We start from the raw sequence: 56,131 nt of genomic DNA on the forward strand, positions 1-56,131 counted from the left end.
GGTCCTGGTGTCGGGCCGGTGCTCGGCGTTGGCCGTGCCCACCGCGGTCAGGGTCAGTGCCGCGATCACCGCTGTCGCGAGAACTCGTTTCATGTCACCTGACGCTATGCACGCGCGGCGCCCGCGTCGTCGCCCTGCGACGGCATCTCCACCTACCCCTCCGGGGGTAGTGGCGGATCCGCCCACGGGGTGGCGACGGGGGACGCGGCGCGGCACTACCTTGGGCGGGTGCTGGCGAAAATCACGCCGATCCGGCTGGACCTGCTGCTCGCGGTGGTGCTGACCACGTTGACCGTGGTGACCACGGCGAACCAGGCCGGCCCGGTCGACCGGGTGGCTTACGTGCTCGCCGCGCTCACCGTCGCGCCGATCGCGCTGCGCCAGCTCGCGCCGCTGGCCACGATGGCGGTCATGCTCGGCGCGCTGGCGGCCTACAGCCTGTTCGCGTTCGACGGCCTGCCCAGCGCCGGGGTCGGTGTGCTGGTCGGCATGTTCACCGTGGCCACGCTGCGGCCCCGGTCGACGGCCGCGGTCGTGTTCTCGGTGACGACGGTGGTCATGGTCGTGGCGTTCCTCGGGGCCGCCGTGGTCTCGTGGTCCGAGGTGGCGCAGTCGGTGCTGGTGGTGATGGGCGCGTGGATGCTCGGTGAGGGCACGCGGCGCTGGGCGCGCCGGGCCGAGCGGTCGGCGGAGGAGGCGGCGCGGGCGGTGGCGGACGAACGGGTGCGCATCGCGCGCGAGCTGCACGACATCGTCGCGCACCACATGTAGGTGATCTCGCTGCAGGCCGGTGTGGCGCAGTACGTGCTGGACAGCGACCTGGCGACGGCGCGCCAGGCGATCACCACGGTCGGCGCCACGAGCCGCGAGGCGTTGACGGAGATGCGCCGCCTGCTCGACGTGCTGCGCGTGGACCACGACGACGACTACCGGCCGCAACCCGGGTTGGCGGCGCTGGACGGGCTGGTGGAACGCGCGCGCGGCGCCGGGTTGCCGGTGGAGGTGACCGTCACCGGTGAGGCGCGTGAGCTCCGGCCGGGACCGGACCTGTGCGCTTACCGGGTGGTGCAGGAGTCCCTGACCAACGTGCTGAAGCACGCGGGGCCGGCCGAGGCGCGCATCGACGTCGACTACGGCGAGCAGACGCTGGTGCTGAAGGTGACCGACAACGGCCGGGCGGCGGCGGGCGCGTCCGGTCCGGACCACGAGCCGCACGGCATCCGGGGGATGCGGGAACGCGCCGAGCTGTACGGCGGCGTGCTCAGCGCGGGTCCCACGGCCGACGGCGGTTTCGGCGTGGTCCTGCGGCTGCCGATGGGCGAGGTGGCGGCCCGGTGACGATCCGCGTGCTCATCGCCGACGACCAGGCGCTCATCCGGGCGGGCCTGGTGGCCCTGTTCACCGCCGCGCCGGGCTTCGAGGTCGTCGGCGAGGCGGTCGACGGCGGGCAGGCCGTCGCGCTGGCCGCGCAGACCTCGCCGGACGTGATCCTGATGGACATCCGGATGCCGGTGCTGGACGGCATCGACGCCACCCGGCAGATCCTGGCCGCCCACCGCGACGCCGCCGACCGGGACACCGCCGACCGCGACGCCGCCGACCGCTCGACCGGCCGGGACCGGCAGCCCGCCCGCGAGGACCCGCCGCGCGTCGTCGTGCTGACCACGTTCGACCTGCCCGAGTACGTCTACACCGCGTTGAGCGAGGGCGCGTCCGGCTTCCTGGTCAAGGACACCCCGCCCGAGCGGATCATCTCCGCCGTCCGCACCATCGCCGCGGGCGACATCCTGGTCGCGCCGCACATCACCCACCGGCTCATCGAGACCTACGCCCAGCACCACCGCGCCACCGCGGTCGGCGCGCCGCAGCTGGCCGCCCTGACCGCGCGGGAGACCGAGGTGCTCCGCCTGGTCGGCAACGGGCTCACCAACGGCCAGATCGCCCAACGCCTCGTGCTCAGCGAGGCGACGGTGAAGACGCACGTCAAGCGGATGATGGGCAAGCTCGCCCTGTCCAGCCGCGCGCAGGCCGTCGTGGTCGCCTACGAGAGCGGCCTCATCGTGCCGACGGGCAACCGCGACCGGCCCGGGTAGTCAGCCGGCCAACCGCTCCAGCAGCGGCACCGCCCGCGCGGGCTCGGGCAGGTCGAGCATCTCGGCGCGGACGCGTCGCGCCGCCCGCCGGTGACCCGGCTCCGCCAACACCTCCTCGACCGCGGCCCGCACGTCGCGCGGCGTGGCGGCGACGGGGTCCAGCTCCCGGCCCACACCCAGCCGAGCGCACTGCTCGGCGTTCTGCGGCTGGTCGGCGCCCAAGGGCAGCAGCACGGTCGGCAGGCCGTGCGCCAACGCGCCGATGACGCTGCCCGAACCGCCGTGCGAGATCACCAGGTCGCAGTGCGGCAGCACCGTCTCCTGCGGCAGGTAGCGCTCCACGCGCACACCGGGCCGTTGCGGGCCGAGCTCGGCCGGGTCGAGGTGCCTGCCGACGGTGGCGACCACCCTCACCGGCAGGTCGCTCAGCCCGGCCGGCACCCGCGAGAACAGGTCGCCGGACTCGGAGTTGAACGCCGTGCCGAGGGTGAAGTACACGGTCGGCGGGTCGGACCGGCCGACCGGACCCACCGGCGGGCGGATCGGGAAGGCCGTGGCCGGCAGGGGGAACGCCGGGTCGCGGAAGCTCGGCGGGAACGGCGACAGCAGCAGGTGGCGGTGCAGCATCGCCAGCTCCGGGTCGGGCGGCAGGCCCAGCCCGGCCCGCAGCTCCGCGACCGGCTCGCTCACCACCGCCGGCCGGACGAACGCGCCCGACGCGATGACCTGCACGTTCACGTAGGGCAACCCGAGCTTCTCGGCCGCGAGCACGCTCCCGAAGTCCACTTCCTCGCACCCGACCACATCGGGCCGCCACCGCTGGAACAGCTCCAGGTACAGCGGCGCCCGCCGCGCCGCACCCCGCCGCACGAACCCGTCCCGCAACTCCTCGTCGTCCCGCTGCCGGTCGGGCGCGAGCAACGGTCCGACCCGCGACGGCTCGGCCCGACCCTCACCGACCGGGATCGCGGTGAACCCGGCGGCCCGCACCGCCGCGCACCGGTCCGGACCGGCGGCGACCGCCACGGTGTGCCCGGCGGCGGCGACGGCCGAGGCGAACGGCACCAGGGGTTGGAAGTGCCCCAACCCGCCGATGAAGGTGAACAACACGCGCATCGAGCCAGCCTATAGATCCACCGCGCCCACACCGCGCGGAATTCCCGGCCCGCGCCACCGCGCTGCCCGCGAACCGCTGCCCGTCACCCGCGTCGTCACCGGCCCGCGCCCGACCGCCGCCCCGCCGTTGTCCTAGCATCCGCGCCGTGGACAAAATCCGGGCCGGCTGCTGGTCGGTGCTCGCGCTCGTCGTCGCGCAGACGCTCTCCACCCTGCTGTCCGGCGACCTGGCCGAACTCGTGGTCGTCGGCGTGGTCCTCAACGCCGCCGCCGCGTTCTCGACCTACCTGGTCCTGCGCCGCCCCGACCGCAACCGCTGGCCCCTGGTCGCCTGGTCGGCCGGGTTCTTCGGCTGGCACGTGACCGGCCTGCTCACCCTGGCCGGTGTGGCGACGACCGGGCTGGACGCCGTGTTCACGCTCGGCGGCGACCCGCGGCTCTCGATCCTCTACCAGGCCGTCCTGACGACCTTGGCGGCCTTCTCGGTGCACTTCCTGCTGCCCAGGCCGGCCAAGCGCTAGGCGTCACGCAGCCGCAGCGCCACACCGCCGGCCAGCAGCGCGCCGGCCGCCCACAGCCCGAGCACACCCAGTCCGGCCCACGGGCTGATGGGCAGGCGGTCGACGTTCGTGGTGGCCTGCACCGCCAGGCCCGCCGTCATCGGGCTGATCCGCTGCAACCGCCGGAACCAGTCCGGGTCGGACACCACGGCGGCGACGATCGGGAACAGGTACAGCAGCCCGAGCACCACCCCGACGGCCGCCGCCGCGTCACGCACGACGGTGGCCACGCCCAGGCTCAGCAGACCCACCAGCACCAGGTAGAGCACCGACCCGACGGCCGCGCGCACGTCCGCCGACGACAGCGCCGAGACCTCCGACGAGACACCCCGCCCCACCGACACCGACACGAGCACCGCCGCCGCGCCCGCCACCAGCACCACCGCGCCGACCACGGCGCCCTTGGCCGCCAGCACGGCGGACCGGCGCGGCAGCGCGGCGAACGTCACCCGGATCATCCCCGTGCCGTACTCGCCGCTCACCGCGAGCACCGCCAGCACGGCGACCACGGCCTGGCCGAACGCGATCCCGGTCAGGCTGGTCTTCGTCGGGTCGCCGCACCCGGTGCCGGCGCACGCCGCCGACGCCGCGACACCCAGCGCCGAGGTCAGCAGCACCACGGCCGCCACCAGCCACGCCGTGCCCGCCACCGTGCGCAGCTTCGTCCACTCCACGTGCAGCGCGGCCTTCACGCGTCCCTCCGCCGCAGCACGTGCCACGCCACGCCCAGCGCGACCGCCGTGTACCCGCACAGCACCGCGAAACCACCCAACGGGCTCAACGGGAAGTAGCCGTCCGCGGGCGCGTAGCTCGCCGTGACCTGTTGGTACTCGGGCAGGCTCTGCTGGACGGCGAACGCGGCGGCCGGTGTGACCCGCAGCAGCCAGTCCGACGTCCCCGCGGGCAGCACGGACGCGATCGCCAGGATGTAGGGCAGCACGATCGCCACGATCACCACCGTCACCGCGCCCGCGCTGCGCCGCAGCACGGTGCCGACGGCCAGGCTGAGCACCGACGCCACCGCGAGCAGCGCCGCCGTGCCGACGACCACCCGCAGCCCGGTCGCGGTCGGCACCGGGAACAGGAAGAACCCCTTGTCCACCTCCACCGCCCGGACCAGCGGCACCGCCACCAGGGCGGCGGCCAGCGCGGTGACGAACGTGGCCCCGCCGACCACCACCGACTTCGCCGCCAGCACCCGGCCTCGCCGCGGGTCGGCGCTGAGGCTCGTGCGGATCACCCCGCGCCGGTACTCCGACGTCATGAACGTCGCCGCCACCACGATGACCGCGATCAGCCCGGCGAACGCGCCCACCAGCCGACCCTCGACCGTCTTGCCCAGCCCGCCCCGCCCGGCCACGACCGGCGCGATGTCGCCCGACCCGCTCACCGTGACGCCGTCGGCGGTCTCCTCGAACCCGACCCCCGGACCCGTGCCCGGACCGCCCGGACCACCCCGACCGCCCGGACCGCCGCCGACGGTGTCGCCCACCCACTCCCGGTCCGGCCACGACCCCTCCAGGTCGATCCGGTCGAACGAGGCCGTCGCCAGCGTCGGGTAGCTGGTGCCACTGGCGCCGGCGAACGACTCGGTGATCACCTCGTGGTGCGGCGAGGTCGCGAACAGCCCGGCCCGCACGGTCGACGGCAACCCGGGCAGGGTGACCGCGCCGACGAGGCGCCAGGTCTCGCCGTCGGGCGACTCGTGGCCGGTGACCGTGTCACCCGACCTGGTCAGGCGCAGCCACGTCGGCGTCGCGCGGGACGTGCCCGCGACGTCGCCGGTGAAGTTGTGCTGCAACCGCACGCCGTGACCGCCGGTCAGGGTCAGCGCGGCGTACGGCGACCCGGGGGTGGTGCTCGCCTTGACGATGATCCCGCCCTTGGTCCACGGCTGCGTGTCCTCGACCGGCGCCCGACCGTCCGAAGAGGACACGGCGGTCAGCGACGTCACGCGGGCGGTGATGCTGCCGTCGCCGGTCATCGCCTGGTGCGCGAACGAGAAGTCGTCGACCACCGGCTCGCCGTCCGGGCCCGTCGTCGGCTTGGCGCCCGCGCACGGCTCGCCGTCCGGACCGCTGCACGAGAAGGTGCTCGCCGCCGCCGCGAACAACCCCATCAGCACGATCACCAGCGCGGCCGAGACCAGGCCGGCCACCCAGCCGCGCACGGTGCGCAGCTTCGTCCACTCCGCCCGCAGCGCCTGCCCGAACCCGCGCCACGCGCTCATCGCGCGCCCTCGCCCGCGTGGAACTCGACCGCGTCCCTGGTCAGCTCCATGTACGCCTCTTCGAGGGACGCGCGGTGCGCCGACACCTCGGAGAACGGCACCGCGCCCTCGCCCAGCAACGCGACCACCCGCTCCCCGGACAGCCCGGCGACGGTCAGCGCGTCCGCCCCGGTCACGGCGACCGTCGCGCCCGCCCGTGCCAGCATCGTCATCGCCTGCGTGCGCGCGTTGGTGCGCAACGTGACCCGCTCACCGGACGCGGCCTCGATCAGCTCGGCCACGCCGACGTCCGCGATCACCCTGCCCCGGCCCACGACCACCACGTGGTCGGCGGTGTCCTGCAACTCGCTCATCAGGTGGCTGGACACCAGCACCGCCCGGCCCTCGGCCGCCAGCGACCGCAGGAACCCGCGCATCCACCGGATGCCCTCGGGGTCCATGCCGTTGACCGGCTCGTCCAGCACGAGCACCGGCGGGTCGCCGAGCAGCGCCGCCGCGATGCCCAGCCGCTGCCGCATGCCCAGCGAGTAGCCGCCCGCCTTGCGCCGGATCGCCGAGGTCAGGCCGACCCGTTCGGCGACCTCGTCCACCCGCCGCGCGCCGAGGCCCTGCGAGTGGGCCAGCCACAGCAGGTGGTTGCGGCCGGTGCGGCTCGGTTGCAGCGCCGACGCGTCCAGCAGCGACCCGACCTGCCGCAGCGGGTGCCGCAAGGTCCGGTACGGCCGGCCGCCGACCAGCGCGTGGCCCTCGTCGACCGAGTCCAGGCCCAGGACGACCCGCATGGTGGTGGACTTGCCCGCGCCGTTGGGGCCGACGAAGCCGGTGACCTTGCCCGGTGCGACGGTGAACGTCATCCCGTCCAGCGCCACGGTCGGCCCGTACCGCTTGCGCAGCCCGGACACTTCGATGGTTGCTTCCATGCCGCGAAGGCTAGGAGCGCGGCCCCGGTCCGGTCGTCACGCGGGAGAGCCGTCCCCGCCTCGCTGACAGGGGGGAGGGCCGTCCCTCCTGAGAGGGATGCCGGCGTCACCACCTGCGGTGACGCGTCGGACCAGGTCGACGACGAGAATGGTCCGGGTGAGCGAAGAGGGGTGGGGCCGGCGGCCGGCCGACGGCCCGCACGTGCCGGTGGCCGCCGTGCTGGCGCTGGGCGCGGCCGCGGTGGGCGAGGCGGTGGCGCGGGCGGTGACCGGCGGCGCGGACCCGCGGCTCGTGCTGGTGCTCGGGGTGCTGGCGCTGGGGACCACCGCGCCGGCGGCGTTCCTGCGCCCGCTGCCCGCCGCGGTCGCGGTGTCGGCGGCGGGCGTGCTGTCGCTCGGGCTGTTCCACGGCCTCACGGTGGCGGGGCTCGGCGCGCAGCTGGTCGTGCTGCACCGGCTGGGCCGGGTGGGCGGCCAGGTCCCGGCGACCTGCCTGGCCGCGCCGTACCCGGTGCTGGCCCTCGTGCGCGACGCGGACGCGATGACCGTGCTGGCGGCGTCGTCGGCGCTGGCGGCGGCGTGGGTCGGGATCGCCCAGTGGGCGCGCGGCGAGGCGCTGGCGCACCGGGCCGCCCGCCAAGCCGTGGCCGGGAGCCTGCTGGAGCACACCGCCCGGGGTGAACGGGCCCGGATCGCCCGCGAGCTGCACGACGTCGTGGCGCACCACATCTCGATGATCGCGGTGCAGGCGGAGACGGCTCGGCTGACCACGCCCGGCATGCCCGCCGCCGGCGCGCAGCGGCTGTCGGAGATCGGCGACACCGCGCGGGCCGGGCTGACCGAGATGCGGCGGCTGCTGGGCGTGCTGCGGGAGGACGCGCCGGCGGACGTCGCGGACCGGCACCCGCAGCCGGGGCTGCCGCAGCTCAACGACCTGATCGACGACGCGCGCGACACGTCCGGCGCGGGCGCGCGGCTCATCGTCTCCGGCACGCCCGCCGAACTGGACCCCGGCGTGGAACTGGCCGCGTACCGGATCGTCCAGGAAGCCCTCACCAACGCGCGGCGGCACGCGCCCGGCGCGGCGGTCGACGTGGAGCTGCACTACACCGAGGAGGCGTTGCGGTTGCGCATCAGGGACAACGGGCCGGGCCCACGTGCCGCGTCACCGCCCGGCGGGCACGGGCTGACCGGGATGCGGGAACGGGCGGCGGCCGTCGGCGGCCGGTTGCGCACGGGCACGACCGCCGTGGGCGGGTTCCTCGTCGAGGCCAGCCTCCCGGCGGGGGCGACCGGGTGAGCGCCGTCCGGATCGTGGTCGCCGACGACCACCAGGTGATCCGCACCGGGTACGCCGCGCTGCTCGACACGCAGGCCGACTTCACCGTCGTCGGCACGGCGTCCGACGGCGGCGAGGCGGTGCGGGTCTGCCGGGAGCTGTCGCCCGACGTGGTGCTGATGGACGTGCGGATGCCGGGCGTGGACGGCATCGAAGCCACCCGCCGGCTCGCGGACGGGCCGAGGGTGCTGATCCTGACCACGTTCGACCTGGACGAATATGTCTACGACGCGTTGCGCGCGGGCGCCAGCGGGTTCCTGCTCAAGGACGTGACGGCGGAGCGGCTGTTCGACGCGGTGCGGGTCGTCGCGGCCGGCGAGGCGTTGCTGGCGCCGACCGTCACCCGGCGCCTGATCGGCGAGTTCACCCGCCTGCGGCCGGAGCCCGTCACGCCCGCCTCCGCCGTGTCCACCCTCACGCCGCGGGAGACCCAGGTGCTGCGGCTGATCGCGGAGGGCCTGTCGAACACGGAGGTGGCGGCCCGGCTGGTGGTGACGGAGGAGACGGTGAAGACGCACGTGAGCCGGGTGCTGAACAAGCTCGGCCTGCGCGACCGCACCCAGGCGGTGGTCGCGGCCTACGAGTCGGGCCTGGTCGTCCCCCGTTCCCGGGGCTGATCCGGTCGCCCACGCCGAGGCGTACCTCTCGAAAAGCGCTTTCTCTCCACCATCCCGCCCCTCTGAACGTTCAACTCGGGGTACCTGAACGTAGGACACGCGCGTTCCGAACGTAGGACTCACGCGAGAGTCCTACGTTCGCGTCGCGCGTGTCCTACGTTCCGGACGCGCGTGTCCTACGTTCGGAACAGGCGAGTTGAACGTTCAGGTCAGCGCGGAGCGCGGCCCAGGGTGCTCTGGCGGGCGATCAGCTTGTGCGCGGCGCGCACCTCGACGCCCGGCAACGGCTCGGGGCTGCCGATGCGCGCGAGCAGCCGGTCCACCGCCGTGGTCGCTATGGTCACCTTGTCCGGCGAGATGGTGCTGATCGTCGGGTTGGAGTAGCGGCCTTCCTCGATGTCGTCGTACCCGATGAGGGCGATGTCCTCGGGCACGCGCAGGCCGCGTTCCAGCACCTCGTGCAGCGCGCCGAGCGCGACGAGGTCGCTGTAGCAGAACACGGCGTCCGGCGGGTCGGCCCGGTCCAGCAGCAGCCGCATCGCGCCGGAGCCGTCGGCCCGGTTGAACCTCGGGGTGTGGATTATCAACGACTCGTCCACCGGCAACCCGGCCTCGGCGTGGGCCTGCCGGTAGCCGAGCGTGCGCAGCTGCGCCGCCTCGCCGGTCGGGTACGGCTGGTCGCCGATGGCGGCGATCCGCCGCCTGCCCAGGCCGATCAGGTGCGCGGTGGCTTCCCGTGACGCCGCCACGTCGTCGATGCCCACGTGGTCGAACGTGCCGTTGGACGTCCGCTCGCCCAGCACGACCAGCGGCAGCGCGGGGTCGCCGTCGTCCAGGTCCTCCTGCGCCAGCCCGAGCGGGCTGAAGATCATGCCGTCGAACAGCAGCGCCCGCGCCCCGCGCCGGATCAGCTCGCGCTCGTGCGCCGGGTCGCCGTCGGTCTGGTCGATCAGCACGTTGTACCCGCGCTCGCGGGCCTCCGGGATGATCGCCTGCAACAGCTCCGCGAAGTAGGGCGTGTCCAGGTAGGGCACGACCACCGCGATCTGCCCGGACCGGCCGTTGGCCAGGTTGCGGGCCAGCACGTTGGGCCGGTAGCCCAGCTCGGCGATCGCCCGCTCCACCTTCTCCCGGGTCCGCTCGGTGACCTTGGCGTAGCCGTTGACCACGTTCGAGACCGTCCGCGCGGACACCCCCGCGAGCTCTGCTACGTCACGCAGCGTGGCGTCGCGCATCGTTCTCCTCCGTCGGACCGGCGCGGCGGCCCTACCGCTACAGCGCTGCAAAGGAGTGTGCACGCCGGCCCGCGCCGCGACAAGCCCCGACCCGCCGGTGATCCGCACCGGGTTCAAGTCTCGTTTGGATTAACTTCAGGTGAGGTCTTGCAGCGCGGCAAAACCCCGTACATAGTGCTTTGCAGCGCAGCAAGACCCGGTGCCACGGCGGCGACCACGGTCGGTTCCCCCGAACCCGCCGGCCGTGGCGCGACACCCGGACCACGACCCCGAGGCACCAGACCGCGCCTCGCGGGGTCGCCGCACACCTTGTACGTCTCGCTCACGCACCGTGATCGCGGTCGCGCATGCACTGACGCATGCCGCGACGGAAAGGCGCACTCATGCTCGGCACCACATGGTTGGCGAAACTCCGAGGGGGGCTCGCCGCCTGCGGCCTGCTCGCCGTGGCCGCGTGCGGCGGGGCCGGCGGCGACGACGGCGACGACGGCGGACCCGTGACGGTGTCCGTCTGGGCCTGGTACCCGGAGTTCAAGGGGGTGGTCGAGGCCTTCAACGCCTCGCACCCGGACATCAAGGTCGAGTGGACCAACGTCGGCACCGGACCGGACCAGTACGCCAAGCTCAAGACCGCGTTCACCGCCGGCAAGGGCGCGCCGGACGTGGCGATGGTGGAGTTCCAGCAGATCCCCACGTTCATCATCCTCGACGCCCTGGTCGACATGGGTGAGCACGGCGCCAACGACGACGAGGACCTCTACGCCGAGTGGGCGTGGAAGCAGGCCACCGACGGCGAGAAGGTCTACGCGATCCCGGTCGACGGCGGCCCGATGGCGCTGATGTACCGCAAGGACCTCTTCGACCAGCACGGGATCAAGGTACCGACCACCTGGGCCGAGTACGGCGAGGCCGCCGCGAAGATCAAGGCCGTGGACCCGGACGGGCACGTCGCCAGCTTCGGCAGCGACGGCGGCTGGATCAACGGCCTGATGTGGCAGGCGGGCTGCCGGCCCTACGGCTACTCGCAGGCCACCGCCAAGGACCAGGTGAAGATCAACCTCACCGCGCCGGAGTGCCGGAAGGTCTTCGACTTCTACGGCGACCTGGTCGACAAGGGTCTGATGGCCAAGGACCCGTTCTTCACCGCCGACGCCACCGCCGCGCTCGACTCGGGCAAGTACTGGACCTGGGCCGCGGCCGGCTGGACCCCCGGCTACGTCGCGGGCTCCCTGAAGAACACGGCGGGCAAGTGGGCGGTCGCCCCGATGCCGCAGTGGACCGCGGGCGCCGACGAGCAGGGCGACTGGGGCGGCTCCACGTTCACCGTGACCAAGCAGGCCAAGAACCCGAAGGCGGCCACCACCGTGGCGCGCGAGCTGTTCGGCAAGTCCAAGGCCGCCTGGGACATCGGGTTGAACAAGGCGTTCCTCTACCCGCTGGTCAAGGACGTGGCGGCGGACCCGGCGTTCACCGGCAAGGCCTACGAGTTCTTCAACGGCCAGAAGGTGAACGAGATCTTCGTGCCGGTGTCGGAGAAGCTCGGCGAGTTCCAGTACACGCCGTTCCAGGACTTCGTGTTCGGCGAGCTGAACGACCGCAGCGCCGAGGCCATGTCGGGCAGCAGGTCGTGGAGCACGGTGCTGGAGGAGACGCAGAAGAACGTCGTCGCCTACGCCGAGCAGCAGGGCTTCAAGGTCAGCGAGTAGCGCTCCGGCGGCCCGTCGCGGCGAGCTCGACGCCGTGACGGGCCCTGGCCAAGTCAGGAGGTTCACCGTGACGCGGTCCACGTCGATCGCGGCGCCCGAGGCCGACGACCCGCCGCTCGCGCCGGTCGAGTCCCGCGCGCGGCGCCGGTCGCGCCGGGTCACCGCGCACCCGGTGGCCGGGATGCTGTTCGTCCTGCCGTTCTTCCTCGTCGTCGTCGCGTTCCTGGTGGTGCCGCTGGGCTACGCGTTCTGGCTCAGCCTGTCCAGCCGGAGCCTCGCGCTCGGCACGCGGTTCAGCGGCATCGACAACTACGTGCGCGCGTTCACCGACCCGCTGCTGCTCGACGGCCTGCTGCGGGTCGTCCTCTTCGGACTCGTGCAGATCCCGGTCATGCTCGGCATCGCGCTGGCGGGCGCGCTCGTGCTGGACGCCGTGACCACGAAGTTCGCCCTGGCGTTCCGGCTCATCGCGTTCATGCCCTACGCGGTGCCCGCCGTCGTCGGCGCGCTCATGTGGGGTTTCCTCTACAGCCGCACGTTCGGCCCGTTCGCCGACCTGCCGACGCTGGTCGGCGGCGACCCGATCGACTTCTTCGGCACCTCGCTGCTGCTGGTGTCGCTGGGCAACATCGTGACGTGGGCGTGGACCGGCTACAACATGATCATCCTGTACTCGGCGCTGCAGGGCGTGCCGCGCGAGATGTACGAGGCCGCGGTGATCGACGGCGCCACGCCCGTGCAGGTCGCGCTGCGGGTCAAGGTGCCCGCGATCAAGCAGGCCATCACGCTGGCCGCGATCTTCACCGTCATCGGCACCATGCAGTTCTTCACCGAACCGCAGATCATGGCCAGGTTCGCGCCGCAGATCTCGGCCGGCTACACGCCGAACCTCTACGCCTACAACCAGGCGTTCGCCTACTCGGACTTCCACTACTCCGCCGCGCTGTCCTTCGCGCTCGGCTTCCTGGTGTTCGTCGTGGCCTACGCGTTCGTGATCGTCAACAACCGCAGGCGGGGGAAGCGCGCATGACCCTCGGCAAAGCCGACGACCGGCCCAGGCTGAACACCCGGCTCCCGCACCTGCTGATGGGCGTCGGCATCCTGTACTTCCTCGTCCCGCTGCTCTGGGTGCTCGTCGCGGCCACCAAGAGCCAGCCCGACCTGCTCGACAGCCCCGCGCTGTGGTTCGCCGAGTTCAACCTGTTCGAGAACATCGGGCTGCTGTTCCGCGAGGACGACGGCGCCTACGGCAAGTGGCTGGTCAACACCGCGCTGTACTCCGGTCTCAGCGCGGTGGGCGCGACGGTCCTCGCGGCGGCGGCGGGCTACGGCCTGGCCCGGTTCCAGTTCCCGGGCAAGAGGCTGTTCGAGACCGCCCTGCTGGGCATGATCATGGTGCCGGCCACCGCGCTGGTGCTGCCGACGTACCTGATCCTGTCCGAGGTGGAGCTCGTCGACACGATGTGGGCGGTCATCCTGCCGTCGCTGCTCAGCCCGTTCGGCGCATACCTCATCCGCGTGTACGTGGACGAGAGCGTGCCGGTGGAGCTGATCGACGCCGCCCGCATCGACCGGGCGGGCGAGCTGCGCATCTTCTGGCAGATCGCGGTGCCGATGATGCGGCCCGCCCTCGTCACCGTGTTCCTGTTCACCCTCGTCGCGACCTGGAACAACTACTTCCTGCCGCTGGTGATGCTCAGCGACAGCGACCTGTACCCCCTTACCGTGGGTCTGACCACCTGGTTCAACACCGCCCAGCAGGAGGCAGGCACCCGGATGCTGTTCAACCTCGTGGTGACCGGCTCACTGCTGGCCATCGTCCCGCTCATCGTCGCCTTCGTCCTGCTGCAGCGCTTCTGGCGCAGCGGCGCGGCGGCAGGCGCCCTGAAGTAGGAGCACCGTGCTCAACGCCTCTCTTGCCCTCAACCCCGACTACGTCATCGCGCCCGTGCGACGCCGGCTCTTCGGGTCGTTCGTCGAGCACATGGGCCGGTGCGTCTACACCGGCATCTACGAACCCGGCCACCCGACCGCCGACGAGGACGGTTTCCGGGGCGACGTGCTGGAGCTGACCCGAGAGATGGGGGTCGAGCTGGTCCGCTACCCCGGCGGCAACTTCGTCTCCGGCTACCGCTGGGAGGACGGCGTCGGACCCGTCTCGCAGCGGCCCGTGCGCCGCGAGCTGGCCTGGCACAGCCTGGAGACCAACGAGGTCGGCGTCGACGAGTTCGTCCGCTGGGCGCGCAAGGCCGACGTCGAGGTCATGTACGCGGTCAACCTCGGCACGCGCGGCGTCGCCGAGGCGCTCGACGTGCACGAGTACATGAACCACGAAGGCGGCACGCGCCTGTCCGACCTGCGCCGCGAGCACGGCTCCGAGAAGCCGCACGGCGTGAAGCTGTGGTGCCTGGGCAACGAGCTGGACGGCCCGTGGCAGCTCGGCCACAAGACCGCGCACGAGTACGGCCGGCTGGCCGCCGAGACGGCCCGCGCGCTGCGGCAGGCCGAGCCGGACCTGGAGCTGGTGGCGTGCGGCAGCTCCAGCTCGTCCATGCCGACGTTCGGCGAGTGGGAGTCCACCGTGCTGGAGCTGGCGTACGACGAGGTGGACCACATCTCGCTGCACGCCTACTACGAGGTGCTCGACGGCGACGTGGACAGCTTCCTGGCCTCCGCCGCCGACATGGACCACTTCATCGACAGCGTGGTGGCCACCGCAGACGCGGTCGGCGCGCGGCTCAAGAGCAAGAAGAAGATCACGCTCTCGTTCGACGAGTGGAACGTCTGGTACATGAAGCGGTTCCAGGCCGAGCCGCGCACGGAGTGGGAGGTCGCGCCGCGGGTCATCGAGGACCAGTACGACGTCACCGACGCCGTGGTCGTCGGCAACCTGCTCATCTCGCTGCTGCGCCACAGCGACCGGGTGGCGGTGGCGTGCCAGGCGCAGCTGGTGAACGTGATCGCGCCGATCCGCAGCGAGCCGGGCGGCCCGGCGTGGCGGCAGACGACGTTCCACCCGTTCGCGCTGACGTCGCGGCTGGCGCGGGGCCAGGTGCTGCGGGTGGAGACGTCGTCGCCGACGTACTCGACCCAGCGCTTCGGTGACGTCCCGGTGGTCGACTCGGTCGCCACGCACGACGAGGAGACCGGTGACACGGTGGTGTTCGTGGTCAACCGGCACCGGTCGGAGCCGGTCGACCTGAAGGTGGCGCTGGCCGCGTTCGGCGACGTCGAGGTGGCCGAGGCGTGGACCGTGCACGACCCGGACGGTTCGGCCACCAACACCGAGGACGACCCGGACCGCGTCGTGCCGCGGCCGCAGACCGCCACCATCGCCGACGGCGACCTGCGCGTCGTCCTGCCGCCCGTCTCCTGGACCGCCCTGCGCCTGACCCCCACCACCTGACCGCGAGAGTCCAACGTCCACGCCGCGAGAGTCCAACGTCCAGAGGGGGTGAATTCAACGCTCAGCGCACGGGGCCGAGCGCTGAGCGTTGAATTCGGGGCCCGCGAACGTTGGACTCTCGGGCCCCGGGGGTTGGACTCACGGGCTGTGGGGGTTGGACTCTCGGGGGTCAGGGGGTGACGTAGGTGGAGAGGTGTTCGCCGGTCAGGGTGGCGCGTTCGGCGACCAGGTCGGCGGGCGTGCCCTCGAAGACGATCCGGCCGCCGTCGTGGCCCGCGCCGGGACCGAGGTCGATGATCCAGTCGGCGTGCGCCATGACCGCCTGGTGGTGCTCGATGACGATGACCGACTTGCCCGAGTCGACCAGCCGGTCCAGCAGGCCGAGCAGCTGTTGGACGTCGGCCAGGTGCAGGCCGGTGGTCGGCTCGTCGAGGACGTAGACCTCGCCCTTCTCGGCCATCTGCGCGGCCAGCTTCAGCCGCTGCCGCTCACCGCCGGACAACGTGGTCAGCGGCTGCCCCAGCGACAGGTAGCCGAGGCCGACGTCCACCAGCCGGTCGAGGACCTTGTGCGCGGCCGGCACCCGCGCGTCACCCGCCCCGAAGAACGCCTCCGCCTCGACCGCGGACATCGCGAGCACCTCGGCGATGTTCCGCCCGCCCAGCTCGTACTCCAGCACGGACGCCTGGAACCGCTTGCCCTCGCAGTCCTCGCACGTGGTCTCGACGGTGGCCATCACGCCCAGCTCGGTGTAGATGACGCCCGCGCCGTTGCACGTGGGGCAGGCGCCCTCGGAGTTGGAGCTGAACAACGCCGGCTTCACGCCGTTGGCCTTGGCGAACGCCTTGCGGATCGGTTCGAGCAGGCCGGTGTACGTGGCCGGGTTGCTGCGCCGCGAGCCGCGGATCGCGCCCTGGTCGATCACCACCACGCCGTCGCGGCCGGCCACCGAGCCGTGCACCAGCGAGCTCTTGCCGGACCCGGCCACGCCGGTGAGCACGCAGAGCACGCCGAGCGGGATGTCGACGTCCACGTCACGCAGGTTGTGGGTGTCGGCGCCACGCACCTCCAGCGCGCCGGACGGCGTCCGCACCGACGCCTTCAACGACGCCCGGTCGTCCAGGTGCCGCCCGGTGAGGGTGTCACTGGCGCGCAGCCCTTCGACGGTCCCCTCGAACACCACCTCGCCGCCGCCGGTGCCCGCCTTGGGCCCGAGGTCGACCACGTGGTCGGCGATCGCGATCACCTCGGGCTTGTGCTCGACCACCAGCACGGTGTTGCCCTTGTCCCGCAACCGGAGCAGCAGCTCGTTCATCCGCTCGATGTCGTGCGGGTGCAGCCCGATGGTGGGCTCGTCGAAGACGTAGGTGACGTCGGTGAGCGACGAGCCGAGGTGGCGGATCATCTTGGTGCGCTGCGCCTCGCCGCCGGACAGCGTGCCGGAGGGCCGGTCGAGCGAGAGGTAGCCGAGCCCGATGTCCACGAACGAGTCGAGCGCCCGCCGCAGCGTCACGAGCAGCGGCGCCACCGACGGCTCGTCGAGGTCGCGCACCCACTGGGCCAGGTCGCTGATCTGCATCTCGCACAGGTCGGCGATGTTCTTGCCCTTGATCTTGGACGCGAGGGCTTCCTTGGCCAACCGCGTCCCGCCGCACTCGGGACAGGTCGTGAACGTCACCGCCCGCTCCACGAACGCGCGGATGTGCGGCTGCATCGCGTCGACGTCCTTGGACAGGTACGACTTCTGGATCTGCGGGATCAGCCCCGAGTAGGTCAGGTTGACCCCGTCGACCTTGATCTTGGTCGGTTCCTTGTGGAGGAGGTCGTGCAGTTCCTTCTTGGTGTACTTGCGGATCGGCTTGTCCGGGTCGAAGAAGCCGCAGCCGCGGTAGATGCGGCCGTACCAGCCGTCCATGCTGTAGCCGGGGATGGTGAGCGCGCCCTCGTTGAGCGACTTGCTGTCGTCGTAGAGCGCGGTCAGGTCGAAGTCGTTGACCGAGCCCATGCCCTCGCAGCGCGGGCACATGCCGCCGAGCCGGTTGAACGTCGCCTTCTCGGCCTTGGTCCTGCCGCCGCGCTCGACCGTGATCGCGCCGCTGGCCTTGACCGACGGCACGTTGAACGCGTACGCGTTGGGCGGGCCGATGTGCGGCGTGCCGAGCCTGCTGAACAGGATGCGCAGCATGGCGTTGGCGTCGGTGACGGTGCCGACCGTCGAGCGCGGGTTCGCGCCCAGCCGCTCCTGGTCGACGATGATCGCCGTCGTCAGCCCGTCGAGCACGTCGACCTCGGGCCGCGCCAGCGTGGGCATGAAGCCCTGCACGAACGCGCTGTAGGTCTCGTTGATCATCCGCTGCGACTCGGCGGCGATGGTGCCGAACACCAGCGAGCTCTTGCCCGAGCCGGACACGCCGGTGAACACCGTCAGCCGGCGTTTCGGGATCTCGACGCTGATGTCCTTGAGGTTGTTCACGCGCGCGCCCTGCACGCGGATCAGGTCGTGGCGGTCGGCGAGGTGCGGCTCGGGCGACCGCGCGTCCGTCCTGGTGGCCTTGCTCATCGTGTCTCCATCTGGTTGTGCCGGGCGCGTTCGGGGTGCGGCGGCCCCGCTCCTGCGGACGTGGGAGCGGGGCGGCTCACGGCGGGGTGCGGCGCGGCTCAGCGCAGCTGCTGGATGCGGATCAGGTTGCCCGCCGGGTCGCGGAACGCGCAGTCGCGCACGCCGTAGGGGTGCTCGGTCGGTTCCTGGACGACTTCGGCCCCACCGGCCTGGAGCTCGTCGAACGTGCCGTCGAGGTCCTTGGTGGCGAGGTTGATCGCGGCGTAGGTGCCCTTGGCCATCATCTCGGTGATGGTGCGGCGCTCCTCGTCGGTGACGCCGGGGTCGGCGGCCGGCGGGTGCAGCACGATCGAGGTGCCGGGTTGGCCGGCGGGGCCGACCGTGATCCAGCGCATGCCCTCGTAGCCGACGTCGTTGCGCACCTCGAAGCCGAGGGTGTCGCGGTAGAAGGCGAGCGCGGCGTCCGGGTCGTCCTGCGGGAGGAAGGTCTGGTGAATGCTGATGTCCATGGCGGTCACGCTAGGTCGGGGCCCGGAGCGGACGCTTCTCGATTCCTGACCGGTCTGGTGACCTGCTTGGCCACGCACGCCGGCATGCCGCCCGTCGCGCCGGTGGCCTCCCGCCGGTACTCGCTGGGCGGCACGCCGACCAGCTCGGTGAACCGGGTGCTGAACGTGCCCAGCGACGAGCAGCCGACCGCGAAGCAGACCTCGGTGACGCTGAGGTCGCCCCGCCGCAGCAACGCCATCGCGCGTTCGATGCGCCGCGTCATCAGGTACGAGTACGGTGACTCGCCGTAGGCGCGCCGGAACTGGCGGCTGAGGTGCCCGGCGGACATGTTCACGCCGCGCGCGAGCGCCTCGACGTCCAGCGGCTGCGCGTACTCGCGGTCCATCCGGTCGCGGACGCGGCGCAACCTGGCCAGGTCGCGCAGGTGCTGCGTCGCGGCGGAGGTGCTGGTCACGTGCGCGATCGTGCCACATGACGGCACGCGGAGCAGGCCGGAACCCGGTGTCGCGGCGGGCTGGGCCGTGGCCGGCCGGCCGGTGTGCTCCACCCGGCGCCCGCCGGCGACCCGCACCGCACCCGGATCACCGAGCGCGACCTGGCCGCGGTGTGCGCCGACTACGCCGCGCTCGGTCAGCGGCGGCTCATCTGCACGAACACGGTCAGCGTGCTGGAGAGCCGATGATCCGCGAACGCCTCGCCCACCGTGAGATCGGCTCAACAGCTCGCGCCGCCCGGCACCGTTCGCGTCGCGACGCACGGCAGGTCGGTGGTGGAGATCGCGCACGAGGTGGTGCGCGCCGCCGGCTGGTGAGGTCACGGCAGTGAGGCGGGCAGGCCGAACAGCGGGAAGTGCTCCGCGCCGACGAACGACGTGACGTCCCGGATGAGGTCGCCGCGCAGCGTCAGCACGTTGACCGCCCACGCCAGGTAGGCGCCCGCGTCGTCGTCCCACAGGTAGCAGGCGACGGCGGGCTGGGCGTTGGCGCTGGTCACCCGGTGCCGCCAGGGCGGGCAGCCGCCCACCGGCACCCGCGCGACGAAGTCGGCGACCGCCTCGATGCCGCGGTACCAGTGCGGCAGCGGCGGCATCGACCAGGTGACGTCCTCGGTCAGCAACGCGACCATGGCGTCGGCGTCGCCGCGTTCCAGCGCGCCGGCGTAGTCGGCCACGACCTGCCGCAGCCGGGCGTCGTCGATCAGCCGCAACGCCTGCTGCCGGCCGTGCTCGGGCGCCTTCTCGGCGATCACCCGGCGGGCCCTGGCCAGGGCGGAGTTCACCGACGTGGCCGAGGTGCCCATCATCGCGGCGATCTCGGCCGCGGCGAACCCGAGCACCTCGAACAGCAGCAACGCCGCCCGCTGGTTGCCCGGCAGGTGCTGCAACGCGGCGACGAAGGCCAGCTCGACGGCCTCGCGCTGCGCGTAGCGCCCGGCCGGCCCGCTGTCGCGCAGGCCCGCGTCCGGGTACGGCCCGAGCCAGGCCACGTCGGTCAGGGGCACGTCGTCGAGCACGGTGCGGTCGGCGGCCGGCCCGAGGTCCACCGGCAGCGCGCGCCGGCCACGGCTCTCGACGGTGTCCAGGCAGGTGCGGGTGGCCACTTTGTACAGCCACGAGCGCAGCGAGCCGCGCCCTTCGAAGCCCGCCAGCCCGCGCCACGCGCGCAGCAGCGCGTCCTGGAGCGCATCATCGGCGTCGTGGGTGGAACCGAGCATGCGGTAGCAGTGGGCGTGCAGCTCCCGGCGCAGCGGCTCGACGAGGCGCGTGAACGCCGCACCGTCGCCCGCGCGCGCCCGCGTCAGGTCGGTGTCTTCGGCGCCCTCGGCGGAACTCGTCGCAAGAACTTCGTCCACGAGCGACGATTCTGCCCCAGGCGGGGAGTCACTACCGGCGTACGAGCACCGCACCGCCAGTTCCAGGAGGATCCGCGATGACCGAGACCGCCGTCACCGACACCCTGCGGGTGCCCGACGCGCTGCTGCACTACGAGGTGCGCGGCCGGGGACCGCTGGTGGTGCTCGCCGCCGCGCCGATGGACGCCAGGTCGTTCGAGCCGCTGGCCGACCTGCTCGCCGCGGACCACACCGTGCTCACCACGGACCCGCGCGGCATCTACCGCAGCCAGGTGGACGACCCGGACGCCGACGCCACGCCGGAACTGCGCGCCGACGACCTGGCCCGGCTCATCCGGCACCTCGACGTCGGCCCGGCGGCGGCCGTGCTCGGCTCCAGCGGCGGCGCGGTGAGCGTGCTGGCGCTGGCGCAGGCGCACCCCGGGCTGGCGCGCACCGTGATCGCCCACGAGCCGCCGCTGGACCAGCTCGTGGCGGACCGCGAGGACCTGCTCCGGCGGACCGACGAGATGGTCGCGACCTACCTGTCCGGCGACCCGCTCGGGGCGTGGCGTCAGTTCATGGCCATCGCGGACATCGACATGCCCGACGAGGTGGTCGAGCGGATGTTCGGCGGTGAGCGCTCGGCGCAGGACCTCGCCGACGAGCGGTTCCAGTACGAGCACATGCTCCGGCCGACCGTGCGGTGGGTGCCCGACCTCGACGCGCTGCGGTCGGCGTCGACCCGGATCGTGGTCGGCATCGGCGAGGACTCGGGCGGCGAGCTGTGCGAGCGCACGTCGGAGGCGTTGGCCCGCGGTCTCGGTGTCGAGCCGACCAGGTTCCCCGGTGGTCACGTCGGCTTCGCCGAGGACCCGCGGCGGTTCGCGGTCCGGCTGCGGGAGGTGCTGGGGGAGGGCTGAGCCGGGTTCGCGGGCGTGGGCTCCGGCCGGTCCCGTCTCGGTCGAGGCGGGACCGGCCGGCCGGTCCGGCGGCGTGCACGAGGAGCTCGTGCCGGGGTCAGGCGGGCACGCGGGAACGGGAGGTGAGGACGGACAGGGCGGCCACCGCCAGCCCGGCCAGGCTCAACGCCACCCCGACCCACGCGGTGGACGTGTAGCCCCAGCCCGCGTTGATGGCCAGGCCGCCCAGCCACGCGCCCGCGCCGTTGGCGATGTTCAACGCCGAGTGGTTCGACGACGACGCCAGCGACGGCGCGTCCGGTGAGGCGTCCATCAGCCGCACCTGCAACGCCGACGCCAGGACTTGTGACACGAGCCCGATGAGGAACACGGTCGTGAACGCCATCACCGGCGAGGTCGCGGTCAGCGCGAACACCACGAGCACGCCCGTCACCGCGATCAGCGACCCGAACACCGTGCCCATGACGGAGCGGTCCACGAACCGGCCGCCGACCGTGGCGCCGATCGTCATGCCGAGCCCGAACACCGCGAGCACCCACGGCACGGCGGAGGCGGACAGGGCGGTGACCTCGGTGGTGATGGGGGAGATGTAGGAGTAGACGGCGAACATGCCGCCGAACCCGATCATGCCGGTGAGCAGCGCGAACCACACCTGGGGCCGGCGGAACGCGCTCAGCTCGGCGGCCATGCCGGCGTCCCTCGGCGCGGGCACCCGGGGCAGCCACCTGGCCACCGCCACCGCCGTCGCGACGGCGATCACGGCCACCGCGAGGTACGCGACCCGCCACCCGATCTGCTGACCGGCGGCGGTGGCGACCGGCACGCCGACCAGGTTGGCCACGGTCAGGCCGATCATGATCCGGGCGACCGCCGTGCCACGCCGCTCCGGTGGCACGAGGGTGGTCGCGACCACGGCCGCGATGCCGAAGTACGCGCCGTGGGGCAACCCGGCCACGAACCGCGCGGTCATCAGCAGGGCGGTGTTGGGCGCGATGGCGGACAGGCCGTTGCCCAGCGCCAGGGCGAGGGTCAGCCCGATCAGCAGGCCCTTGCGGGGCAGCTTCGCGGCCAGTCCGGCGATGAGCGGCGCGCCGACCACCACGCCGAGCGCGTACAGGCTGATCGCGTGGCCGGCGGTGGGGATGGAGATGTCGAACGTGGCCGCCATCTGCGGCAGCAGGCCCATCGTGGCGAACTCGGTGGTCCCGATGGCGAACCCGCCCAGCGCCAGCGCGACCATGGCGGCCCCGCCGCCGTTGCCGCGACGGGTGGCAGTGGACCCGGCGGTCGCCGTCATGCATCGCTCCTGTCAGCTGTCCCGAGTCGACAGTGACCGCGCGACGTAGATTGCTTAGCCAGCGAAACTATTTTAGCCGGTTCGCTCCGGACCGGCCGCACGCGCACCGCGTGCCACTGCTCACAGGTCACCGCCGACGGGCGCGGAACCCGCTGGTGAGGCCCGTGGTTTCTCGCTGGATGGCGATCGGTCCCGAGGTCGTCGCGCCGCCGCCGGCCGCTGCGGTCGGGTCGATGCGGAGCCCGGTGAGCCAGTGTCCGGGAGGCGGCGTCGGGCTTCCGGCTGTCGCTGGTGTTCCCCGCTCACACCACCGGGATCGGCCCGGGTCAGCTCCCGACCCGGGGCCCCACGTCCAGCGCGGTGCCGTAGAGGCGGGTCGCGGCGATCGTGATGGTCAGGCGGCGATCCGGGGCGAGGTCCGGTCCGTCCGCCGCCTCCACCAGCTCCGCGTCGCCCTCCACCACCGCGAACGACCACACGTCCGGCCCGCTCACGTGCAGCGAGACCTTCGGGTCGGCCCGGATCTGGCGGGCTTTCAGGCGGTCGGCGGTGGTCGACACCCGGATCACCCGCTCGTCGGCGTCCCACTGGTAGAGCACGGTGGACAGGTGGGGGTGGCCGCTGCGCTTCACGGTCGCGAGCACGCCGAACCGCTGCCCGCCGAGCAGGTCCACCAGTTCGTCGTCGGTCAGGGTGCGGGGCGCGGGGCCGGCGTTGACGGTCATGTCGATCTCCTCGGGGGAGTCAGGCGGAACGCTTGCGCAGGACGATCAGGGCGACCGTGAAGGCGGCGACGAGCAACGCGGCGGCGACGGTGAACGCCATGTGGTACCCGGCGGTCAGCGCGACCGGCCCGGTGGCGCCCGACGCCCGCTCCTCCCCGATCCGCGCGGCGGCCAGCGTGGACAGCACGGCCACGCCCACGGCCATGCCGACCTGCTGCGTGGTGTTGAACAGGCCGGACACCAGGCCCGCGTCGTCCGGCCGGGCGTCGGACATGCCCAGCGACGCCAGCGCCGGCAGCACGAGCCCGCCACCGGCGACCAGCAGCATGACGGGCAGCAGGTCGGTGGCGTAGTCGGCGTCCACCGGGACGGAGGTCAGCTTCACCATCGCGCCCGCCAGCAGCGCCAGTCCGACCAGCAGCACCGCGCGCTCGCCGAACCGCGTGGTCAACCGGGCCGAGGCGAACAGCGACACACCGCCGATCGCGACCGCCGCCGGCAGCATCGCCAGCCCGGTGGCCAGCGCGCCGTAGGCCAGCACCTCCTGCATGAACAGCGCCACGATGACCTGGAACGCGAACATCGCCGACAGGGTGAGGACCTGCACCAGGTTCGCGCCGACCACGTTGCGGGAACGCAGGATCCGCAGCGGCATCAACGGCGTGCGCGCACGGGCCTGCCGCACGGTGAACGCGGCCAGCAACGCGACCGACACGGCCCCGAGGCCGAGCGTGTGCGCCGCCGTCCAGCCGTGCTGCTCGACCTTCACCACGGTGTAGAGGCCGAGCACCAGGCCGCTCGTGACCAGCGCCGCGCCGAGCACGTCGGCCCCGGCGGACAGGCCCGCGCCCCGGTGGGCCGGCAGCACGCGGATCGCGAGCAGCACGGTGGCCACACCGATCGGCAGGTTGATGAAGAAGATCCAGTGCCAGCTCAACGCGTCGGTCAGCACACCGCCCAGCACCTGCCCGATGGACGCGCCCGCCGCGCCGGTGAAGCTGAACACGCCGATGGCCTTGGCGCGTTCCGCCGGGTCGGTGAACAGGGTGACCAGGATGCCGAGCACGACCGCCGACGTCATCGCGCTGCCCGCGCCCTGGAGGAACCGGGCCGCGATGAGCAGCCCCGGCGTGCCGGCCGCGCCCGCCAGCAGCGACGCGGCGGTGAAGACGGCGGTGCCGGCCAGGAACATCGCCTTGCGGCCGACCAGGTCGCCGAGCCGGCCGGCGAGCAGCAGCAGGCCGCCGAACGCGATCAGGTAGGCGTTGACGGTCCAGCTCAGGCCGGCGGGGGAGAAGCCGAGGTCGTGCTGGATGGCGGGCATCGCCACGGTGACGATGCTGCCGTCGAGGACGGTCATCAGCATCGCGGCGGACAGCACGACCAGCGCGGACCAGCGGTTGGGTCGGGGGCGGTCGTGCGGTGCGCCGAGCGGCTGGTCGAGCGAGGACGACATGGTTCTCTCCTGTTCCGGCGGTGACAGGAGGAACCGTAGCGGATAGTTTTGTTACAGACAATCTAGCTCGGACTCACCTGGTGCTCTCGCGGGCGCGGCGGGCAGTCTGCGGCGCCGGGATCGGGGTCGACAGATGGCCGCCGACCAGCAGGTTCAGCGCGGCCAGCAGAGCTTCGCGATCTTTGCCGGGCAGCGACTCCAGAGCGGCCCGGTGCACCCCGTCCACGACCGCCTGGCTCCGCGCGGCCAGCTCGGCGCCCTTCTCGGTGACGGCGATGATCCGGGCCCGCCGGTCGGTGGTGGACGGTCGGCGCTCGGCGAGCCCGGCCTTCTCCAGCGCGTCCACCGTGACCACCATCGTGGTCTTGTCCATGTCCCCGAGCTCGGCCAGCTGGATCTGCGTGCGCTCCTCCTGCAAGGCGTGCACGAGGACGCAGTGCATCCGCGCGGTCAGCCCGATCTCGGCCAGCGCCGCCGCGATCCGGGTGCGCAGCACGTGGCTGGTGTGGTCCAGGAGGAACGACAGGTCGGATTCGGTGCGGGCTGGGGCCATGGCGGACATGGCCCCAGTCTAGCTAGTCGGACAGCACCGGATTATCCGCAAGAAACCTGTTTCAGAGTGCCGGGTGGGCGTTGCGCAGCAGCTCCTGGAACTGCGCCGAGTGCCAGCGACCGGCCGGTGGCGCGTCCGGCCACGCGTCGGTCGGGTCCGGCGTGGCGTCCGGGCGACCGGTGTAGGTGGGGTCGCACTCCCGGGTGAACGGCTCGTCGGCGATCGGCAGCGGGATGCTCGCGCCGTCCGACTCGCCCGGCGGCTTCATCCACACGTACGCGTCCACGTTCGGCCGCGGCGCGGCGACCGGGCGTTCGCCCAGGCCCGTGCCGGTCTGGTTGCACCAGTTGTAGATCCGGGTCCTGCGGTCGATCCGGCTGGTGTCGACGTAGGTGTCCACGTTCGTCTCGTAACCCGGCTCGGTCGGCCGGTCGGGGCCGCCCCAGCCGTTGCGGGAGGTGTCGACCAGCACGCCGACGCGCGGGTCGAAGCCCGCCGCCACCGCCTCGGACCGGAAGGCGTCCGCGAACGACAGCTCGTCGATGAACGGGTTCCAGTCGATCCACCTGCTCTGCCGGATGTGCTGGCCGCTGATCGTCGCCTTGACGATGAACTCCTCCCGCAGCGCGGAGTAGTCGGCGGTGTTGGCGATGAAACCGTGCACGGCGCCGAGCCGGCTGCCGCCCGAGGTCGCCGCCTTCACCAGCAGCGCCAGCGTCAGCTCGCGGTCCTCGTCCCAGCCGATGTGGCCGTGGTGGCTGATGTCGAGGTAGTTGTAGACGTTGCGGATCGCGCCGAGCTTCGCCAGCGCGTACCCGATGCCCTCGGTGTACGCGCCGGACGACTTGACGTACTCGCAGCCGAGGGTGGCGTCGTTGCGCGGCAGGACGTGGGTGACGAGGAACGGCAACGAGTCGGGCTCCACGACCGTGACGATCCGCAGCGGCGCGTACGCCGGGTCGGCCAGGATCGCGGCGATCGGGTCGACGAACTCCTGCTTGTAGCGCGGCAGCTCGTTCCAGGCCAGCTCGCCGCCGGGGGCCAGTCGGCCGCAGTCGCGGCCCGGCAGGTCCCACAGCACGAGCTGGACCAGGTTGGCGTTCTGCCGCAGCGCTTCGTCCAGGTGGGCGCGCAGGCCCATCTTCCCGTCGGCGCCCTGGACGGACGCGATGCTGCCGAGCCACACGCCGGTCGGCCGGTCGGACACGGCCGTGCCGCCCGGTTCGGCGGCGGCCCGCGCGGACCACTCGGGGTTGACGTAGGGGCGGGCGCCGACGTACGGGTTGTCCAGGCGGGGCGACCAGTGCGGCGCGGTGCTCGCGCCGGCCGGGGTGGTGACGGTGAGGCCGGCGGCGATCGCGACCGCCGTCAGCGCGTGGCCGACGCGGATGAGGGATCTCATGTACTGCTACCTCCGGTGATCACGACGAGGTGAGGGAGGCGGTGTGCTGCCACCGTACCGCGCGGGCACGACGCCCGACCGTGATCACGGAGTCCGGGTCAGAGGTCGTCCACGCCGATCAGCCCGTCCTGGATCGCCCGCGCCACCAGCGCGGCCTTCGTCGGCGCCTCCCGGCCGATCAGCGCGTACTTGACCCGGATCCGCTCCAGGTGCGAGTTCACCGTGCTCAGCGAGATCCCCAGCCGCTGCGCCACGAACTCCTTGGACTCCGACTGGAACCACTCGACCAGCACCTCGACCTCGCGCGCCGACAACGCGGGCCGGTGGTCGGACCGGTCGCCCGCCAACGCGCCCGCCAGCGACGGCGGCGTGTACGACCGGCCCTCCGCCGCCGCCCGGGTCGCCTGCACGAGGTGCTCCGCGCCCTCCGCCTTGGTCAGGTAGCACAACGCGCCCAGCTCCAGGCACTGCAACGCGATGTCGTCGTCGGCGCGCATCGAGTACACGACCACCCGCCGGCCCGCCTCGACCAGCCGCCGCAGGTCGCCGAGCACCGGCGTCGGTCCGCCCAGGTGCAGGTCGAGGATCACCACGTCGGCGTCCGCGCCCTCGCCGAGCCACGCCGAGCGCACGTCCTCGCCGCTCGCGGCCACCCGGATCGGTGGCGTGCCGCAGGACAGCCAGTAGGCGACGCCCGCCCGCACCGCGGGGTGGTCGTCCACCACCACCGCGCTCAGCTCGTCCGCCATCTGGCCTCCATTCGCGTGTGCCGACCGTACGTCCCGCTTTCGACCTCCACCGGACCGGTCGCGGTTCCCACCTCGACGCCCGCGTCGGCGATCACCGCCACCCGCACCTCGCCCTCGGTGCGCAGCAGGCTCACCCGGGCCCGCTCCCGCGCCGCCGACAACGCCTCCGCCAGCGGCCCGGTCAGCGCGCGCCGCACGTCGGTCGGCACCGGCACCGGCGCGCCGCTGACCGCGAGCGACACCGCCACCCCGCGCCGTTCGGCGACGTGCACGCACGCCGTGACCTCGTGCACCAGGGGGTCGGGCACGTCGTCGTTCTCGGCGAACAACCGCCGCAGCTGCGTGGCCGCGAGCGCGCACCGCCGCCGGGTGTCCTCGGCGCGGGGGTCGAGCACGCCGTCGGCGAGGTCCGCGAGCAGCGGCAGGGTGGCGCCGAGCTGCCCGGCGAACCCGGCGCGCAGGTCGTGCTCCCACTGCTCGGCCAACGCGGCCCGGGTCGCCGCGCGCTCGCGTTCGGCGGCGACCTCGGCGGCTTGGCGCGCGCTGCGCAGCAGGATGCGGGACATCGCCACGACACCGAGCTGGAGGCTGGTCACGCTGAGCACGACCACGCCCGCGTTGCCGATCTCGGCCCGGTCGGGCGTGCCGCTGAGCAGCCACTGGGCGACGTTGAGCACGAGGAGGGCGGCCAGCGAGGTGAGCAGCGCGGGCACCCGGTCCAGCAGCAACAGCAGCAGGTGCCAGCCGACCAGCCCGTACGCCCAGTCCGCCGGGCCGAAGTGGGCGTTCGGCGGCAACGCCGCGGTCGCCACCCCGGAGACGACCACCACCGCCACCACACCACCCGCCACCACCGGCGCGGGCAGCGGCTTGCGCCTCACCACCCACACCGCGCACAGCAGCGTGACCAGCGCGGGGACGGCGAACGCGACCCGCTCGGCCGGCCCGTGCGCGTGGGCGAGGAAGGGCGCGAGGCCGAGGCTCGGCTGCACCACGGCGGTCAGGACGAGCAGGACCAGCCGCAGGCTGGCGAACACGTGCGCCTCGGCCTCACGGCTCTCGTCCCCGGCCGGCTCCGCCCAGCGGTGCCGTCGCGGGTGGGGGTTCCGGTGCGTCGGTCCGAGGTCGGCGGGGCGGGTCGTCCGAGCGAGGTCCTCAGCCACGGGGCCACGCCAGCCGCACGGTCGTCCGGCCCGGCCGGGAGGTCACCTCGGCGGTGCCGCCGACCGCCGCCATCCGCTCCACCACCGACCCCCGGATGCCCCGCCGGTGGTCCGACACCGCCCCGACGTCGAACCCCCGCCCCGAGTCCGCCACCCGCACCTCGACACCACCGCCGATCGCCCTCACGTGCACCTCGGCCGCCCCCGTGCCCGCGTGCCGCTCCACGTTCGCCAACGCCTCCCGCACCGCCCGCACCAGCGCCAACGCCACCGAAGCCGGCACGAGCGCGCTCTCCCACCGCGCGTCGACGGCCAACGGGCTGTGCTCCACCACCGCCCGCAACGACGACCCGACGTCCACCGCGCTGTCCCTCGGCACACCCGACGTGCCGGTCAGCAGGTCGAGGTCCCGCCGCGCGTACCCGGCGACCTCGGCCTGGTCGGCTTCCCGCCCGTCGACCGCCACCACCAGGAACGTCGCCGACGCCGTGTCGTGCAGCAACGCCAGGTACTCGCGCTCACGCCCGCGCCGCTCCAGCGCCACCGCCTCGGCCCGCTCCATCGCGGCCCGCCTCGTCCGCAGCTCGTCCACCCGCCGTGACGACCGGCGCACCAGCCGGAACGCCGCCAGCGCCACCGCGCACTCCACGACCACCCGCAGCACCGCGGCGCCGTCGAACCCGGCCGCGGTGACGTACACCGCCAGCAGCGCGGCCGTCGTCGGCACGGTGACCTTCGGCGACCACTGCCACTGCGCGGTGATCGCGGTGGTGGTGAGCACGTTGAACGTCCACTGGCCCGTGCCGCCGAGCTCGTCGTGCGCCGCGCACAGCGCCACCACCCGCACGACCGCGAGCACGAACGACAGCCGTGGCGACCTGAAGTCCGCGACCGCGCCGATCAGCACCAGGCCGAGCAGCCCCAGCCCGAGCGGCAGGGCCTCGGTCGGCACCGACAGCACGCCGAACACGCTGATCAGGCTGACGCCGACACCGCGGACCGGTCCGGCGAACCGCGCGATGGCGGTCAGGAGCTCCGTCTCGACCTGACCCGGCATGCCGCGACCCTAGCCGCACCGTCCCCGGTGGACGCCGGGTGACGGGCCGGCCAACGGGGGAGAGCGCTCCCATGACAACAGCGGACAGAACCCGTGCCGGGCCTTCCGCACCGCCTGGCGGGTTGGGTAGACCCGAGGGGCGAGGGGCGAGGGCAGGGCGGCTGGGAGGCGGGACGTCGTGCGGGACGCGGTGCGGGTGTTCACGGCCGGGTTGGTGGTCGTCCTGGTGTCAGGGCTGACACCAGGGGTGGGCTCGGCGGCAGGGTCGACGGCGGGGCCGTCGGGGCCGTCGGGGTCGGCGGGACCGGATGGGTCGGCTGGGTCGGCGGTGGACCACGTCGACCCGCTGATCGGGTCGGCGGGCGGCGGCAACACCTACCCCGGCGCGGTGCGGCCGTTCGGGATGATCTCGTGGAGCCCCACCAGCACCCGAGGCGACCAGACCGACACCGGCGCGGCCAACGGCTACGCCTACGACGCCACCAGGGTCCGCGGGTTCAGCCTCACCCACGTCAACGGCGCGGGCTGCCACCCCGGCGCGGCGGGCGACGTGCCGATCATGCCGTTCGTCGGCGAGGTCACCGGCTCGCCCACGGCCGACGTCCGCGACGAGGTCTACGCCGCGGACTTCTCCCACGCCGACGAGACGGCCACACCGGGCCGGTACTCGGTGGCACTGGCCTCCGGCGCGTCGGCCGACCTGAGCGTGACCACCCGGGCGGGCGTCGGCGACTTCACCTTCCCGCGCGACCGGCCCGCCGCCCTGCTGTTCCGGGTCTCGAACTCGCTCAACGGCAGCGAGGACGCCGAGGTCACCATCGACCCGGACACCCGCACCGTGTCGGGGTCGGTGCTGACGGGCGCGTTCTGCGGCCGGCGGGCCAACGGCGGCGCGAACAACAAGAAGACCTACTACCGGCTGCACTTCACCGCGTCGTTCGACCGGGCGTTCGCGGGCACCGGCACGTGGGTCGACGGCACGCTCCAGCCCGGCGGCACCACCGCGCGCGGCGGCGAGGGCTACGAGACCGGCGCGGCGCGGCGAGGGCGCGGGTCGGGCGGCTACGTCACGTTCGACACCTCCCGCGACGACGACGTGCGCGTGCGCGTCGGCATCTCGTACACCAGCGCGGACGCCGCACGCCGCAACCTGGACCGCGAGATCCGCCCGCACGACGACGTGGACGACATCGCCGCCGACGCCCGCCGCGAGTGGGCGCGGCAACTGCGGGCCGTCGAGGTCTCCGGCGGCGCGGACGCCCTGCGCACCACGTTCTACACGGCCCTCTACCACGTGTTCCTGCAACCGAACGTGACCAGCGACGTGGACGGCACGTACCTCGGCAGCGACCGCCGCGTGCACCGCCTCGAACACGGCCAACGCGCCCAGTACGGCAACTTCTCCGGCTGGGACCAGTACCGCGCCCACACCCAGCTGCTGGCGCTCCTGGAGCCGCAGATCGCCTCCGACTACGCCCAGTCACTGCTCAACCTGGCCCGCCAGAACGGCGGCGTGTGGGACCGCTGGGTGCACGTCAACGGACCGACGCACGTGATGACCGGCGACCCGTCCGCGCCGGCGCTCGCCGGGATGCACGCCATGGGCGCGCGGGACTTCGACGTGCGAGCGGCGTTCGAGTCGCTGGTGCGCCAGGCCACCGTGCCGCACCCGGACGGCCTGTCCGACAAGGGGTGCCCGGGCCAGTGCGAGGGGCAGCGGCCGAACCTCGCCGAGTACCTGCGCCTGGGCTACGCGCCGCAGGACACGTGCCACTGCTGGGGCGGCGCGGCGGAGACGTTGGAAGACGCCACGGCCGACTTCGCGTTGGCCGACTGGGCGCGGCGGCTCGGACGTGACGACGTGCGCGACGTGCTGCTGCCCCGGGCGGGCTGGTGGCGCAACACCTTCAACCCGGCGGCGGGGGACGGCGGCCACCAGCAGGCGCGGCGGGCCGACGGCACGTGGGTGTCGCCGTTCAGCCCGTCGTCGGACCTCGGGTTCGCCCAGGGCACGAGCGCGACCTACACGTGGATGGTGCGCCACGACGTGACCGGCCTCGCGGCGGCGATGGGCGGGCCGGAGCGGGCGGTCCAGCGGTTGGACGCGTTCTTCCGCAAAGCGGACGGATCGTGGGCGACCGGCGGCGACGGCCTGCGCTACGACCCGACCAACGAGCCCGGCATCCACGTCCCGTGGCTCTACAACGCGTTGGGACAGCCGTGGAAGACCCAGGAAACCGTGCGCGCCATGGCGTCCCTGGTATACCGGACGGGACCGGGCGGACTGCCCGGCAACGACGACCTCGGCACGATGTCGGCGTGGTACGTGTTCGCGGCGCTCGGCGTGTACCCGCGCACGGCGAGCGGGGCGGAGCTGTCGTTGTCCAGCCCGATGTTCCCCCGGGCGAAGCTCAACCGGAAGGACGCGCCGACTCTCACCATCAGCGCGCCCGCCGCTTCGCCTTCCCACGTGTACGTGCGCGGCGCGGCTTTGAACGGCCGATCGCACGCCCAGTCGTGGCTGACGGCGGACTTCGTCGAACGGGGCGGTCACCTCGTCGTGGACGTCTCCACCACCCCAGACCCCACCTGGGGCTAACCGGCGTGTCCTACCTTCCGAACGCGCGTGTCCTACGTCCAGAACGCGCGTGTCCTACGTTCCGGTTGGTCGAGTTGAGCGTTGAGGGTGGCGAGAGTCCAACGGTGAGGGTGCGAGAGTCCAACGTTGGTGAGAGGTGAGTTCAACGTTCGGTGGTTGGTGGTGAAGGCCGGCTCGATTTGACATGGGGCCCTTACGGGCGCTCCAGGCAGGCCAAAGCCGGGCAGGCCTGGCGGATAAAGCGCCCGCCAAGCCTGCCCGGCTTCGACCAGCCTAAGAACTCCTAACAGAATGATCTTGGGTATGCTGTGATCTTGTCGGATGTGGTGTTGGTCCGGTGGGAGGTTGGTGTGGCCCGGCGTCGGCCGTGGGAGGTCGAGGACGAGCTGTGGGAGTTGATCGAACCGCTGTTGCCGAAGGTCGAGCGGCGGTTCCGGTATCCCGGTCGTAGGCGGTTGGACGATCGCAAGGCGTTGTGCGGCATCCTGTTCGTGCTCTACACGGGCATCCAGTGGGAGTTCCTGCCCCAGGAGCTGGGCTACGGGTCGGGCATGACGTGTTGGCGGCGGTTGCGGGACTGGAACGCCGCAGGGGTGTGGTCCCGGCTGCACGAGCTGCTGTTGGCGAGGTTGCAGGCCGCGGGGGCGTTGGACTGGTCTCGGGCGGTGGTGGACTCCTCGTCGATCAGGGCGGTGAAGGGCGGCCCAAAACCGGGCCGAGCCCGGTCGACCGTGCCCGGGCGGGCTCCAAGCACCACGTGATCACCGACGGCGGCGGCGTGCCCTTGGCGGTGACGTTGACCGGCGCGAACCGTAACGACATCACCCAGTTGATGCCGCTGATCCACGCCGTCCCGCCCGTGCGTGGACGGGTGGGACGACCGCGGCGTAGGCCCGGCCGGTTGTTCGCCGACCGGGCCTACGACCACGACAAGTACCGCCGCCAACTCCGCGCCCAGGGCATTCGGCCGGTCATCGCCCGCCGCGGGGTCGAACACGGCTCGGGTCTGGGCGTCCACCGCTGGGTGGTCGAACAGACCCTCGCGCTGCTGCACTGGTTCCGCCGCCTGCGCGTCCGCTGGGAGATCCGCGACGACATCCACGAGGCCTTCCTCAGCATCGCCTGCTCGATCATCTGCTGGCGACGCCTCCAACGCCACCACTCATTGCGTTAGGAGTTCTAAAGCACCCGAACCCATGTCAAATCGGGCCTCGGTGGGGATGTGGCGGGTCCGATGGGGTGGGTTGGTCGAGGAAAATCGGTGGAGTGGTGTTGGGGTTCGTGGTTAACGTGCGGGAGAACGAGTCGTCTGGTTGAAGGGCCCGCCGTTGTACACCCTGTGAGACCTCCCAAGAGCTGATCTGACGCGCGTCGCCCCTGTGCGCTTGCGCTTCTTCGCTGCGGACTTCTCACAGAACCGGTGTAGTGCTGTGCTCAAAAACTGGCTGGTCGTGCCCACCCGTCTCCCGCTCGTGCGCCGCCGTTGTCACGTGTGCGCGTCCGAACGCTTCCGGGCGAGTGGCAAGTTCCGGGTCAACGCCAATCACAAGGTCATCGACGCCTGGCTCCTCCTGCTCTGCACCGAGTGCGGTGACACGGTGAAGCTCACGGTCCTGGATCGGGTCAACGTGCGTTCCGTGCGGCCTGACTTCCTGGACCGGTTGCACGTCAACGACCGCGGCCTGGTCGCCGAGTTGCTCCAGGACCCGGTGCTGCAACACCGCAACCGCGTCACCCTCGACTGGGACGGCGCGTGGCGGCTCGACACCGGTGGTCCGGTCGACCTGGAGCACGAGGTGATCGACGTCTCGGTCCGGTTCGCGGCACGGGTGCCCGTCCGGCCGGTGCGCCTGATCGCCGACGGCTGCGGTGTGGCGCGGGGTGAGGTGGAGCGGTGGCTCGTGGAGGGGAAGCTGGTGTCGGCGGTCCGGTTGGGCGGGAAGCTCTCCGGCGACTTCACCTTCACCCTCAAGCGCTGAACGTGGACGGGCCTGACCGGGCTCAGGCCCGTCCACCACTTTCGTCGGGGGGTGACGCCGGTCCGTGGCCTGATGTCCGCGCAGGAGTGGGGTTCCTAGGTTCGCGGCATGAAGGCAATGCCGATCTTGATCGCGGTCGCCGCCACGGCGCTCCTGACGCCCGCTGCCCGTGCCGCGCCGCCGTCCATCGACGACTACCTGGCCGAAGTCATGGGCGAAACCGGCGTGCCCGGCCTGTCGGTGGTCGTGACCCGAGGCGACCGCGTGGTGCACGCCGCCGGGTACGGCGAGGACTCACAAGGTGCGCCCGTCACTGAGGACACGCCGATGCGGATCGCGTCGGTCAGCAAGTCGTTCACCGCGATGGCGGTGATGACGCTGGTGGAGGACGGCCGGATCGCGCTGGACGAGCCGGTGGCCGACCAGTTGCCCGGCTTCACGATGGCCGATCCCCGGTTCGCCGACGTCACCGTCCGGCACCTGCTCAACCAGACCTCGGGCTTGTCCGACACGACGATCGACGTCACCGAGCTGGAGACCTCGACCTCCCTCGCCGACCACACCGCCAAGCTGGCCGCCGGGTCCCTGGCCGCCGACCCGGGCACCCGCTACGAGTACTGCAACGTGAACTACGACCTGGCCGCACGGCTGGTCGAGGTGGCGAGCGGCCGGCCGTTCGAGGACTACCTGAAGGAGCGCGTGTTCGGGCCGTTGGGCATGTCGCGCAGCACGGTGGGTGCGGACGTCCCGCCTGCCGACGGCTACAACTCGGTGTTCGGCGCCTGGCTGAGCAGGCCCGAGCTGCCCGGCTTCCTGGCCTCCGGCGGCTCGGGCGGGGTCGTCACGACAGCCGCCGACATGGGCCGGTGGCTGATCAGCCAGACCGGCAACGGCACGCCGCTCGTCTCGCCCGAGAGCCTGCGCGTCATGCACACCTCGTCCACTGTGGACTACTACGCGATGGGCTGGATCCCCCACCGCGGACCGGACGGCGTCGAGCAGCTCATCCACCCCGGCAACCTGTTCACCTACTCGGCCGTGCAGGCGATCGTGCCCGCCACCGGGCAGGGGTTCGCGGTGCTGGCCAACAGCGCGTCGCTGTACGACGAGACCTACGACGTCCTCAACGGACTCATCGCGTTGAGCCAGGGCCGCGACCCGGAACGACCCGGCGGCGGCCGGCAGTCGATCGAGCTGGTGCTCGGCTTGATCGCGTTGGCGGCCACCGGCCTGGGCGTGCTCGGTGTGCGGCGGTCGGGCCGCTGGGCACGACGCCGTGCGGGCACACCGGCGTGGCGGGTGGCGTCGAGGTTCCTGCCGCTGCTCGTGCCCGCGGCACTGCTCGCGGCCTACCCGGACCTGATCACGATCCTGATGGACGGCCGCACGGTCACGTGGGCGCAGCTGACCTACTTCCCCCTGCCGTTGACGATCACGGTGGTGGTGGCGGCCCTGGCCGGGGTGGCGACGGCGACCGCCCGGCTGCTCCGCCTCCGCGCGACGGCCCACGCGGGATGACGCTCGGTAGGGTCCGCACCATGCGGAACGGCGTGGTCCTCGCGGCGCTCGCGGTCACGGGGCTGGTCAACGGGCTGGCCACGGACGTGCTGCCGGTGTGGCGGCAGTTGCTCTACCCGGTGCTGGCCGTGCTGGTCTACCTGCACGCCCGGCACCGGCCGGTGCGCCGCGGCGAGCTGGTCGTCGGCGCGGTGGCGGCGGCCGGGCTGCTGATCGCCGCGGTGCGCGTCTGGGAAGGCGTCGGCGCGCTGGGGAGCCTGGGCCTGTTCGTGGTGCTGCCCTGGCTCGCCGGCCGGTTCCGGCGGCAGCAGGCCGAGCTGATCGAGGCGGGACGGGAGCGGATCGCGCAGCTGGAACGGGCGCAGGAACTGGTCGCCGACCGGGCCCGGCTGCGCGAGCGGGCCAGGATCGCGGCCGACATGCACGACTCCCTCGGCCACGAGCTGACGTTGATCGCGCTGCGCGCCGGCGCCCTGGAGCTGACCGCCGACACCGAACCCGTCCGCCGGGCCGCGACCGGGCTGCGCGAGTCGGCCGTGACCGCCACCGACCGCCTGCGCCGCACCGTCGGCGTGCTGCGGGAAGGCGCGCCCACGGTCGAACCGCCCGACGAGACCGTGACGGCACTGGTGGAACGGGCCGCCGAGGCCGGGTTGCCGGTGGCCCTGACCCGGACCGGCGACACCACCCCCTTGCCGCCCCTGCTGGACCGCGCCGTGCACCGGGTGGTGCAGGAAGCGCTGACCAACGCCGCCCGGCACGCACCCGGAGCGCCCGTCACCGTGGAGCTGGACATCACCGGCGAAGTGCTGCTCACCGTGACCAACCCGGCCCACCGGACGCCCTCGGGAGACGGCAGCGGCTTGGCGGGCCTGGCCGAGCGGGTCCGGCTGCTCGGGGGCACGCTGCGGTCGGGCGTCGCCGACGGCCGCTTCACGGTGACCGCCCGACTGCCGCTGGAAGGTGAAGCGTGATCCGCGTGCTGCTCGCCGACGACGAGGCGATGGTCCGCGCCGGCGTGCGGGCCATCCTCGACACCGACCCCGGCATCGAAGTGGTCGCCGAGGCCGTCGACGGGCGCGAGGCGGTCGAGCTGGCGCGAGCGCACCAGCCGGACGTGGTGCTGCTGGACATCCGGATGCCCCGCCTGGACGGCCTGTCGGCCGCCGCGGAACTGCGCCACGCCATGCCGGACGTCGCGGTGGTCGTGCTGACGACGTTCGACGAGGACGAGTACGTCGCGCGGGCGCTGGGCGAAGGAGCCGACGGCTTCCTCCTCAAGGCCTCCGACCCGAGGGAACTCCTCATCGGCGTGCACGCGGTCGCGGAAGGCGCGGCCTACCTGTCACCCAGGATCGCCCGACGCGTGGTCGCCGACCTGCGCGGCGGACGCCTCACCCGCCACGACCACGCCCGCAAACGGGTCGCCGTCCTGACCGGACGCGAACGCGAAGTGCTGGCGCTCGTCGGGGAAGGACTGTCCAACCAGGACATCGCACGACGCCTGACCGTCACCGAGGGCACGGTGAAGGCGCACGTCAGCGCGATCCTGCACCGCCTCGACGTGACCAACCGGGTGCAGGCCGCGATCCTCGCCTACGAAGCCGGGCTCACCACCGCCAAGTAGCCGTGCAGGGCGGCGGCGGCCTCGACCATCGCCCGCGCCCGCCGCCCCAGCTCCGCCTCCCGGGCGGTGATCGCGGCCCGCAACGCGTCCGCGCCGCCCGAACTGCGGAACTCGTCCATGATCGGCTTGATCGCCGGCAGCGGATACCGGCTCTGCCGCAGCGTCGCCACCAGCCGCGCGTCCCGGACGTCCGTCGGACCGAACCGCCGGTGCCCGTCGCGGTCCCGCCCCGGCAGCAGCAGACCCGCCGCCTCCCACACCCGCAACGCCGACGGCCGCACCCCCAGCCGCGCGGCCAGCTCACCCACCCGCAACCCGCTCCGCGGCACCGTGTCCGGCGGGTGCCCGGCCACCGCCTCCAGCGCCTCGGCCGTCGCCCGCAACGCCAGCCGCTGCCCGTGCGCCGCCGCGTGCTCCTCGTCCACCCTGCCCAACGCCGCGTCCGGCGCACCGGCGTGGACCGAGCGCATGATGGCCTTGGCGGCCTCCCACCCGTACCCGCGCCCCAACGCCCGGTACGTCGTCACGGCCTGCCGGTGCCGCTCGTCGAACACCCGGTACCCCGCCGGCGAGCGTCCGGCCGGCGGCAGCACCCCGGCGTCGAGGTAGTTGCGCACCTGCTGGGCCGAGATGCCCGCGGCACGGGCCAGATCCACCGGGCGGAGCCCCACCGGCAAGCACCCCCACACGCACTCGGGTTCAACGGGAATTTGAAGGTTGCCGGCCACCTTGCTGGAGCAACTCGCCGAAACCTTAAACATGGTACTTCAACGATACGGTTCAAGTCATGAGAACCAACGACAACCAGCGGAAACCGTCGGTTGTGCACGTGCGCGGCCTGCGCATGCGGTACGGCTCCACCGACGTGCTCAAGGGCGTCGACCTGACCGTCGCACCGGGCGAGGTGGTGGCGCTGCTCGGGCCCAACGGCGCGGGCAAGACCACCACCATCGAGGTCCTGGAAGGCTTCCGCAAGCGGTCCGCCGGCGACGTCGAAGTGCTCGGCGTCGACCCCGACCACGGCGACGAGACGTGGCGAGCCAGGCTGGGCGTGGTCCTGCAGTCGTGGCGCGACCACGGTCGGTGGCGGGTGCGGGAACTGCTGTCCTACCTGAGCCTGTGCTACGAGCCGTACCGCGCGCGGGCGTTCGACCTCGACGAGCTGATCGGGTCGGTCGGCCTCACCGACCACGCCGGGAAGCGGATCGGCACCCTGTCCGGCGGGCAGCGGCGGCGGCTGGACGTCGCCGTCGGCCTCATCGGACAACCCGACCTGCTGTTCCTGGACGAACCGACGGTCGGCTTCGACCCCGAAGCCCGGCGCGAGTTCCACGAACTGGTGCGCGGCCTGCCCGGCACCACCATCCTGCTCACCACCCACGACCTCGCCGAAGCGGAGAAGCTCGCCGACCGCATCGTGATCCTCGTCGCCGGACGGGTCGTCGCCGACGGCACGGCGGCGGAACTGGCCGCCCGGATCGCCGGCGAAGCCGAGGTGCGCTACCGGCTGGGCGGTGAGCGGCACGTGCTGTCCGTGGCCGACTCCACCGGCTACGTGCGGGACCTGTTCGCCGAGCACGGCACCGCGGTCGACGACCTCGAGGTGCGGCGCGCGAGCCTGGAAGACGTGTACCTGGCGCTGGTGCGCGAGTCCGAGCTGGTGACCGCGTGAACGCCCGGGTGGTGGCCGTGCGCGCCGGCGTGCGGCGCGGACGCATCGAGTTCGGCCAGACCATGGGCAACGCGGGCGAGCTGATGGGCTGGCTGTGGCTGCCGGTGGTCGCGCTGGTCGTGATGTACGCGTTCGGCGACGGCTCCACGCCCGGCGTGGACTTCCCGGTGGGCGCCCAGGCCGTGCCCGGCATCCTCGCGATGAGCACCGTGTTCTCCGGCCTGATGGGGCTCGCGATGACCCTCACCATGGACCGCGAGGACGGCACGTTGCTGCGGGCGAAGGCCACGCCGAACGGCGTCCTCGCGTACGTCATCGGCAAGGTGCTGGCCAAGGCGGCGATGACGGTCGCCGTGCTCGTGCTCGTCCTGGTGCCCGCGATGTTCCTGTTCGACGGCCTCGAACCCGGCCGCGCGTCGACCTGGGCCACCCTGGCGTGGGTGCTGGTCCTCGGCCTGCTCGCGGTCCTGCCGATCGGGGCGATCGTGGGCGCGCTGTTCGGCGACACCCAGAGCCTCGGCTTCGTCACCCTGCTGGTCATGGCCCTGGTGGTGGTGTCGGGCGTGTTCTACCCGATCACCGCCCTGCCCGAGTGGGTCCAGTGGGTCGGCCAGGCGTTCCCGCTCTACTGGCTGGGGCTCGGCCTGCGGTCCGCCCTGCTGCCGGACGCGGTCGCGGCGGCCGAGATCGGCGGCTCCTGGCGCCACCTGGAGACCGTGATCGCCCTCGGCGCGTGGGCGGTGGTGGGCCTGGCCCTCGCGTCCGTCGCCCTGCGCCGGATGGCCCGGCGCGAGTCGGGCGCCTCCGTCGCGGCCCGCCGGGACAAGGTGGCCCAACGGCTCGGCTGATCGCTCAGCCGAACAGCCCCGGCAGCTCACCGCGCTGCGACGCCTGGAGCACCCGACCGATCCGCGAGCCCGGCGCGTCCGGCGCGAGCACCCGCACCAGCCCCGTCTGGTCCGCGGGCTGCTCCACCGTCGCGCCGGGCAGCACCCCCGCCCAGGGCGCGGCCTCCAGGTTCGTCCGCACCACGTCCTTGAGCGCGTTGGGGTTCTCGTCGGGCACGCACACGACCTCGGTCCCCTCACCCGCCGGGGTCGTGCGCACCCCCGCCGCCACCGGCAACCCGCTCTTCGGCTTGCTGATCAACGCGGCGGACACGTCACCGAGGCAGCGCGCCAACTCGCCGATCATGGGGTCGTCGGCCAACGACCTCCCACCCGGCGGCTCGGTGACCCACTTCAGCGACTCACCGGCGGGGGAGCGGACCACCGAGCCCGCCTCCACCCGCACCTGCTGGAACCCGGTCACGATCCCGGCCCGCGTCAACGGCCCGTCCGGGTCCAGCTCGTCGTCCTCGCCGGTCGTCCACACGCCCGAGCCACCACGCCGCCCGCCCAACCCCTCGAGCTTGGCCTCCACCGCCGGCACGTCGACGTCCATCCGCAGCACCGCGACCCACCTCGGCGGCTGCCCCACCCGCAGCGCCGTGGTGGCCTGGGCCGGGTCGAACCCGACCAGGTCGGGCAGCACGCGGCTGTGGCCTGCCAGGTCGGAGTACCCGTAGCCCTGCAGGCCGCGGAAGCGCTCGGCGTCCTCGGCGAGCAGCGCCCGCACGGCCGCCACGTCCCCGTACTCGACCAGGACGGACGACTCGGCGGTGGCCCGCACGTCCGCCAGCGCGCCCAGCAGCCCGGTCCGGGGCGGGGCCGGTGGCGTCTCGGCCTCGGCGGCGCACCCGGCACCGGCCAGCAGGACGGCGACCAGCGCCGCGCTCGCACGCTTGTTCACCGACCGAATGCTAGGTCCGAACCTCCCTCGACACTCCCGTTTCACCGAAGACGCCGCGCGAACCGCCTACGCCCGCCCGCGGACCGCGCCTGCCCTCCCGTGAACCGCGCCTGCCTGCTCGCGGACCGCGCCTGCCCTCCCGTGAACCGTGCCTGCCCTCCCGTGAACCGCGCCTGCCTACCCGTGAACCGCGCCTGCCCGCCGATGGTCGCCGCCGGGCCGGCCGTTTTATCCGGCTAACACGAGTAATGCGGTTCAGGTTGCTTCCGGTTGCACTCTTCGCTTGGTCGAGTGACCCACCGCCGGGGACGGTCACGTGGTCGGCGGGATCTCCACCGCGATCTCCTCGCCCAGCCGCGCCCCGCCCGCCAGGTCCAGCTCGTCCCCGCTCCAGAACCGGCCCGGGTCGTACCAGTTCGCCCGGCGCCCGCCCGGCAGCAGCCCCATCTCCTCGTAGGTCACCGCCACCACCTCGGCGCAGTACGCGGTCTCCAGCGTCGCGTCCGAGGACTTGCGCAGGTTCGGCAGCCGTCCGCGCAACCACCGACTGGCCAACCGCGCCGTGGACGGGAACGGCGTGCCGTTGAGCCGGGCCACGGTCTTCAGCACCGCGTCGTCCTCCTCCCGCGTCGTCGGCCGGTCGAGCTGCCGCAGCCACGCCCGCTGCCCGTACTTGCGCGCCCACACCAGCACCGCGTCACGCAGGTCGTGCAGCTGCACCCCCCGGTGGTGCGTGCCGGTCCACACGTCCGGCAGGGAGCGGCCCATCTCGGCGTGCCACATCAACGGCGGCAGGTCTTCGACGGCCACGGTCATGCCGACGTGGTTGACCGGGCTGTTCGTCGTCACCCGGATCGCCCGGTCGGCCGCGGAGCTGCCGCGGAACAACCACACGTCACCGGTGCGGGTGAGCTCGACCGCCTCGTCCAGACCGATCTTCGTTCCAGCCATCCCGGTAGCCTAGGCAGATGCGCTGGTGGAAGCTGCTCGGCCTGGCCGGTGTCGCGGGTGTCGCGGCGACCGGGGTGGTGATCGCCCGCGCGGAGCGCAAGCGCCGCGCCTACACGCCCGACGAGGTCCGCGCCCGGCTGCACGCCCGGGTCGAGCAGGTGGGAGGCGAGCCGGGAACGTCGAGGTGAGCCGAAGCGCCGACCGTCGACGGGTTGACCGGGACCGGTCCCCGGGGCTGGGGTGACCACCATGCGATCCCTGCTCGGGGCCCTGCTGTGCGTGCTCGCCGTCGCGCCGCAGGCCAACGCCCACACCCGCCCGGTCGAGAACCTGGACGCGGCCACCATCCCGCAGCTGGTCCGCCGGATGGACGCGGGCACCCTCACCGCCGTCGACCTCGCCCGCGCCTACCTGCGGCGCATCGAGACCGTCGACCGGAAGGTGCGCTCGGTCGTCGCGGTGAACCCCGAAGCGCTCGCCCAGGCCGCCGAGAGCGACCGGCGACGGCGCCACGGCAAGGCCCGGGGCCCGATGGACGGCATCCCGGTGCTGCTCAAGGACAACATCGACACCAGGGCCATGGGCGCCACCGCCGGTTCCCGCGCGCTGCGCGTGCCGCCGCGTGACGACGCCGAACTGGTGCGCCGCCTGCGTGCCGCGGGCGCGGTGGTCCTGGGCAAGACGAACCTGTCGGAGTGGGCGAACTTCCGCTCCACCTCCTCCACGTCCGGGTGGTCCGCGGTCGGCGGGCAGACGAACAACCCGCACGTCCTGGACCGCAACCCGTGCGGCTCGTCGTCCGGTTCGGGCGCGGCGGTGGCGGCGTCGTTGGCGCAGGTCGCGGTGGGCACGGAGACCGACGGCTCGATCGTGTGCCCGGCCGGGCAGAACGGGGTGGTCGGCCTCAAGCCCACCCTCGGCCGGGTCAGCGGCGACGGCATCGTGCCCATCTCGTCGTGGCAGGACACGGCCGGTCCGATGGCGCGGCACGTGGTGGACGCCGCGATCCTGCTGTCCGCGTTGGAGGGCGCGGGCGTCGACTACGCGGCGGACCTCGGGTCGGCGACGGTGGCCGGCAAGCGGGTCGGCGTGTGGCGCCTGGCCGGTCGCGACGCCGAGGCCGACCGGGTCGTGGCCGACGCGGTGGACGTGCTGCGGCGGTCCGGCGCTGAGGTGGTCGAGGTCGACCTGCCGTACCAGCGGCAGGTCGAGGCCGCCGAGTTCCCGGCGCTGGTCACGGAGTTCAAGCACGACCTGGAGCGGTACCTGAAGACGCGGCCGGGCGCGCCGCGCACGGTGGCCGGGCTGATCGCGTTCAACGAGGCCGACCCGGTGGAGCTGTCGAAGTTCGGGCAGGAGATCTTCGTCGAGGCGGCGCAGGCCCCGCCGGTGACCGATCCGGTGTACGTCGAGCAGCGCCGGACCGCGACCTCGCTCGCCCGCCGGTCGATCGACGAGGTGCTCGCCGCGCACCGCCTGGACGTGATCATGGCGCCGACGAACGGGCCGGCGTGGCGGACCGGGTACGGCGACGGCGACGCGTTCGAGCTGGGGTCGTCGACGCCGGCGGCCGTGTCCGGCTACCCGAACGCGACCGTGCCGGCGGGGTTCGCCGGACCGCTGCCGATCGGGGTGTCGTTCATGGCGGGTCACGGGGCGGACGCGACCGTGCTGCGGTTCGCCGCCGCGTTCGAACAGGCGGCGCACGCGCGTCGGGCGCCGGGGTACCTGGCCACGTCGACCCCCTGATCGAGCTACTTCCCTGGCGTGACAAGCCTTCGTGATGCGGTTCGCCGTCCGCGGTGCGATGTTGGGTGCATGCGCGTGGCGGTGTTGGGAACGGGTCTGATGGGCGCCGGGATGGCGCGGAGCCTGCTGCGGTCCAAGGTGGACGTCGCGGTGTGGAACCGGAGCCTGGTCAAGGCTCGGCCGCTGGCAGACGAGGGCGCGGTGGTCGCCGACGACCCGAAGAGCGCGGTCGTCGGCGCGGACGTCGTGCTCACGATGCTGTTCGACGCCGACGCGACCGCCGGGGTGATGGCCGAGGCGTTGCCGTCGGTCGAGCGCGGCGCGGTGTGGGTGCAGTGCGGCACGGTCGGCTTGGCCGGTGTCGACCACCTGGCGGAGCTGGCCGCGGCGTACGGCGTGCCGTTCGTGGACGCGCCCGTCCTGGGCACGCGCACGCCCGCCGAGCAGGGGAAGCTGACCGTGCTGGCGGCCGGGCCGGTGGAGGTGCGGGAGTTCCTCGCGCCGGTGTTCGACGCCGTCGCGCTGCGGACGGTGTGGGCGGGTGAGCGGCCCGGCGACGGGCAGCGGCTCAAGTTGGCGGCCAACTCGTGGGTGCTGTCGATCACCGCCGCGACCGCGCAGGCCGTGGCGTTGACGCGGGGGTTGGGGCTGGACCCCGACGCGTTCCTGGAAGTGATCGCCGGCGGTCCGGTGGACAGCACCTACGCGCAGGTCAAGGGCCGGGCGATGATCGACGGCGAGTTCTCGGCGTCGTTCGGGGTGGACGGCGCGGTCAAGGACGGCGAGCTGATCGTGGCGGCGATGGCGGCGGCGGGCACGGACGATCGGCTGATGCGGGTGGTGAACGAGCACTACCGGGTGGCGGCGGGGAAGGTGGGCGACGGGGCGGACATGGCGTCGGTGATCGCGGCGTTCGGCTCCTGAGCAGGCCGGTCGGCCCGCCTGCTGAACAGCCCGGCTGAGGAGGTCGGCGGGGTGGTGGTGGGCCTGTCCGAAGTCGGCAGGTGAGGGTTACGGTCGAACCGGGTACCAGTGCGGGACAGGTGCCGGTCGGCGGTGGAGGTGGCAGGGTGGGGTCCGGTGGGTTGATCGCCGCCGCCGCGCTGGTCGGCGTGGTCGCCGCGGGGGCGGGCGGGCTCGCCGCGCCCGGCGACCCCGACGAGGTGTGGCGCGACACCGGGCTCCGGGTCGTCGACCGGGCGACCCGGGCCGACGACGAGTGCGCGTCCCACTCGTTCGGGCAGGTGCAGGAGCTGCTGAAGGCCGTGCCCTGCGTGGCGCTCGACCGGATGCTGCTCACCGTCACCGACGACAAGGGCGGGACGGCGGTCGTGTTCGTCGCCTGGATCGAGTTCGACGACCGGGACAAGGCAGCCGAGTTCAAACGGCTGGAGGACGTCCACGGCACCGGTGATCTGGTCCCGCTGTCGGGGTCCTTGTTGCGGATCGAAGACGTCCCGTTCACCGCGCTCAACTACGACTCCACCGTGGTCGACGGCGTCACGGTCGTGATCGCCGAGGCGGAGAACGTGGCCGGCGGCTTCACCGCCGAGTACTTGGACGACATCGCGGCCGTCGCGGTCCTCACACCCCGCCCCTGACCCGTTCCCCGTCCGTCGACACCCCGAACAGGGGATACTCCGCACGCGCGCCCCTGGCCGGCCCCCGGGATCCGGTCGGTGCGCCGGTGATCGGCAGAATGGGCGGGGGATGGAGGCGCGAGTGATCCGGTGGGGCGTGCTGGTCGGCATGGTGGTGGCCCTGGTCGCCGCTCTCGCCGCCGCACCCGCCGAGCAGGGCGCGACGATCCGGCCGGAGGCCGAGTGCGCGGACCTGGTGGGCGACTTCGAGATCCCCGGCACGCGCGCGCACGTGACGCAGGCGGAACCGGTGGCGCGGGGTCACGAGGCCGCCCACTGCGCCGTGCTCGGCTACGTCGAGCCGGAGGTCCGGTTCCAGCTGAAGCTGCCGACCACGACCTACACCGGCCGCTACCTCCAGTACGGCTGCGGCGGGTTCTGCGGCGAGCTCGTGCCGCCCTCGTTCCCCGACTGCGGCCCGGACATCGGCGGCGTCGCGGTCGCCTCCACCGACGACGGGCACGTCGGCCGCGGCGCGGTCCGGTCGGCCGACGGCAGGCCCGCCGCCGCGAACCAGGCCGCCCGCGACGACTTCGCGTTCCGCGCGCCGCACGTGGTGTCGATGGCCGCCAAGCGGGTCATCGAGGACTTCTACGGCGACCCGCCCGCGTTCTCCTACTTCGCCGGCTGCTCCAACGGCGGCCGGGAGGGGCTGCTGCTGGCCCAGCGCTACCCGCACGACTTCGACGGCGTCATCGCCGGCGCGCCCGCCAACTACCAGAGCCCGCTCGTGCTCTACCAGGCGTGGCTGGCCCGCACGAACACCGGCGCGGACGGCCTGCCGGTGCTCACCGCGGACCTGCTGCCCCTGCTGCACGACGCCGTGATGCGGCACTGCGACCGCGTCGACGGCCTGGTGGACGGCCAGATCGACGACCCCCGCCGCTGCGACTACGACCCCGCGCCGCTGGGGTGCGCCGGTGACGGCGGCAAGTGCCTCACGCCCCGGCAGCTGGCCGTGGTGCGCGAGCTGTACGCGGGCCCGAAGGACGCCGACGGCAGGCGGCTCTACCCGGCCGGGCAGGAACGCGGCTCCGAGTTGGCGTGGGAGGACTGGATCACGCCGACCACCGACGCGCGCGCCGCCACGTTCTCCGCCCTGCTCGCGGACAACTTCCTCCAGCACATGGGCTTCCCGGTCGGCTCGCCCGCCTCGTCGCTGGCCGACGTCGAGTTCACCGCCGAGCAGCTCGCCCTGCTCAACGTCGAGGGTGTGCGCGGCAACGCGATGAGCCTCGACCTGGACGAGTTCCGCGACGCGGGCGGCAAGCTGATCCTCTGGCACGGCTGGAGCGACCAGGGCGTCCCGCCGCGCGCCCTGCTCGACTACTACGAACGGCTGACCCGGCGCGACGGCGACCTCCGGTCCTGGGCCAGGGTGTTCATGGTCCCCGGCCTGTACCACTGCGGCGGCGGCGCCACGCTGACCTCGTTCGACCCGGTCCGCGAGCTGCTGGCCTGGGTGGAGCGGGGGGTCGCGCCGGACCGGGTCGTCGCCGCGGGCCGGGCCGGTGACGCGGTGCGCACCCGGCCGGTGTTCCCGTACCCGCTGACCGCCCGCTACGACGGCACCGGCAGCATCGACGACGCGGCGAACTTCGTGGCCGCCCCACCGGCGGAACCGACCCGTGACGCGGTCGACTGGGTGGGCTCCTACCTGCACGAAAAGCCTGGTCCGGCCGCTCCCTGACGACGCCCCGGCCAAACAATCCGGACGTCCGTGTTTTGAAACCGCACGATCGGGCTATCCCGAACCGCGCCGGGATGCCGGCGCGAGGTCGGGGAACAGCGGGGCGGGGACGGTGGTGCGCGATGGACTGGGAACTCGATGACGACAGCGCGGTGCGCGCGTTGCTGGGTTACGTCTCGGCGGTGACGCGGGCGCTCGGCCTCAGCGGCGAGTGCTCGTACGTGCAGGCCGACGGGACCCGCCTCAACGCCTACCTCGCGCTCGACGGCCACCTGCCCGGTTTCGCCGACCGGGACGTGGCGCTGCTGTGGGACGAGGCCCGCGGCTGGGCGGTCGCGGTGGAGGCCGACAGCGCCGAGCCGCCGTTCGTGCTGGCCAGGCTGCGCGGCCCGATCCGGCCCGACCCCGCCGCCGTCGCCCGCTGGGTCGACGGGCTCGGCCTCGTCATCGGCGACACCGAGCTGCTGGCTGCGAGCTGAGCCGCGGGGAGCCGGCCTGCGGCTAGGGTCGCGCCGGGTCGCCGAGGGCGGCCTGCGCCTCGTCGAGGAGCGCCCGCACGCCCTGGAAGAAGCCGTTGGCGCGGTGCAGCGCCGTGTGGAACTGCTCGGCCTTCTCCTCCGACGCGCTGGTGAAGACCAGCATCTCGGTCAGCTCCAGCCGCCGGTTCACCGACGCGACCGCGGTGCGCCACCGGTGCAGCAGGTCGATCAGGTCGGCGTCGCGGTGCGGGCTGAGCGCCCCCGAGGACAGCGCCGAGTCCACCGCCGACTGCACCAGCCTCGGGTACACCCGCCGGCCGCGGGAGGCGGACGCGCTGAACGCCTCGCCGTCCAGCGTCTCCCGGTTGCGCGCCATCTCCAGCCGGATCGACCCGATCGCCTGGTTGCGCTGCTCGCGCTGCGCCGCCCACCGCTCGGCGAAGATGCCGGTGATGCCCGCGAGCAGCGCGAACGAGTTCACCGCGGGCTCCCACCGCTCACCGGGCGGCGACACGACGAACCAGGTGACGCCCAGCGCCATCGCCACCGCGAGCGCGCCGAACGTGAGCGCCGTGATCGCGATCCGGGTCATCGGCGGTCAGTTCCCCCAGATGACGTCGGCCACGTCGTCGTCCGCCCTCGGCGCGGGCACCGGCTCACCGGGCGCGAGCAGCAGCAGGTCCATGCCGAAGCCCTGCGACGAGCGCGGCACCCCGAAGTCGGAGTGCGTGCCGGTGACCTTGCGCATCCCGGCCTCGCGCACGATGCCGTCCAACGCCTTGCGCGCGTACTTGCGGGTCAGGTAGAGCCGGATGGTGTCCCGGTCGGGGAACGGCACCCGGTTGCGGTCGGGCAGCATCATCATGATGTCGCCGCCGGTCTGGTTCCGGTAGACGACCTTCACCTTCAACGCCCGGTCGCCCTCGACCGCGCCGCGGAACTGCACCGCGTCCACGTTGATCGTCAGGTCGGTGTTGTGCAGCAGCGCGCTGGTCACGAACTCGCGGTAGGCGCGGCTGCGGGCGTACTCCTCGACCGCGTCCTGCGCCAGGTCGTCGTCGACTGCCTCGGTGGTGGCGACCTCCAGCAGGAACAGGTCCTGCGGCCGGGCCAGCGCGGTGAGGTTCGCGAGCAGCTCGTCGTCCTGGTCGAAGTTCGCCAGCGTGTTGCCCAGCAGCGAGTACAGCACCGGTTCGTCGCCGACCAGCCGGTGGACCAGCTCGCGCAGCTCGGCCAGGTTGTCGGGGATGGAGAAGTCGAGCTGCACCGGCACCACCCGGTGCCCGCGCAGGCCGACGCGGTGCGTGGCCTCCTGCGTGCCGAGCCGCAGCATCTCCGAACTCATGTCGACCGGCACGTAGAGCAGGCCCGGGTTGCGCTCCAGCAGGTGCTCCAGGACCAGCCGGTCCTTGTGGCCGGTGCCGACGCCGAAGCTGACGTGGTGGAACCCCTCGCCGACCCGGCCGCGCACCCGGCCCCAGCGGCGGGTGAACGAGTCCAGGCTCTGCTTCATCACCAGGTAGAACGGGTCCGCGCAGGCGTGCGCCCAGGCGATCGTCGGCCCGATGCCCCAGTAGGCGTAGCCGGAGGTGATCTGCTTGCCGTCGCCGCTGGTCGACGGCTTGTTGAGCAGGTCGCTGGTCAGGGCGGCCAGCTTGTCGCGCTGGTCCTCGCCGACGAGCACCAGCGACCAGGCGAAGTCCGACTCGTCGATGGCCCTGGCCAGGTCGCCGACCAACCGCCCGTCGCTCGCCGTCACTCGGCCTCCTCCGCTGTGGTCCGCACCTCGGAGCCTACCGATCACCACCGACGGTCACGCGACTTTTCGCCGCGGCGGGCTCGGCGCGCCGCCGGGCGGGAGCCTCGCCGTCACCCTTCTTCCTGCGGGACAACGGAAACGGGGCCGCGGGCGGTTGCCCACGGCCCCGTCGGGGGACAGCTGCCGCGCCTCACCGGCCCACCGGTTGGAGGACGCGGCCCGACGCGGTCAGGTGTTCCCAGGTCCGGCCGCGTTGGCTGGGCGGCGCTTCGCCGTCCGCCAGGCACGTCGGGTACACCAGGCCGTAGGGGGTGGGTTGGTGGAAGAGGTCTCCGCTGCGGATGTCGATCAGGTCCCGTGACTGCGCCATCACGACCTCCTGTCGCGAAGGGGAGAGGTGCCCATAGTCCTGCTCCTCGTCGAACCGGCTGGGGAGCTTCGGATACCCGTTGAGCTGCGCTGATATGCCCGATTCGTTGCGACGTAAGGGTGAAGTGGCCGGTGGCGCTCAGTGGCCGCGGCGCTTGTGGTGCGCGACTTCCTGCTCGGCGTCGTCGGCGGGCGGGAGGCCCCGGTCGACGTGGTCGGCGTGGAAGAGCGCTTGCGCCAGGAGGGACTTCACGTGGTCGTTGGCGGCGGAGTAGTAGACGAACGTGCCTTCGCGGCGGCCCTTCACCAGACCCGCGAGGCGCAGCTTGGCCAGGTGCTGGCTCACCGCGGTCGGCGCGGCGCCCGCCAGCTCGGCGAGGCAGGCCACCGACGACTCGCCCTGCAACAACGCCCACAGCACCTTGATCCGGGTCGGGTCGGCCAGCAGGCGGAACGACTCGGCGGCCAGGTGGACCTGCTCGTCGTTGGGCATGTCGAAGTCCGACAGCGCGGTGTGCATGAGGGTCAGCCTACTTGCTTGCGTATCTGCGTGACTGCGCAGGTATGGTGACAGGGTCGCACTCGGAGGTCGACCAAAGGTGGAACGGTGACCGGCAGAACTCAGGGACATGGCCACGGACACGGGCACGGCCACGGCCACCGCTCGGCGGACCGCGTGGACACCGCCCTGGAGAGCAGCAGGCGCGGGATGCGGGCGCTGGTCGTCTCGTTCGTCGCACTGCTCGCCACCGCGGTCGTCCAAGCGGTGCTGGTGCTGGTCACCGGCTCGGTCGCGCTCCTGGGCGACACCGTCCACAACGTCGCCGACGCCCTCACCTCGGTCCCGCTGGCCATCGCGTTCGTGCTGGGCCGCCGGGCCGCGTCCCGCCGCTTCACCTACGGCCTGGGTCGCGCGGAAGACCTGGCCGGCGTCGTGATCGTGCTGGTGATCGCCGCCTCGGCGGTCTACGCGGGGTACGAGTCGGTGCGCGGCCTGCTCGACCCGCAGCCGGTGCGGCACCTGTGGGTCGTCGCGGCGGCCGGCGTGGTCGGGTTCCTCGGCAACGAGCTGGTCGCCCGCTACCGCATGCGGGTCGGCCGGGACATCGGCTCGGCGGCGCTGGTGGCCGACGGCCTGCACGCCCGCACCGACGGCTTCACCTCGCTGGCCGTCGTGCTGGGCGGCGTCGGCGTGGCCCTCGGCTTCCCCGCCGCCGACCCGCTCGTCGGCCTCGGCATGACGGTGGCCATCCTGTTCGTCCTGCGCGACGCGGCCGGCGAGGTCTTCGGCCGGCTGCTCGACGCGGTCGACCCGGCGTCGGTGGAGCTGGCCGAACGAGCCGCCGCGCAGGTCGAGGGCGTGGTGCGGGCCGACCGGGTGCGCATGCGCTGGACGGGCCACGTGCTGCGGGCGGAGCTGGCGATCGGGGTCGACGCGGGGCTGAGCGTCGAGCAGGGCCACCGCATCGCGCACGAGGTCGAGCACCACCTCAAGCGCGCCGTCCCGCGCCTGACGGCCGTCACCGTGCACACCGAGCCCGCGACGCGGGTCGCCGGCGGCTGAGGCGGGGACCGGGAACCACCGGCTGACTCTTCCACTAAACCATGTCTGACCTGCAAAAACAAGACTTGCGCCGGCCGTGGGGGAGGGTCACCCTTGCCACCATGAGGTGGGGACCTTCTGGTGAGCTCAGCACTGTCCTGTGGATCGGCGGCGCGCAGTGGTCGGGCAAGTCGACCGTCGCCTGGCTCCTGTCGCGCCGATTCGGACTGACCGCCTACCACTACGACTTCCACGACGCCCGGGGCCACTACGACCGCGCCCTGGCGCGGGCCGGCCGCTACCCGCACCGGCACGCGTGGCAGACCCTCCAGGCGCACGACCCCGACACGACGTGGGTGCGGCCGTCACCGGGGGAGATGGCCGAGCACACCAAGCACGGCCACGTCGAGCGCTTCGGCATGGTGCTCGACGACCTGCGAGCCCTGTCCAGCGGCCGTCCGCTCGTCGCCGAGGGGTGGGGTCTGCGGCCGGAACTCGTCGCGCCGCTGCTCGCCGACCCGCGCCAGGCCGTGTTCCTGGTGCCGACCGAGGCGTTCCGGCAGCGGCAGCTGCGGGAGCTGCCCCGGGCCGCGACGATCTCCGTCGCGGTGAGCGACCCGGAACGCGCTCAGGCCAACCGCCTCGAACGCGACCGACTGCTCGCCGAGGACGTGGTCGACCGGGCGCGGGAACACGGCCTGCGGGTGGTCGAGGTCGACGGCCGGCTCAGCGTGGGCGGCCTGACCACGGTCGTGGCCGACCACTTCAGCCCCTGGCTCGACTGAGCCCGACGTCCCGTGGACCCCGTCGTCCGTGCGACGGGGTCCACGACGGCGGAACCGCGCTGGTTCCCACGCCGAAGCTGGTCGAGGGGTACGACGGTGACGGCCTGCGTGCGTGGCCGGGCTCAGCGGCGAGGACCGCGCGAGGTGCCCGCCGAGACCGCGGCGGGCCCGCCGATGAGCCGCCTCGCCGGCGGGGCCGACGAGGCCGAGGTGTCCCGGGTCTGTTCCGACCGCCCGGCCGCCCGGGGCCGATCGGCCCGCTGTCCTCTGTGGACCGTCCCGGGCCGCCGGTGGGGCCGTGCTCTCCCGGCGGGCCGCGTGCGGACAGCCGAAGGTTCGCGTGAAACAGCCGATCGGACGTTGTCGGCACGTTACGCGCGCCCTACGGTCGGATGACGCCCGATCGACGGCAACCCCTTCTTGGAGGCCTGCGGTGTCGCGGAAACAGGTTGGCGCCGTCGTCGGCGCGCTCTTGCTCACCGGCTCCACCTTCTTCGCGGTCCCCGTCACGGCGAACGCCGTCGACGACCGGCCGACCGCCGTGGTGTCGCTCGGCGACAGCGCGATGTCCGGCGAGGGCGCCGGCTCCTACGAGCCGGGCACCGCGGGCGAGAACGGCAACTGGTGCCACCGCTCCACCCAGGCCATGGTCCACCGCACCCAGCTCGCCGACCGCACGATCAACCTGGCGTGCTCCGGCGCGGACTCGGCGAACGTGTCGCTGGCCGACACCGTGCACTACACCGAGGGCTCGCAGGCGCGGCGGCTGATCGACATCGCCCGCCAGTACCGCGTCACCACGGTCGTGGTGCAGGTCGGCGCGAACGACGACGTGCGGTTCGCCGACACCATGGTCGACTGCGTGGCCGCGTGGGCGAACCCGTTCGGCTCCAGCTGCCGCTCCACGCTGGAGCGCGAGTGGTCCGGCCGGCTGGCCGCGATGGCGCCCAAGGTGGAGAACGCCCTGCGCGACGTCCGCTCCGCGATGACCCAGGCCGGGTACGCCACCTCCGCCTACAACCTGGTCCTCACCTCCTACGCCTCGCCGGTGACCGAGAAGATGGACCGCTACCTGCACGGCCCGCAGGGCTGCCCGCTGCGCCTCGCCGACGCGGGCTACGGCCGCACGACCGCCGTGCCGCAGCTGTCGGAGGCGCTGCGCGGCGTGGCGACCCGGTCCGGCGTGAAGTTCCTCGACTTCTCCCGCGCCACGGAGAACCGCGAGGCGTGCAGCAAGGGCGAGAGCTCCGCGGGCGAGTGGCAGCGCAGGCTCACCGTCGACCCGTACGCGCTGGTGACCGGCGGCCTGGACGCGATCGGCCTGCACCTGGCGCAGCAGTCGTTCCACCCGAACGCCGCCGGCCACGAGCAGCTCGGCCGCTGCATCACCGAGTTCGTCGACGGCGGCGCCGGCTCGGCCCGCTGCCTCGCCGGCGCGGACGGCAACCTGCACGCCGTCGCATAAGGCACCTGAGCACCGCGAACCGCTCCCACCCCGACCGGGGTGGGAGCGGTTTCGCGTTGGCGCGCAACCTCGATGATCCCGCCGGCGTCCTATGGGTGAATCGGCGAAACCGGATAGGGGAAATCGCTTTGGGGGGACCGGTGTCCACATCTGCCTTCGTCCGCGTGTGCGGGCTGGCCGCGGCGGTGCTCGCCGCGACCTCGTGCACGTCGACCGGAGCCGAGCCGGTCGACCCGGGGCTCGCGCCGCGCGGCACCGTGCAGACCACGGCCACGCCGACCAGGCAGGACCTGACCAACAAGGTCAGCCTCACCGGCAAGGTCACCATGAACCCGCTCTACGGGATCGTGGCGCCGGTCGCGGGCCAGGTGCGCTACTGGACGGTGGCGGAACCGACCGCCACCCCGACCAGGCCGACCCGGATCGCCACCGTCTGGACCGACGGCCAACCCACCAACGTCGACGTGCCCGCCGGCTCCACGTTCGGCGGCCGCCTGGTCGACGACCGCGCCACGGTCACCGCGGGCATGCCGATCGCGTCGGCGAAGCACGCGGGCTACGGCATCGTCGCCGAGGTCGACGGCGAGCAGGCCTACCGGATCTCCGACGCCGCGCAGGGCACCGTGCAGGCGCAGATCAAGAACGGCCCCGGCCCGTTCCCGTGCGCCCTGCTCGGCACGATCGCGGCCCTGCCCGTCGGCACCGTGCCCGCGCCGCCGCCCGCGCAGCCCGACACCGACGACCGCGACGCCACCGGCGCCGAGACCCCCGCGCCGCCTCCCCGGCAGCAGGAGCCGGACACCTCCTCCGAGCCGACCGGGCTGCGCCTGGTGTGCACCGCGCCCGCCGACGTCAAGATGGTCAACGGCGCCTCCGCCACCCTCGAACTGGTCACCGCGTCCGCGCAGAACGCGCTGGTCGTGCCGGTCGAGGCGGTCGCGGGCGGCCAGGGCAAGGGCAAGGTCGACGTGGTCGGAGCCGACGGCGCCAAGGTGACCACGGACGTCGAGCTCGGCCTCACCGACGGCAAGGTCGTGGAGATCAAGTCGGGCCTCACGGGCGAGGAGACGCTCGCCGTGCCCGGACCGAACCTGCCGCCGGGCGACCCCGCGGGCCAGGTCGAGCCGGGAGCGGGGCGCAGGTGACCACGCCACCCCCGTTCGTCCCGCCGCCACCGCCCGCCGCGGCGCCCCCGCTGATCCACCTCACCGGCCTGACCAAGACCCTCAAGGGCCAGGACGAGCCGCGCGCCATCCTCGCGGGCGTCGACCTCACCGTGCACGCGGGCGACAGCGTCGCCATCCTCGGCCGCTCCGGCTCCGGCAAGAGCACGCTGCTCAGCCTCATCGGCCTGTTCGACCGGCCCGACGGCGGCCGGTACCTGTTGGGGGACCGGGACATCACGAAGATCCCCGAACGCAAGGCCGCCGCGCTGCGCAGCGCCGAGTTCGGGTTCGTGTTCCAGCGCTTCTTCCTGCTCAAGCACCTCACCGCGGCGCAGAACGTGGCCATGGCGCTGGTCAACGGCCAGGGCTGGCTGCCGCGGCGCAAGCGCAAGGCCAAGGTGCTGGCGGCGCTGGACCGCGTCGGCATCGGCCACCTGGCCAAGCACAAGCCGCCCCGGCTGTCCGGCGGCGAGCAGCAACGCGTCGCCATCGCCCGCGCCCTGGTGCGCGAGCCGCGCATCCTGCTGGCCGACGAGCCGACCGGCGCGCTGGACACCGAGACCGGCAACCTCGTCGTGGAAGTCCTGCGCCAGGCCACCGACGTGGGCTGCGGGCTCGTGCTCGTCACCCACGACCACGACCACGCGGCGAAGATGGGGCGGGTGCTGCACCTGTCCGACGGCCTGCTGCGCCCGGCCGGACAGCCGGTGGTCGCGTGATCGGGCTGTCGGGCAGGCTCCGGGCGTCGCTGATCATCGGCGGCCAGGGCATCCGGGCCCGCAAGCTGCGCACGTTCCTGTCCATGGTCAGCCTGTTCCTCGGCGTGCTGGCCGTGGTCGTCGTGCAGGCGGGCGCGGAGATCGCGAACCGGGCCATGCTCGCCGACGTCGAGCTGTACGAGGGCAAGGACGGCACCCGGCAGGTGTACCTGTCGCCGGAGGGTCAGACCGTGCCGGTGGCGTTGGAGGTGCTCGAAGGCCGCACCGACGCGGTCGCCATGACCACCGCGCGGGCGATCATCGGCGAACCCGGCGTGAAGCCGATCAACGAGGGCGGCGGCCCGGTCGACCAGCCCGGCGGGCCGCGGATGACGTGCGACGAGAGCGGCTGCCGCCCGATCGACGACGGCGACGCCCTGCCCCGAGGGCAGGCGATCGAGCTGCAACTCGTCGGCCTGACCGGCGACATCCGCCAGTTCCGGCCGTTCCGCGCGTCCCAGGGCCAGTGGCTCGACTTCGGCGGCGTGCCGTCGCTGGCGCCCAGGCTCGTGCTCAACCAGGAAGCGGCGAAGGCCTTCAGCCGCTACCAGGTGCCGGCCGAGATGAGGGTCGACGGCGCGACCGCCCACCCCACGCCCCGGTTCGTCGGCGTGATCGACGACGGCGGCTACCAGCCGACCGCCTACGTGCGGGCCGACGAGCTGCTGAACTGGCTGCCCGCGACCAGCATGAGCGACAGCCGGTCCGGCCCCGGCCTGCAGGTGCTGATGGCGCCGTCGGCGGTCGAGGTGGAGCACGTCCTGCGGGCCAGGCTCGTCGCGGCGGGCACACCCGAGGACAGCATCCGCGTGACCACGGTGGAGACGCTGAAGCGGATGTCCACCGAGCTGGCGCTGATGCGGTGGATCTTCCTCGGCATGGCGGCGCTGGTGCTGCTGATCGGCGTGGCCGGCATCCTGAACGTCGGCCTGGCCACCGTCGGCGAGCGCATCGAGGAGTTCGCGCTGCGCCGGGCCGTCGGCACACCCCGCTTGCTGCTGGCGGGCATCGTGCTGGCGGAGACGCTGCTGACCGGTCTGCTCACGGCGGCGCTGGCGATCGGCACGGGCGTGCTGGGGCTGAAACTGGCGCTGATCGTGTTCGGCTCCCAGTTCCCCACCCTGGAAGGCACCGCGTTCCCGTG

57 protein-coding genes (2 of these 57 running past the window's edge) are annotated in these 56,131 nt (G+C 73.0%); 32 read left to right on the forward strand and 25 right to left on the reverse strand.

The annotated features are described in order from the left end of the window. Positions 1-93: the beginning of a serine hydrolase domain-containing protein gene (locus IOD16_RS07670; RefSeq protein ID WP_201439476.1), read on the reverse strand. It extends 1,098 nt beyond the left edge of the window; the window shows 93 of its 1,191 coding nt (coding positions 1-93); the start codon lies at positions 91-93; the stop codon falls past the left edge of the window. 135 nt (positions 94-228) lie between these two features. Here IOD16_RS07670 and IOD16_RS07675 point away from each other — a divergent pair, with 135 nt between their 5' ends. The 3 genes from IOD16_RS07675 to IOD16_RS07685 are packed head-to-tail and all read left to right on the forward strand — an operon-like array spanning position 229 to position 2,093. Next, entirely contained in the window at positions 229-771 is a 543-nt protein-coding gene (locus IOD16_RS07675; RefSeq protein WP_201439477.1) for a hypothetical protein, read from the forward strand. Then, on the forward strand, positions 772-1,338 hold the full coding sequence (locus IOD16_RS07680; RefSeq protein ID WP_201439478.1) for a sensor histidine kinase: 567 nt from the start codon (positions 772-774) through the stop codon (positions 1,336-1,338). It abuts the gene before it with no gap. Next, entirely contained in the window at positions 1,335-2,093 is a 759-nt protein-coding gene (locus IOD16_RS07685; RefSeq protein ID WP_201439479.1) for a response regulator, read from the forward strand. The genes IOD16_RS07680 and IOD16_RS07685 overlap by 4 nt, the downstream gene beginning before the upstream one ends. Here IOD16_RS07685 and IOD16_RS07690 read toward each other — a convergent pair whose 3' ends face one another. After that, positions 2,094-3,209, reverse strand: coding sequence for a glycosyltransferase (locus IOD16_RS07690; RefSeq protein ID WP_201439480.1), 1,116 nt, complete (start codon positions 3,207-3,209; stop codon positions 2,094-2,096). It abuts the gene before it with no gap. 146 nt (positions 3,210-3,355) lie between these two features. Here IOD16_RS07690 and IOD16_RS07695 point away from each other — a divergent pair, with 146 nt between their 5' ends. Beyond that, entirely contained in the window at positions 3,356-3,730 is a 375-nt protein-coding gene (locus IOD16_RS07695; RefSeq protein WP_201439481.1) for a hypothetical protein, read from the forward strand. Here the strand turns inward: IOD16_RS07695 and IOD16_RS07700 are convergent. Genes IOD16_RS07700 through IOD16_RS07710 form a run of 3 tightly spaced genes read right to left on the reverse strand, consistent with a single transcriptional unit; the run spans position 3,727 to position 6,919 of the window. Continuing rightward, complete coding sequence (locus IOD16_RS07700) at positions 3,727-4,461, reverse strand: ABC transporter permease subunit (protein WP_201439482.1); 735 nt, start codon at positions 4,459-4,461, stop codon at positions 3,727-3,729. The genes IOD16_RS07695 and IOD16_RS07700 overlap by 4 nt on opposite strands. Beyond that, positions 4,458-5,999 carry an ABC transporter permease subunit gene (locus tag IOD16_RS07705; RefSeq protein ID WP_201439483.1) on the reverse strand — a complete coding sequence of 514 codons (1,542 nt, stop codon included), beginning with the start codon at positions 5,997-5,999 and terminating at the stop codon, positions 4,458-4,460. The genes IOD16_RS07700 and IOD16_RS07705 overlap by 4 nt, the downstream gene beginning before the upstream one ends. Further along, positions 5,996-6,919, reverse strand: a complete 924-nt coding sequence (locus IOD16_RS07710) for an ATP-binding cassette domain-containing protein (RefSeq protein WP_236594805.1) — start codon at positions 6,917-6,919, stop codon at positions 5,996-5,998. Before IOD16_RS07710 ends, IOD16_RS07705 begins: the two co-directional genes overlap by 4 nt. Positions 6,920-7,076: 157 nt before the next feature. Between IOD16_RS07710 and IOD16_RS07715 the strand changes: the two genes are divergently transcribed. Together IOD16_RS07715 and IOD16_RS07720 are read left to right on the forward strand one after the other, a co-directional pair. After that, entirely contained in the window at positions 7,077-8,219 is a 1,143-nt protein-coding gene (locus tag IOD16_RS07715) for a sensor histidine kinase (protein ID WP_201439484.1), read from the forward strand. Next, on the forward strand, positions 8,216-8,875 hold the full coding sequence (locus IOD16_RS07720; RefSeq protein WP_201439485.1) for a response regulator: 660 nt from the start codon (positions 8,216-8,218) through the stop codon (positions 8,873-8,875). The genes IOD16_RS07715 and IOD16_RS07720 overlap by 4 nt, the downstream gene beginning before the upstream one ends. 209 nt (positions 8,876-9,084) lie before the next feature. Here the strand turns inward: IOD16_RS07720 and IOD16_RS07725 are convergent, their stop codons facing one another. Beyond that, positions 9,085-10,110, reverse strand: coding sequence for a LacI family DNA-binding transcriptional regulator (locus IOD16_RS07725; RefSeq protein WP_201439486.1), 1,026 nt, complete (start codon positions 10,108-10,110; stop codon positions 9,085-9,087). Positions 10,111-10,493: 383 nt separating this feature from the next. Between IOD16_RS07725 and IOD16_RS07730 the strand changes: the two genes are divergently transcribed. The 4 genes from IOD16_RS07730 (at position 10,494) to arfA (ending at position 15,222) form a co-directional block, all read left to right on the forward strand. Then, the gene (locus IOD16_RS07730) at positions 10,494-11,816 is read left to right on the forward strand and encodes an ABC transporter substrate-binding protein (RefSeq protein WP_201439487.1); all 1,323 of its coding nucleotides are present in this window, start codon (positions 10,494-10,496) and stop codon (positions 11,814-11,816) included. A gap of 67 nt (positions 11,817-11,883) precedes the next feature. Then, positions 11,884-12,846 carry a carbohydrate ABC transporter permease gene (locus IOD16_RS07735; protein ID WP_236594806.1) on the forward strand — a complete coding sequence of 321 codons (963 nt, stop codon included), beginning with the start codon at positions 11,884-11,886 and terminating at the stop codon, positions 12,844-12,846. Further along, positions 12,843-13,709, forward strand: a complete 867-nt coding sequence (locus IOD16_RS07740; protein WP_201439488.1) for a carbohydrate ABC transporter permease — start codon at positions 12,843-12,845, stop codon at positions 13,707-13,709. The genes IOD16_RS07735 and IOD16_RS07740 overlap by 4 nt, the downstream gene beginning before the upstream one ends. A gap of 7 nt (positions 13,710-13,716) precedes the next feature. Beyond that, positions 13,717-15,222, forward strand: coding sequence for an arabinosylfuranosidase ArfA (arfA, locus tag IOD16_RS07745; RefSeq protein WP_328809433.1), 1,506 nt, complete (start codon positions 13,717-13,719; stop codon positions 15,220-15,222). A gap of 169 nt (positions 15,223-15,391) precedes the next feature. Here arfA and IOD16_RS07750 read toward each other — a convergent pair whose 3' ends face one another. The 3 genes from IOD16_RS07750 to IOD16_RS07760 form a co-directional block, all read right to left on the reverse strand. After that, a complete protein-coding gene (locus IOD16_RS07750) occupies positions 15,392-17,782 on the reverse strand; it encodes an ATP-binding cassette domain-containing protein (protein ID WP_201439489.1) in 2,391 nt (796 codons plus the stop codon). 98 nt (positions 17,783-17,880) lie between these two features. Further along, complete coding sequence (locus tag IOD16_RS07755) at positions 17,881-18,291, reverse strand: VOC family protein (RefSeq protein WP_123747954.1); 411 nt, start codon at positions 18,289-18,291, stop codon at positions 17,881-17,883. A 5-nt stretch (positions 18,292-18,296) separates the two neighbouring features. Next, the gene (locus IOD16_RS07760) at positions 18,297-18,746 is read right to left on the reverse strand and encodes a helix-turn-helix transcriptional regulator (protein WP_123742868.1); all 450 of its coding nucleotides are present in this window, start codon (positions 18,744-18,746) and stop codon (positions 18,297-18,299) included. An 84-nt stretch (positions 18,747-18,830) separates the two neighbouring features. On the opposite strand from IOD16_RS07760, the gene IOD16_RS07765 reads away from it, so the two are divergent. After that, a complete protein-coding gene (locus tag IOD16_RS07765; RefSeq protein ID WP_201439490.1) occupies positions 18,831-18,974 on the forward strand; it encodes a hypothetical protein in 144 nt (47 codons plus the stop codon). A 131-nt stretch (positions 18,975-19,105) separates the two neighbouring features. Here IOD16_RS07765 and IOD16_RS07770 read toward each other — a convergent pair whose 3' ends face one another. Then, a complete protein-coding gene (locus IOD16_RS07770; protein WP_201439491.1) occupies positions 19,106-20,143 on the reverse strand; it encodes a sigma-70 family RNA polymerase sigma factor in 1,038 nt (345 codons plus the stop codon). A 77-nt stretch (positions 20,144-20,220) separates the two neighbouring features. Between IOD16_RS07770 and IOD16_RS07775 the strand changes: the two genes are divergently transcribed. Further along, positions 20,221-21,045: an alpha/beta fold hydrolase gene (locus IOD16_RS07775; RefSeq protein ID WP_201439492.1), complete on the forward strand. Its 825-nt coding sequence runs from the start codon at positions 20,221-20,223 to the stop codon at positions 21,043-21,045. Positions 21,046-21,142: 97 nt separating this feature from the next. Here IOD16_RS07775 and IOD16_RS07780 read toward each other — a convergent pair whose 3' ends face one another. The 8 genes from IOD16_RS07780 to IOD16_RS07815 form a co-directional block, all read right to left on the reverse strand. Continuing rightward, positions 21,143-22,342 (reverse strand): MFS transporter, encoded by a 1,200-nt coding sequence (locus IOD16_RS07780; RefSeq protein ID WP_123742865.1) that lies wholly within the window; start codon positions 22,340-22,342, stop codon positions 21,143-21,145. 326 nt (positions 22,343-22,668) lie between these two features. Further along, the gene (locus IOD16_RS07785; RefSeq protein WP_201439493.1) at positions 22,669-23,067 is read right to left on the reverse strand and encodes a pyridoxamine 5'-phosphate oxidase family protein; all 399 of its coding nucleotides are present in this window, start codon (positions 23,065-23,067) and stop codon (positions 22,669-22,671) included. Positions 23,068-23,086: 19 nt separating this feature from the next. Continuing rightward, entirely contained in the window at positions 23,087-24,523 is a 1,437-nt protein-coding gene (locus IOD16_RS07790) for an MFS transporter (RefSeq protein WP_201439494.1), read from the reverse strand. A gap of 73 nt (positions 24,524-24,596) precedes the next feature. Continuing rightward, positions 24,597-25,085 (reverse strand): MarR family winged helix-turn-helix transcriptional regulator, encoded by a 489-nt coding sequence (locus IOD16_RS07795; protein ID WP_123742862.1) that lies wholly within the window; start codon positions 25,083-25,085, stop codon positions 24,597-24,599. A gap of 52 nt (positions 25,086-25,137) precedes the next feature. Beyond that, positions 25,138-26,478: a glycoside hydrolase family 6 protein gene (locus IOD16_RS07800; protein WP_201439495.1), complete on the reverse strand. Its 1,341-nt coding sequence runs from the start codon at positions 26,476-26,478 to the stop codon at positions 25,138-25,140. 98 nt (positions 26,479-26,576) lie between these two features. Then, positions 26,577-27,227, reverse strand: coding sequence for a response regulator transcription factor (locus IOD16_RS07805; RefSeq protein ID WP_123742860.1), 651 nt, complete (start codon positions 27,225-27,227; stop codon positions 26,577-26,579). Continuing rightward, positions 27,212-28,390: a hypothetical protein gene (locus IOD16_RS07810; RefSeq protein ID WP_236594807.1), complete on the reverse strand. Its 1,179-nt coding sequence runs from the start codon at positions 28,388-28,390 to the stop codon at positions 27,212-27,214. Before IOD16_RS07810 ends, IOD16_RS07805 begins: the two co-directional genes overlap by 16 nt. Next, positions 28,383-29,447 (reverse strand): sensor histidine kinase, encoded by a 1,065-nt coding sequence (locus IOD16_RS07815; protein ID WP_201439496.1) that lies wholly within the window; start codon positions 29,445-29,447, stop codon positions 28,383-28,385. The genes IOD16_RS07810 and IOD16_RS07815 overlap by 8 nt, the downstream gene beginning before the upstream one ends. A gap of 328 nt (positions 29,448-29,775) precedes the next feature. Here IOD16_RS07815 and IOD16_RS07820 point away from each other — a divergent pair, with 328 nt between their 5' ends. The 6 genes from IOD16_RS07820 to IOD16_RS07845 all read left to right on the forward strand — a co-directional run bounded on the left by IOD16_RS07820 (position 29,776) and on the right by IOD16_RS07845 (position 37,170). Next, on the forward strand, positions 29,776-32,046 hold the full coding sequence (locus IOD16_RS07820; RefSeq protein WP_236594808.1) for a GH92 family glycosyl hydrolase: 2,271 nt from the start codon (positions 29,776-29,778) through the stop codon (positions 32,044-32,046). A 350-nt stretch (positions 32,047-32,396) separates the two neighbouring features. Then, a protein-coding gene (locus IOD16_RS07825) for an IS5 family transposase (RefSeq protein ID WP_201441186.1) occupies positions 32,397-33,220 on the forward strand; the annotation gives its coding sequence in 2 pieces (ribosomal slippage) (positions 32,397-32,751 and positions 32,751-33,220; 825 coding nt in all). A 277-nt stretch (positions 33,221-33,497) separates the two neighbouring features. Next, complete coding sequence (locus tag IOD16_RS07830) at positions 33,498-34,025, forward strand: DUF1062 domain-containing protein (RefSeq protein ID WP_236594809.1); 528 nt, start codon at positions 33,498-33,500, stop codon at positions 34,023-34,025. 108 nt (positions 34,026-34,133) lie between these two features. Continuing rightward, positions 34,134-35,543 (forward strand): serine hydrolase domain-containing protein, encoded by a 1,410-nt coding sequence (locus IOD16_RS07835; RefSeq protein ID WP_201439498.1) that lies wholly within the window; start codon positions 34,134-34,136, stop codon positions 35,541-35,543. A gap of 20 nt (positions 35,544-35,563) precedes the next feature. Further along, positions 35,564-36,517: a sensor histidine kinase gene (locus tag IOD16_RS07840; RefSeq protein WP_201439499.1), complete on the forward strand. Its 954-nt coding sequence runs from the start codon at positions 35,564-35,566 to the stop codon at positions 36,515-36,517. Next, positions 36,514-37,170 carry a response regulator gene (locus IOD16_RS07845; protein WP_201439500.1) on the forward strand — a complete coding sequence of 219 codons (657 nt, stop codon included), beginning with the start codon at positions 36,514-36,516 and terminating at the stop codon, positions 37,168-37,170. The genes IOD16_RS07840 and IOD16_RS07845 overlap by 4 nt, the downstream gene beginning before the upstream one ends. Here the strand turns inward: IOD16_RS07845 and IOD16_RS07850 are convergent. Continuing rightward, positions 37,140-37,841 carry a MerR family transcriptional regulator gene (locus IOD16_RS07850; protein ID WP_236594810.1) on the reverse strand — a complete coding sequence of 234 codons (702 nt, stop codon included), beginning with the start codon at positions 37,839-37,841 and terminating at the stop codon, positions 37,140-37,142. The two genes, IOD16_RS07845 and IOD16_RS07850, sit on opposite strands and share 31 nt — an antisense overlap. A gap of 116 nt (positions 37,842-37,957) precedes the next feature. On the opposite strand from IOD16_RS07850, the gene IOD16_RS07855 reads away from it, so the two are divergent. Both IOD16_RS07855 and IOD16_RS07860 read left to right on the forward strand, forming a co-directional pair. Then, positions 37,958-38,842, forward strand: coding sequence for an ABC transporter ATP-binding protein (locus tag IOD16_RS07855; RefSeq protein ID WP_201439502.1), 885 nt, complete (start codon positions 37,958-37,960; stop codon positions 38,840-38,842). Continuing rightward, positions 38,839-39,690 (forward strand): ABC transporter permease, encoded by an 852-nt coding sequence (locus IOD16_RS07860; protein ID WP_170185028.1) that lies wholly within the window; start codon positions 38,839-38,841, stop codon positions 39,688-39,690. Before IOD16_RS07855 ends, IOD16_RS07860 begins: the two co-directional genes overlap by 4 nt. A 4-nt stretch (positions 39,691-39,694) precedes the next feature. Here the strand turns inward: IOD16_RS07860 and IOD16_RS07865 are convergent, their stop codons facing one another. Both IOD16_RS07865 and IOD16_RS07870 read right to left on the reverse strand, forming a co-directional pair. Beyond that, complete coding sequence (locus IOD16_RS07865; RefSeq protein WP_201439503.1) at positions 39,695-40,633, reverse strand: hypothetical protein; 939 nt, start codon at positions 40,631-40,633, stop codon at positions 39,695-39,697. 312 nt (positions 40,634-40,945) lie between these two features. Continuing rightward, positions 40,946-41,584, reverse strand: coding sequence for a hypothetical protein (locus IOD16_RS07870; protein ID WP_123742851.1), 639 nt, complete (start codon positions 41,582-41,584; stop codon positions 40,946-40,948). Positions 41,585-41,601: 17 nt separating this feature from the next. Here IOD16_RS07870 and IOD16_RS07875 point away from each other — a divergent pair, with 17 nt between their 5' ends. The 6 genes from IOD16_RS07875 (at position 41,602) to IOD16_RS07900 (ending at position 47,142) form a co-directional block, all read left to right on the forward strand. Further along, positions 41,602-41,772: a hypothetical protein gene (locus tag IOD16_RS07875; protein WP_201439504.1), complete on the forward strand. Its 171-nt coding sequence runs from the start codon at positions 41,602-41,604 to the stop codon at positions 41,770-41,772. Positions 41,773-41,833: 61 nt separating this feature from the next. Continuing rightward, positions 41,834-43,333, forward strand: coding sequence for an amidase (locus tag IOD16_RS07880; RefSeq protein ID WP_201439505.1), 1,500 nt, complete (start codon positions 41,834-41,836; stop codon positions 43,331-43,333). A 69-nt stretch (positions 43,334-43,402) separates the two neighbouring features. Further along, positions 43,403-44,257 carry an NAD(P)-dependent oxidoreductase gene (locus IOD16_RS07885; protein WP_123742850.1) on the forward strand — a complete coding sequence of 285 codons (855 nt, stop codon included), beginning with the start codon at positions 43,403-43,405 and terminating at the stop codon, positions 44,255-44,257. Between the two features lie 146 nt (positions 44,258-44,403). Then, positions 44,404-44,934, forward strand: coding sequence for a hypothetical protein (locus IOD16_RS07890; protein WP_201439506.1), 531 nt, complete (start codon positions 44,404-44,406; stop codon positions 44,932-44,934). A 109-nt stretch (positions 44,935-45,043) separates the two neighbouring features. Next, complete coding sequence (locus tag IOD16_RS07895) at positions 45,044-46,663, forward strand: tannase/feruloyl esterase family alpha/beta hydrolase (RefSeq protein ID WP_236594811.1); 1,620 nt, start codon at positions 45,044-45,046, stop codon at positions 46,661-46,663. A 122-nt stretch (positions 46,664-46,785) separates the two neighbouring features. Next, the gene (locus IOD16_RS07900; RefSeq protein ID WP_123742848.1) at positions 46,786-47,142 is read left to right on the forward strand and encodes a DUF6292 family protein; all 357 of its coding nucleotides are present in this window, start codon (positions 46,786-46,788) and stop codon (positions 47,140-47,142) included. 22 nt (positions 47,143-47,164) lie between these two features. Here IOD16_RS07900 and IOD16_RS07905 read toward each other — a convergent pair whose 3' ends face one another. The 4 genes from IOD16_RS07905 to IOD16_RS07920 all read right to left on the reverse strand — a co-directional run bounded on the left by IOD16_RS07905 (position 47,165) and on the right by IOD16_RS07920 (position 49,790). Then, positions 47,165-47,734, reverse strand: a complete 570-nt coding sequence (locus tag IOD16_RS07905; protein WP_201439507.1) for a hypothetical protein — start codon at positions 47,732-47,734, stop codon at positions 47,165-47,167. A gap of 6 nt (positions 47,735-47,740) precedes the next feature. Continuing rightward, on the reverse strand, positions 47,741-48,901 hold the full coding sequence (locus IOD16_RS07910) for an L-histidine N(alpha)-methyltransferase (protein ID WP_201439508.1): 1,161 nt from the start codon (positions 48,899-48,901) through the stop codon (positions 47,741-47,743). Between the two features lie 190 nt (positions 48,902-49,091). Next, positions 49,092-49,271, reverse strand: coding sequence for a hypothetical protein (locus IOD16_RS07915; RefSeq protein WP_123742845.1), 180 nt, complete (start codon positions 49,269-49,271; stop codon positions 49,092-49,094). Between the two features lie 138 nt (positions 49,272-49,409). Beyond that, on the reverse strand, positions 49,410-49,790 hold the full coding sequence (locus tag IOD16_RS07920; protein ID WP_123742844.1) for an ArsR/SmtB family transcription factor: 381 nt from the start codon (positions 49,788-49,790) through the stop codon (positions 49,410-49,412). Between the two features lie 87 nt (positions 49,791-49,877). On the opposite strand from IOD16_RS07920, the gene IOD16_RS07925 reads away from it, so the two are divergent. The 6 genes from IOD16_RS07925 to IOD16_RS07950 form a co-directional block, all read left to right on the forward strand. Continuing rightward, positions 49,878-50,834, forward strand: a complete 957-nt coding sequence (locus IOD16_RS07925) for a cation diffusion facilitator family transporter (protein WP_236594812.1) — start codon at positions 49,878-49,880, stop codon at positions 50,832-50,834. A gap of 101 nt (positions 50,835-50,935) precedes the next feature. Further along, positions 50,936-51,598: a hypothetical protein gene (locus IOD16_RS07930; RefSeq protein ID WP_201439509.1), complete on the forward strand. Its 663-nt coding sequence runs from the start codon at positions 50,936-50,938 to the stop codon at positions 51,596-51,598. Between the two features lie 433 nt (positions 51,599-52,031). After that, positions 52,032-53,063, forward strand: coding sequence for a GDSL-type esterase/lipase family protein (locus IOD16_RS07935; RefSeq protein ID WP_236594813.1), 1,032 nt, complete (start codon positions 52,032-52,034; stop codon positions 53,061-53,063). A gap of 140 nt (positions 53,064-53,203) precedes the next feature. Beyond that, the gene (locus IOD16_RS07940) at positions 53,204-54,208 is read left to right on the forward strand and encodes an efflux RND transporter periplasmic adaptor subunit (protein WP_236594814.1); all 1,005 of its coding nucleotides are present in this window, start codon (positions 53,204-53,206) and stop codon (positions 54,206-54,208) included. Further along, positions 54,205-54,948 carry an ABC transporter ATP-binding protein gene (locus IOD16_RS07945; RefSeq protein ID WP_236594815.1) on the forward strand — a complete coding sequence of 248 codons (744 nt, stop codon included), beginning with the start codon at positions 54,205-54,207 and terminating at the stop codon, positions 54,946-54,948. Before IOD16_RS07940 ends, IOD16_RS07945 begins: the two co-directional genes overlap by 4 nt. After that, positions 54,945-56,131, forward strand: the 5' portion of a protein-coding gene (locus tag IOD16_RS07950) for an ABC transporter permease (RefSeq protein ID WP_236594816.1). The gene runs 112 nt beyond the window's last position; 1,187 of the gene's 1,299 nt are visible here — the first part of the coding sequence; it begins with the start codon at positions 54,945-54,947; the stop codon falls past the right edge of the window. The genes IOD16_RS07945 and IOD16_RS07950 overlap by 4 nt, the downstream gene beginning before the upstream one ends.

Origin of the sequence: Saccharothrix sp. 6-C (assembly GCF_016695385.1) — a bacterium.
GTDB lineage: Bacteria > Actinomycetota > Actinomycetes > Mycobacteriales > Pseudonocardiaceae > Actinosynnema > Actinosynnema texasense.

Bases quoted from the DNA above. Each gene is read 5' to 3' on its own strand.
- IOD16_RS07690 (WP_201439480.1), bottom strand. From the start codon at position 3,209: ATGCGCGTGTTGTTCACCTTCATCGGCGGGTTGGGGCACTTCCAACCC.
- IOD16_RS07705 (WP_201439483.1), bottom strand. From the start codon at position 5,999: ATGAGCGCGTGGCGCGGGTTCGGGCAGGCGCTGCGGGCGGAGTGGACG.
- IOD16_RS07710 (WP_236594805.1), bottom strand. From the start codon at position 6,919: ATGGAAGCAACCATCGAAGTGTCCGGGCTGCGCAAGCGGTACGGGCCG.
- IOD16_RS07725 (WP_201439486.1), bottom strand. From the start codon at position 10,110: ATGCGCGACGCCACGCTGCGTGACGTAGCAGAGCTCGCGGGGGTGTCC.
- IOD16_RS07730 (WP_201439487.1), top strand. From the start codon at position 10,494: ATGCTCGGCACCACATGGTTGGCGAAACTCCGAGGGGGGCTCGCCGCC.
- IOD16_RS07740 (WP_201439488.1), top strand. From the start codon at position 12,843: ATGACCCTCGGCAAAGCCGACGACCGGCCCAGGCTGAACACCCGGCTC.
- IOD16_RS07750 (WP_201439489.1), bottom strand. From the start codon at position 17,782: ATGAGCAAGGCCACCAGGACGGACGCGCGGTCGCCCGAGCCGCACCTC.
- IOD16_RS07755 (WP_123747954.1), bottom strand. From the start codon at position 18,291: ATGGACATCAGCATTCACCAGACCTTCCTCCCGCAGGACGACCCGGAC.
- IOD16_RS07775 (WP_201439492.1), top strand. From the start codon at position 20,221: ATGACCGAGACCGCCGTCACCGACACCCTGCGGGTGCCCGACGCGCTG.
- IOD16_RS07780 (WP_123742865.1), bottom strand. From the start codon at position 22,342: ATGACGGCGACCGCCGGGTCCACTGCCACCCGTCGCGGCAACGGCGGC.
- IOD16_RS07785 (WP_201439493.1), bottom strand. From the start codon at position 23,067: ATGACCGTCAACGCCGGCCCCGCGCCCCGCACCCTGACCGACGACGAA.
- IOD16_RS07790 (WP_201439494.1), bottom strand. From the start codon at position 24,523: ATGTCGTCCTCGCTCGACCAGCCGCTCGGCGCACCGCACGACCGCCCC.
- IOD16_RS07795 (WP_123742862.1), bottom strand. From the start codon at position 25,085: ATGTCCGCCATGGCCCCAGCCCGCACCGAATCCGACCTGTCGTTCCTC.
- IOD16_RS07800 (WP_201439495.1), bottom strand. From the start codon at position 26,478: ATGAGATCCCTCATCCGCGTCGGCCACGCGCTGACGGCGGTCGCGATC.
- IOD16_RS07805 (WP_123742860.1), bottom strand. From the start codon at position 27,227: ATGGCGGACGAGCTGAGCGCGGTGGTGGTGGACGACCACCCCGCGGTG.
- IOD16_RS07815 (WP_201439496.1), bottom strand. From the start codon at position 29,447: ATGCCGGGTCAGGTCGAGACGGAGCTCCTGACCGCCATCGCGCGGTTC.
- IOD16_RS07835 (WP_201439498.1), top strand. From the start codon at position 34,134: ATGAAGGCAATGCCGATCTTGATCGCGGTCGCCGCCACGGCGCTCCTG.
- IOD16_RS07840 (WP_201439499.1), top strand. From the start codon at position 35,564: ATGCGGAACGGCGTGGTCCTCGCGGCGCTCGCGGTCACGGGGCTGGTC.
- IOD16_RS07855 (WP_201439502.1), top strand. From the start codon at position 37,958: ATGAGAACCAACGACAACCAGCGGAAACCGTCGGTTGTGCACGTGCGC.
- IOD16_RS07870 (WP_123742851.1), bottom strand. From the start codon at position 41,584: ATGGCTGGAACGAAGATCGGTCTGGACGAGGCGGTCGAGCTCACCCGC.
- IOD16_RS07875 (WP_201439504.1), top strand. From the start codon at position 41,602: ATGCGCTGGTGGAAGCTGCTCGGCCTGGCCGGTGTCGCGGGTGTCGCG.
- IOD16_RS07880 (WP_201439505.1), top strand. From the start codon at position 41,834: ATGCGATCCCTGCTCGGGGCCCTGCTGTGCGTGCTCGCCGTCGCGCCG.
- IOD16_RS07885 (WP_123742850.1), top strand. From the start codon at position 43,403: ATGCGCGTGGCGGTGTTGGGAACGGGTCTGATGGGCGCCGGGATGGCG.
- IOD16_RS07895 (WP_236594811.1), top strand. From the start codon at position 45,044: ATGGAGGCGCGAGTGATCCGGTGGGGCGTGCTGGTCGGCATGGTGGTG.
- IOD16_RS07900 (WP_123742848.1), top strand. From the start codon at position 46,786: ATGGACTGGGAACTCGATGACGACAGCGCGGTGCGCGCGTTGCTGGGT.
- IOD16_RS07905 (WP_201439507.1), bottom strand. From the start codon at position 47,734: ATGACCCGGATCGCGATCACGGCGCTCACGTTCGGCGCGCTCGCGGTG.
- IOD16_RS07915 (WP_123742845.1), bottom strand. From the start codon at position 49,271: ATGGCGCAGTCACGGGACCTGATCGACATCCGCAGCGGAGACCTCTTC.
- IOD16_RS07920 (WP_123742844.1), bottom strand. From the start codon at position 49,790: ATGCACACCGCGCTGTCGGACTTCGACATGCCCAACGACGAGCAGGTC.
- IOD16_RS07930 (WP_201439509.1), top strand. From the start codon at position 50,936: ATGAGGTGGGGACCTTCTGGTGAGCTCAGCACTGTCCTGTGGATCGGC.